This window comes from Paenibacillus sp. NPDC058177, assembly GCF_042883835.1.
In the GTDB taxonomy this organism is placed as follows: domain Bacteria; phylum Bacillota; class Bacilli; order Paenibacillales; family Paenibacillaceae; genus Paenibacillus_AQ; species Paenibacillus_AQ agri.
Map to the genome: position 1 here is coordinate 329660 of NZ_JBHVVB010000004.1, position 57671 is coordinate 387330.

Sequence of the window (57671 nt, forward strand, 5' to 3'; positions counted from 1 at the left end):
AGTGTGTCTAATTCTTCTTAATGAAACATTTCCGGTGATTTGCCGGTCTAATAGAGAAGAAAACGGGTTTAGGAGGGAGAAGTAGAAAGATGTCCAAAAAAGTAAGAGTCCTGTTCTTATTCATCATTGTCATTGCTATCGGCTGGGGGATCGGTAAATATACGATTCCTTCGGCCTCAGAGGAACAGGGGGCGGCAGTCAATCAGCAGGATGACCTTCAGGGTCAGCCTGCGGCTTCGCCTAAGCCGACGGAAATTCCGGGTGATGAAGGATCGGACAAGCCGGATAACGCTGGCAACAGTAACACAAATGGAGGAGATGTACCTGCAGTTTCGACGGACCCGGTTGTTCCGGGGAACGGTTCCTCTGAGCAAACGGCTGCCAAACCGGACAGCATTACGGTGATGGTGAACAAGCAGTACGGACTGCCGGACAATTACAAGCCGGAGGATCTCGTCTATCCGAATGTGCGGTTTACGTTCAAGGAGAAAATTGAGAAGCGGATGATGCGCAAGGAAGCGGCCTCGGCGCTGGAAGAGTTGTTTGCTGGTGCGCAGAGAGATGGCGTTTATCTGGCGGGTGTCTCCGCTTACCGTTCCCAATCCACACAGGTGAGGCTGTTTAACAATTACGTCAAACGTGATGGTGAGGAGAAAGCGCGCAGATACAGCGCTGTTCCAGGCCATAGCGAGCATCAGACCGGACTAGCTATTGATGTGACGAGCAGTGACGGGAAATGTGCGGCTGAAAGCTGCTTCGCTGGTACGCCTGAAGCCAAATGGTTAGCTGAACATGCAGCGGAGTATGGGTACATCATCCGCTATCCGGAAGGCAAGGAGAACATTACCGGATACATGTATGAGCCATGGCATATTCGTTATGTCGGCAAGGAAATAGCGGCTGATATTGTACAGAGCGGTGTTACGCTGGAGGAATACTATAACGCGGTTCCGGTGTCGCAATAGGCATGGATTTCGCATGATGGAAGGGGATGTCCCATAAGCCATAGGCTTACGGACATCCTCTTTTGCATGGTCTGACCTAATGAGATGGATGATGGTAGCTGGCCGGGGGCTGTTAACTTGTGCGTCTTGGCTAGTGACTCGTGAGAGGTACCCCGTAACCCGCAACAGGTACCCTGTAACCCGTAACCGTAACCGTAACCGTGACCGTGACCGTGACCGTAACCGTGACCGTGACCGTAACCGTAACCCGTAACCCGTAACAGGTGCCCCGTACCCCGTGGTTTAGAATAAAGGCAATTCGGTACCTTAATTAATGGTGAAATCGCTGTATTCGCGAAATAAGTGCAATATTGTACCTTAAATTCACGAAAAAGGCTCTTTTTCAAACTAAGATGAGAATTAACATACGATTTTGCACTTAATTCCTTAAATTACACGTATAGATAGAAATTAAGGTACATATTTGCCTCTATTTCTCATCTTCTTGATCTTCTAGGCCTAGACCAATTGTTCATGAGGAAAAAAGGAGTGTCCCATAGACCAAGGAATAGCTCTTGTGTTGCTTGGGTCAATACGCAGAGCAGCGATTCTCTAATAACAGCAGAATCGCTGCTCTGTTGGCTATATGGTTTTGCGAATAAAAAGAATCCGTCACCGCGCGTAGACAGCTCGCTTTCGGGACAGCGTCCTTGCGTCGTTTTAGTAAAGTTTATCTCTTGAATTATAGCCGCCGTGAGAGATTCCTTTCAATTTCACCGCATTGTGGTGTCAGTAGGCGAGTGATCTAATCCCCAGCTTCTTCTATTGGCAGTCGGAGTTGCTCTTTTCGATAGCTCAGCGGGCTTTGTCCATAGCGTTTTTTAAAAGCCCTGCTGAAATAACTGAGGTCGGCAAAGCCGGCTTGTTCTGCCGATTCTGAGACAAGGGCGTCTGGCAGGCGAAGCAGTTCGGCCGCTTTTTCCAGCCGGATCTGATTCATCCGTTCCACAATGGTATGCCCTGTAAGCTTCTTGTATTGCCGGGACAGATGGCCGTAGCTCATATGCAGCGATGCAGCCAATTCCGCGACACTCAGGCGACCCCCCTGATAGTCCTCCAAGTAAATCTCCACTTTTCGTACCAGCGGGTCCTGATAGGTTCTGGTTAACCCCGATTGTCCCTCCATCGATTGCTGAAGGGTGCAGAGTTGTTCGAGCAGTCCGACGAGCAAGAGCTGGAGTCCAAGCTCTGAACGCTGCAATGCAGCTTCGCGAAGAAAATGAATCAGCATGGCTCCGAAGCCAGCTTCATCACGGTAGGAGCCGGGCTTCCACTTTTGGAGCCGGAGTAACCGTGCATACAGTGAACCTCCGGGCACATTCTCCTCAGCACCTTCTGCACGCCGAATCCGCCACCGGAAACAGAGACCCTCATGCGGATTCCCCTTAGTATACGTATGAGAATGGACCATCCCCGGGGGAATAAGGAAGAACTCATTGGCCTGCACACAGATGGAATCTCCGCCGAAATGCGTATCCAATCGCCCGGTCAGCACATAGTTGAATTCGAACCAGGTGTGGGCGTGGGGCGGACATTTGCTGGCGGTACCTATTTGTTCAAAAATGATATCTACCCATTCAATAATGACATCCATCACCTGTATTTCTTCGCATAAGCGATTGAAAACAGGAGGAAGAGCGCTTTTCCAGTCGTTTAGTTCCATTTTAAATTATGGCTTCTTTCTTTTTTGAATACATTATATCATAATTGGACAAATATACGTGTGTTTTGGAAATGTACGCAGGCGTCTTACGGCCTCACAATGGAAGGGAGAAGATGACCTTACTTAAGGAGGCGGCAAGAGATGAAAAAACTGCATTTGCTCAGCAATGCCCACCTGGACCCTGTATGGCAGTGGGAATGGGAGGAAGGGGCGGCAGCAGCTGTATCAACCTTTCGCGCAGCGGCGGAGTTTTGCGAGGAATTCGACGGTTATATTTTTAATCACAATGAAGTGATTCTCTATAAATGGATCGAGGAGTATGAACCCAAGCTGTTTGCACGTATTCAGCGGCTGGTGAAGGAAGGCAAGTGGAGAATCATGGGCGGTTGGTATTTGCAGCCCGATTGCAACATGATTTCCGGGGAGTCTTTCGTTAGGCAGATCTTGCTGGGCAAAGCCTATTTCCGGGAGAAATTTGGTGTGGAGCCGACAACTGCGATCAATTTTGATTCGTTCGGACATACCCGGGGACTGGTGCAGATCCTTGAACAAGCTGGATATGATTCGTATATCTTTATGCGTCCTGATGAGATGGATGCCCTTCCAGCGGGAGATTTCATTTGGGAAGGCTATAATGGCTCGAAGGTGATGGCCCATAAGATCGAAGGCGGCTATAACACCAATATGGGCAAAACCCGTGAGAAGATCGAGCGCTGGCTGAGTGATCACGAAGACCGGGACACAGGACTTGTGCTCTGGGGAGTAGGCAACCACGGCGGAGGTCCATCCCGCATCGACTTGACCCAGATTGGAGAGCTGATGGCGGAGCGGAAAGATTTCGAGATTATTCACTCCACGCCGGAGGCGTATTTCGAGGATTTGCGAGCGGCTGAGCTGCCGTCCTTTGCGGGTGATCTCAATCCCCGATTTGTGGGCTGCTACACTTCCATGATTCGCATTAAGCAGAAGCACCGTCAATTGGAGAATGAGCTGTTTATGACGGAGAAAATGCTGTCAGCAGCGGCGCTTCAGGGCTTGCTGTCGTATCCTTCTAACGATCTGTATGAAGCGTTGTGTGACCTGCTCACTGCTCAGTTCCATGATATCCTGCCTGGAACATCGATACAGCCGGCGGAGGAGGCTTCACTGCGACAGATTGACCATGGACTTGAGATCGTGGCACGCCTGAAGGCTAGAGCCTTCTTCGCACTGGCTTCGGGTCAGCCCAAGGCGGCGCTGAAAGAATATCCGATCCTGATCTATAATCCGCATCCGTTCCCGGTGAAAGGCATTTTTGAATGTGAATTTATGCTGGAGGACCAGAACTGGAATGAAGAGTTCTCAATGCCTCAAGTCTACAGAGATGGGCAACTGCTCCCGTGTCAGCCGGAAAAGGAGCTCAGCAACTTGAATCTGGACTGGAGAAAAAGAGTGGTCTTTGAGGCCGAGCTTGCTCCTTCCTCGATGAATCGTTTTGATGCCCGGATTAAAATGTTGGCGGAGAAGCCGCTTCCGCAGCTCACAGAGCAGGACGGGGCCTTCCGGTTTGAAACTGCTGATCTGAGCGTGGTCATTAACGCTGCAACAGGGCGGATGGATGAATACTCCGTCAAGGGCGTTTCGTACCTGCGTAAGGATGCATTTGCAGCGTTGGTCCTTGCAGACAATGAAGATCCATGGAGAATGGACACCACTGCTTTTGGCCCTGTAGAGGGCAGGTTTGAATTGATGAATGAAGAAGAGAGTGGTGTATTCTCCGGGTTGAAGAATCCGCTTCCGGCGGTACGGGTCATTGAAGATGGCGCGGTACGCACGGTGATTGAATCGGTGCTGACATACGGCAATTCCCGCATTTGTCAGCTCTACAAGCTGCCGAAGCAGGGAACCGAGATTGAAGTCGAGCTGCGTGTCTACTGGAACGAGAAGGACAAGATGCTCAAACTGTCCATCCCTACTGTTCTGGAGCAAGGGGACTTCCTTGGTCAGACGGCCTTTGGGGTCAATCCGCTGGATCGGGAGGGCAATGAAACGGTGGCCCAGAAGTGGATTGCAGTGGAAGATGCAGCACAGAACATGGCGGTTACTTGTATCAATAACGGAATTTACGGCGGAGATTTCCGTCAAGGCGAGGTCCGTCTGTCGCTGCTTCGGGGCGCAGGATACTGTGCTCATCCGATCGGAGACCGTCCGATTATGGTACAGGATCGCTTCCAGCCGCGGATGGATCAGGGTGAGCGCAGCTACACCTTCTGGCTGAATGCGGGAGAGCTTGCAGATCCTAGAGATCAGGTGGACCGGGAAGCGCTGGCTCATAACGAACGGCCTTACGCATTGTCATTCTTCCCGTCAGGAGAGGGTGAGCCGCTGGAATCCTTTATCGTACTGGAAGATGAACGTATCCAGCTCAGCGCTTTCAAAAAAGAGGAGCAAGGCGACGGTTACATTCTGAGACTGTTCGAGCCGACTGGCTCTGGAGGCTCCACTACCGTCAGTATCCCTTCACTTGGCATCCGCAGTGAAGTCAGCCTACAGGGATTTGAATTCAAGACATTCCGTATTCAGTCTGATCTGGGTACCTTTGAGGAGATTCCGCTCTGCGAACGATAATGTAATAATGGTTGTGCCAGCCGCCGGACGGTCCTTATGGACCGCTCGGCGGCTTTTATTTGCCTAAGGATTACAGTGATGTGATACACAATCGAGGATAGATATGGCGTACTTTTGTATTCGGACCGGAATAGGAGTAAAATATAGAAAACCAATGAATTTTGAGAGGATGGTAGCACAATGTCGATCTACAGTTTTGCCGGGGTTACGCCTGCGGGCAAGGAAGTACCGTTCACGGAATATGAAGGCAAGGTGCTGCTGATTGCCAATACGGCCAGCAAATGCGGGCTGACTCCGCAGTATGGAGAGCTGCAAAAGCTGTACGAGCAGTATGGAGAACAAGGGCTGGTAGTTTTGGGCTTTCCCTGCAATCAGTTTGCCGGACAAGAGCCAGGAACTAGTGAAGAGGCAGCAGAATTCTGCCAGATTAACTATGGTGTGTCCTTCCCGGTATTTGCCAAGGTAGATGTCAATGGACCAGAAGCCAGCAAGCTCTTCGAGTATTTGAAGGAACAGCAACCTGGTGAGGGCGAGAGCAGTGACATCCAGTGGAATTTCACCAAATTCCTCGTTGACCGTAGTGGCAATGTGACCGCTCGCGTTGAGCCGAAAGAATCGCCTGAGACGATGAAGGACAGCATCGAGTCCTTGTTATAAATCTTGAGTAAGCAAGAAATTTTGGAATCACATGTTCTCCCGGACACGGCTTTTGGCTGTTGTCCGGGAGTTTGTCTATTTAGCCTTGTAGAGATCACTGAAGTGTGAAAATAATCCTTGACGCTTTTCATAGACCTTGTATTCTTTAATAGCAATGATACATAACAGGAATTCGCATAAGACAGGAAAGATTTCAGAATAATAATTGGCAGGAGGGTTCTGTACAAGGCATGAAATTGATTACGGAAGTAGCGGCAAAAGCAGGAATTGGTGAACAACATCTGGAGCTGTACGGTAAATATAAAAGCAAGTTGGCGCCTTCACTCTGGGAGGAGCTTAGCCACCGTCCGGACGGAAAACTTGTTCTGGTGACGGCGGTCAATCCCACACCGGCTGGAGAAGGGAAGACGTTAACAACGATTGGTCTCGCTCAGGCACTTAACGCTTCCGGGGTAAAGACGGTAGCTGCGCTGCGTGAACCTTCGCTGGGGCCTTGCCTGGGTATGAAGGGCGGAGCTACTGGCGGGGGCCAATCACAGATTGTCCCGGCGGACGAGATAAACCTCCATTTTACCGGAGATATTCATGCGGTGACCTCTGCGCATAACTTATTATCTGCTATGATCGACAACCATATCTTCCACGGCAATGCGCTGGATCTGGATCCTCAGCGAATCGTATGGAAGCGCGTCATGGATATGAATGACCGCAGCCTGCGGAGCATTGTTACAGGTCTGGGAGACGGCAACGGTACCGTCCGGGAAGCTGGTTTTCAGATCACTACAGCTTCAGAGATTATGGCTGTGCTCTGCCTTTGTGATGATTTGTCTGATCTTAAGAAACGGCTGGGCCGGATTCTTGTTGGATATAACTATCTTGGTCAGCCAGTCACAGCACAGGAGCTGGGTGCGGTGGAGGCCATGGCTGCCTTGCTGAAGGAAGCAGTAAAGCCGAATTTGGTACAGACACTGGAAGGTACGCCGGTTATCGTGCATGGTGGGCCTTTTGCGAATATAGCCCATGGCTGCAGCAGTGTTATAGGTACTCGCTATGCGCTGAAGCTGGGTGATCTTGTCGTCACGGAAGCTGGCTTTGGCGCTGATCTTGGTGCCGAGAAATTCATGGACATTAAATGCCGCCAAGCTGGATTAACCCCTGCCGCAGCCGTGCTGGTGGTTACCGTGAAGTCCCTGAAATACAATGGCGGTGTTGCCAAGAGTGAGCTCGGGTCCGAGAATCCAACAGCCTTGCTTGAAGGCATTCCTAATATGGAACGTCACATTGAGAACCTTGGTAAGTTCGGCGTGCCCGTTGTTGTGGCCATCAATCATTTTGCGGGCGACAGCCCGGCCGAGATCGAGGCGATCCAGGCAGCTTGCCAACGTCTGAAGGTGCCGTCTGCCGTATCCAAGGTATGGGCAGAGGGCGGAGCGGGCGGCCAGGAACTGGCAAGTGAGTTACTGCGGGTGCTGGAGCAAGACAGTGCTGATTTTGAGCCTTTGTATGAGGATAACCTTGATATTACGGACAAAATCACCACTATTGTGCGTGAAATCTACCGTGGTGCAGAGGTGAGCTTCTCTCCCGCAGCCAAGCGCAGCCTGGCTGTGATTGACCGGCTGGGTCTGAATGAGCTGCAAGTGTGCATGGCCAAGACGCCGTATTCTTTCTCTGATCAGGCCAAGCTCCTTGGGGCACCCGAAGGCTTTACTATGGGCGTGCGTGACATCACACTGTCACTAGGTGCCGGGTTTGCTGTAGTTATTACCGGCAACATCGTGACTATGCCTGGTCTTCCAGCTCGACCGGCAGCCGAAGGGATAGGAGTGGATGAGGATGGCGAGATACACGGATTAGAATAAGATTGGAACGAAACTATAGCCCTGAGCTTTACTTGTCTGTATGGACGGTAAGGCTTGGGGCTTTATGTATTTATAGGCTTGGCTTGACGGTCATAATGGCTCTGTGACATGGAGAAGCTAAAGGTAACAGCAATTCAGCAGGAAACGGACACAAAATACTTAAAATTGTGAACAATTTAAGGAATTGCAGAAATAGGCTTGAAATGTGATAAAAATCACAATATAATCAGTTCATAAAGTGAAATAAATCACAAATAAATAATATATAGCTTTTCAAATTGGAGGAGGAAGAAATCATGAAAGTAGCAGTCATTGGATGTACCCATGCCGGAACCGCAGCCATCGTTAATACAGCCCAGCTTTATCCAGACGCCGAGATTACGGTGTACGAACGCAACGACAATATTTCGTTCCTGTCCTGCGGAATCGCCCTTTATGTAGGCGGTGTTGTTAAGGACCCTCAAGGACTCTTCTATTCCTCGCCAGAGAAGCTCGCTGAGCTCGGGGTGAAGACGAACATGCGTCATGAAGTGATTGCGGTGGACACCAAAGCCAAGACACTCCGGGCCCGCAACCTTGCGAATGGACAGGAATTTGATGATACCTACGACAAGCTGATCATGACTACCGGCTCTTGGCCGATTATTCCGAAGCTGGAAGGCATGGATCTGGACGGTATTCTGCTCTCGAAAAACTACAATCACTCCAACACTATCATTGAAAGAGCCCAACAAGTGAACCGGATTACGGTAGTTGGCGCCGGATATATCGGAGTCGAGCTGGTTGAAGCGTTCCAGATGAACGGCAAGCAAGTAACCTTGATCGACGGGGAAGAGCGGATTTTGAGCAAATACCTGGACGAAGAATTCACAGCTCCTATCGAGCAGTCGCTGAAGGATCATGGTATTACCTTGGCGCTTGGTGAGAAGGTTAGCTCTTTTGTGGGCGAGAATGGCAAGGTTACGAAGGTTATCACAAGCAAAGGCGAGCATGAAACTGAGCTGGTGATCCTCTGCATCGGCTTCCGTCCTAATACGGAGCTGCTGAAAGGCCAGGTTGACATGCTGCCGAACGGCGCGATTGTTGTGAACAATTATATGGAGACTAGTGCGCCGGATGTCTTCGCCGCTGGCGACAGCTGCGCGATCCACTACAACCCAACTGGTAAAAATGCTTACATTCCACTGGCAACTAACGCTGTACGGATGGGTACTCTGGTGGCCCGTAATCTTGTCGCCCAGACTATTCCTTACATGGGCACGCAAGGAACATCCGGCATCAAGATCTATGAAGATAACATTGCCGGGACGGGACTGACGGAGGAAGCTGCCAAGGGTGAAGGTATGGAAGTGGATAGCGTTATGATCACCGACAACTACCGTCCGGAGTTCATGCCTACATTCGAGCAGGTGCAGCTCAAGGTTGTGTTTGAACGTGCGACACGCCGCATCCTGGGTGCGCAGATTATGTCCAAAATGGATTTGACGCAATCCATTAATACGATTTCGGTCTGCATCCAAAATAAGATGACGGTGGATCAGCTGGCCTTTATCGACTTCTTTTTCCAGCCGCACTACAACAAGCCTTGGAACTTCCTGAATACTGCCGGACTGCAGGCATTGCCGAAAACCCTGGCTGCCAAGGAACCCGCACTAGTGTAATATCATCATTATTTAGACCGGAGCCAGAGTACTGGCTTCGGTTTTTTTGCGTGTCCAAACGCTAATTATGACATGTCAGTGAAAATTTTCACTTGTCTTTTGCAGTAGTGATTATTATCACGTTAATGTCTTATATGACACGCTACAATGGCATAAAGGAACAAATTTAAAGTATTAAAAGGGGATACGAACCATGGCTTATAACAAACCTCAGCAAATTGCTGAAGCAACGGTGGAGAACGGAATCAAGAAGGCGCACAATCCGCTGAGTACCGTCCTTATACTTGGCTTCCTGGGCGGTGCCTTTATCGCCCTCGGGTTTTTACTGGATATCCGCGTGATTGCATCCGCGCCTAAAGAATGGGGCTCCATTGCGAATTTCATCGGGGCTGCAGTCTTCCCGGTAGGTCTGATCCTTGTGCTATTGGCAGGAGCGGAACTGTTAACAGGCAATATGATGGCGGTGCCGCTAGCCTTTATGGCGAAGAAGATTTCATTCAAGGAAGTCGTCAAGAACTTGACGCTAATCACACTTAGCAACTTGGCAGGGGCCTTGTTTGTTGCCTATTTCTTCGGGCATGTCGCCGGGCTGACGTCAGACGGAGTCTATCTGGATAAACTGGTGGATATGGCGGGACATAAGCTTGAAGCCGGATTCCTCCCGGCTTTCGTCTCTGGTATCGGCTGTAACTGGCTAGTCGCCTTGGCGGTATGGCTTTCCTACGGCGCAGACAGCTTCAGTGGCAAAATCCTGGGCATCTGGTTTCCGACCATGGCGTTCGTCGCCATCGGCTTCCAGCACGTTGTAGCCAATATGTTCCTCATTCCGGCGGCAATCTTTGAGGGGCACTATTCCTGGTACGAGTATTTAATGAACTTTATTCCAGTCTGGTTGGGAAATCTGACAGGCGGGGCTATCTTTGTAGCGGCAGCCTATTGGGCAGCTTACTTGCGCAAGGCGCCTACGGCGGTGCAAGCGGTGGACAGCATGTCTGTTGCCAGTGCGAAGAAGCATGCTTAATCTTAGAGCCGCCGGGCTACATTGATGAACAAACGATCTCTCTGGGGTTCGCGGGTCCTGAAGTCAAGTTACAGGCCAACGTCCCTGGGGAGTGTTTTTTTGTACCCTGACATCACAAAAATTCGCCGCGGTCTCGACTCGGGGGAACGAAATCGAAACGCACGGCGATTCTAATAGGGAGTGTTTCTTAGGCTCTATTACCCTGGGAATACGGGGGTGAATCAGAGTCATTCAAGACAATGGAGAACGGTCATTCCGTTGACTTCGATGACTTTGATATAATATCGCAATGCTGCTTCAAAGCGGCAGTGTACATGCTTGCCCTACAGCCGCTGATGGGAGGATACTGGATGGAATTGACGACACCAATCTTACAGAGGATGTACACTAGTTATGAGGTTTTTATCTGCTTATCCTAAGGAAGTAAAAGTATTTCTGATTGCCAGCCTGATCAATGCGACGGGCAGTGCGCTGATGTGGCCGCTCGTGACCATGTATGTTTTCGATGAGCTCGGCCGCAGTATGAAGGATGCCGGTCTGGTCATTCTGATTCAATCCTTGGGGGGGATTGCCGGTCAACTGCTGGGTGGCTCCCTGTACCACAAAGTTGGTGTGAACCGCCTGATTGTCGGAGCGCTCGCTATGAACGCCCTCGCGTTGTTCACTCTTCCGGCCGCCAGTCACAATTGGACGATTTTCATGATCGTAATGGGGTTTGTTGGGCTATTCAATTCGTTGTCACTCCCGGCCATTCAGGCCTTTATTGGCTTTCGCTTTGCCAAGCAGCGGGGTGAGTTGTTTAACATCGTCTACGTCGCTAATAATATAGGTGTGGCGCTAGGTACGGCCCTGAGCGGTTTTCTCGCCGATATCTCCTATATGCTGAGCTTCGTGATGAACGGTGTGACCTCAGCTGTATTCGCCGTGTTTTTCTTCATGTATCTGCGGCGAGTCGGAACGGGACCGGAAGCAGAGGGAGCCGATTATAAAAAGCATCAGCCCCGCAGCCAGTCCGGCTGGCTACTGATGGGCAATACAAGAATCTACCTCTATATGTCGGTAGCTTCGCTGTTCCTGCTGGTCGGCAACTCCATCTGGAACACGGGTGTGTCACCGTTTATTATTTCGGAGGACTGGCCTAAGAAAGCGTATGGCTTCCTTTGGACGCTGAACGGCATTCTGATCTTTGCTGCCCAGCCCGTGATCAGTTTGCTGAAACGCTGGTTCGCCAAAGATTCCACGGCCCAGATGACGGCTAGTGCGCTGCTCTATTTGAGCGGCTATGCCGTGATCCTGGGCGTGCAGAATTATCCTGGCTTGATTCTGGCCATGGTGTTAACTACGTTCGGTGAAATGTTAATCTCTCCGGCTATGCCGGCTTTCATCACCGAACATGCAAACCGCAGTGCCCCGTTCTACCTGGGGCTGAGCGGAGGCATTGGGGCTATCGGCAGAGTTATCGGGCCTTATTTCATGGGTAGTCTATACGACAGTGGAGGATTGTCGCCTACTGCCTGGCTGGCATGTGCCATGGCCGTGTTGTCCACCTTGTTCTTCATTATTCATGCCTATATCAATCGCCGGCGCTGCTCGGCGGACCAGGCAACCATATCACCTTAGGCCTGGGCATAGAGCCACCGGCCTGATATAAATTCCAGAGTCTAGGGCAAGGGGGGAGCTTATGCAACGAATGGATGGCGGCGGGCTGATGATCCGGCCCTCGGAGATCAGGGATGCCGGGGAGCTGATTGCGCTGGATCATCTCGTCTGGACCGAGGAAACGACACCGGGACCTTTGAAATGGCGTTCGCGGGAGGATTATTTGCAGCATTCACCACCCGGCTCTCAGTTATTGGCTTTGAATAAGGGCCGGCTATGCGGGTATGTCGGCTTTGGCAGTCCCAGCCCGATGAAGAGCCATCGGCATGTCTGTGAGATTAATATTGCTGTCCATCCAGAGTTTCGGCGGTCCGGTATTGGACGTCAATTGGTGGAAGCAGTCAAAAGGCATGTCAGGGATTACGGCATCCGCAAGCTCCGCCTGCGTGTGCTTGCAAGTAATGAGGTGGCACTGACCTTCTACCGATCCTGTGGATTTCAGGAGGAGGGACGATTGCGGGAAGAATTTTATCTCGGCGGACATTATGTCGATGAAATCTTTATGGGCCTTATGCTAACTGGAGAGCAAAACGAAGAGACGGGTACCGCCTAAAACCAAGCAACCCGTTCTCCATTGTGAAAGGAAGAACGGGTTGTTTGGCTGGGACATAAAGGTTAGGATTTGTGGCTAGCCCAATAGCTGCCACTCACTGCGCAGCAGGCCGTACACGGCGTGGTTCACGTAGTCGTCCGGCAGCTTTTCTGCCTGGCGGATTACACCTTCCAGCACAAAGCCCAGCCGCTCAGGAATGGCGCGGCTAGGAGCGTTGCCTGTAGCACAACGGATTTCTACACGGTTCAGCTCCATCTCCAGCAGCGCGTAATCTACGAATACCCGCACCGCACTGGTCATATATCCTTTGCCCTCGTAGCCTTCGCCCAGCCAGTAGCCGATGCCGACGGAACGGTTATGCCAGTCGATCTCATGATAGCCGATCACGCCGGCCAGCTCGCCCTGCACCCACAATCCAGCGGAGAAGCCCCCGTTGTCGCTGCCCAGCTTCATGGCATTCTTAATGAAGCTGGCGATATGAGCCTGCTCCGTAACGCCATCAACCCATGGCAGCCATTGTCTAAGCCGCTCCCGTGAGCGATCTACCAGTTGGAACATCGGGCGGGCATGCTCCGGCGCCAGTGGTTTTAGCATAAGTTCTTCGTCTATAACGTAATTAAACAAGTCGCAGCCTCCTTTGCAGCCCATGGCCAAATCTGTCTATCTGCGCTGTCTCCACTCCAGCGCGTAAATGTCCTCTTCCAGCGACTGCATCCGCTGTCCTACCAGGCCACGGCAATCTTTGAGCGCTTCATTATAGATGGAAGGGCCCAATTCTTGCAGGAAGAAGTCGAGCAGATTATCTGCGGCCAGATGACCGATGGTCTCACCGCGTTCAGCCTCAAAGTGGCTGCGGATATGCTCTACAAGAAGCTCCCGCTGCTCCTTGGGCAGCTTGATGACTTTCACAGGCGAATCCCCCTTTTAGATGTAAATTAAGGTAAAAAGGCTCTATGCTCTCATGCTACTCTATCGCCGGGAGTGAAGTCAAAAGATTCATAGGTACCGGAAGAAAGCATTCGGAACCCTGTCCGCTTTTATTGAACAATCCCTGCGTAACGGGTATATTAGTAGGAAACATGTTCATACAAGGTAGTAGTAACATTCCAGAAAGAAAGGTTGATATCTGTGGAGAACCGTAGCACCCCCTCCAATTTTATTAAGAATGTCATTACCGAAGATCTCCGCTCGGGTAAAGCCAAGGAAGTGATCACCCGGTTTCCGCCGGAGCCGAACGGCTATTTACATATCGGACATGCCAAGGCGATTTGGATCAACTTTACACTCGCGGATGAGTTCGGCGGCAAGACTAACCTGAGATTCGATGACACGAACCCTGTCAAAGAGGATATCGAGTTCGTCAATTCCATTAAAGAAGACGTGAAGTGGCTCGGCTATGAATGGGAAGAGCTGCGCTTCGCCTCCGATTATTTCGAGGAAATGTACGCGCGCGCGGAACTGCTGATCAACAAAGGTAAAGCCTATGTGGACGATCTCAGTGCTGAACAGATCCGCGAGCTGCGCGGCACGTTGTCGCAGCCGGGACAGAACAGTCCTTACCGTGAACGCAGTATTGAGGAGAACCTCGACCTGTTCCGCCGCATGCGTGCAGGGGAATTCCAAAATGGCGAGAAGGTGCTTCGTGCCAAGATCGACATGCTTTCGCCGAACATTAACCTTCGTGATCCAGTCATTTATCGGATCTCTCATGCTCATCACCACAACACCGGCGACAAATGGTGCATTTATCCGATGTATGCCTTTGCCCATCCGCTAGAAGACGCTATCGAGGGTGTAACGCATTCCCTGTGTTCCCTGGAGTTCGAAGATCAACGTCCATTCTATGATTGGGTGATCGCGGAATGCGAAATGCCGTCTGTACCGCATCAATACGAATTTGGACGCCTCAACCTGGCTCAGACCGTAACGAGCAAGCGTAAGCTGAAACTGCTGGTTGACGAAGGCCATGTCGATGGCTGGGACGATCCGCGTATGCCGACGGTTTCGGGTCTGCGCCGCCGTGGCTATACACCTGAAGCGATCCGCAATTTTGTATTCGAGACCGGAATCTCCAAGAACAATGGTCTTGTAGACTATCCGATGCTTGAGCATTTCATTCGTGAGGATCTGAAGCTGACTGTGCCGCGCACAATGGCGGTGCTTCGCCCGCTTAAGGTTGTCATTACGAACTATCCGGAAGGCCAAAGTGAGTTGTTGGAAGCGGAGAATAACTCAGAGAATGAAGAAATGGGCGTTCGCCAAATTCCGTTCTCCCGTGAAATCTACATCGAACGCGATGACTTCATGGAGAATCCGCCAAGCAAATATTTCCGTTTGTTCCCTGGCAATGAAGTGCGCTTGAAGCATGCTTACTTCATCAAGTGCAATGAGGTTATCAAGGATGAGAACGGTGAAGTTGTTGAACTGCATTGTACCTATGATCCTGAGACGAAAAGCGGCAGCGGATTTACAGGTCGTAAGGTTAAAGGAACGCTGCATTGGATCGAAGCCAGCCAAGCCGTTCCGGCAGAATTCCGCCTCTTGGAGCCGCTGATTGCAGCAGAAGAGCCGGATAAAGTGGTTGACGTCGAAGGTCTGGATGAAGCGGAGGACAAGCCGGAGCCAACCTTCCTGGATCAGTTGAACCCGAACTCCCTGGAGATTCTGCAGGGCTTTGTAGAGCCAGGTCTGAAGGACAGTGTACCTCAGGACAAGTTCCAATTCTTCCGTCACGGTTACTTCAACGTGGACAGCAAATATTCAGCGCCGGGTCATCTGGTGTTCAATCTAATAGTATCCTTGAAAAGCTCGTTCCAACTGCCGAAATAAGCACTCTGGAATCGCAGTTACGAGGATCAGACGTACAAAAGGGGAGTTCCTGCAGACACTGAACAGTGCTGCGGAACTCCCCCTATTTGTACATAGCGCTGATTTAGAACTCTACTTCTTCCACTAGCTCTGGTTCTTCAGGGACAGGCTGATAGCGGCCACGAATGACAAACAGCCACATAAACCCGAAGCCGAGCGTTCCGATAAAGGTCAGGAATACGCTGCCCTGATACATGCTGAGGGCCCCGAGATTCTGATACAGCCATCCTCCGAGAATACCGCCTAGAATCCCGGAGATTCCGCTCCAGGTCAAGGTATAGAGCGCTTGTCCTGAAGAATGGTACGGACGTGGTACGAGCAGACGAGTTAACTGGGCACCAACATAGAAAAATCCACCGAAGGTTACACTGTGCAGAATCTGTATGAGAGCTACCTCCAGCGGCATCGTTGCATCAGCCATCAGCCACCACCGCAGAACGTATAGGGCACTGACCAGCGTCAGACAGCCGATCAGCACCGATATTTTACGTTTCAGGAATCGTTCGCAGAGAGCGAATACGCCAACCTCCAGGATGGACGAGAGAAAGACAGCCAGTCCAATCATGGTTTTGGAGCCGCCCAAATCCGAGATATACAGTGACATGAACGTTGTATTCATCGTATTCGGAATGGAAACGAGAATCCCGAAGAGAATAAAGCACAGGAAGAACGGGTTAGCAAAGAGTTTGCCAAAGCCTCTGAATGGCAGCGGAGCCATCCCGATGGAATGATTCAGCTTAGGCAGTGCCAGTAGCGATACCATCGAAGCACATAGTAGTGCTGCGAACAGATACGATAAAATCGAGACACCCGTTCGATCAATAATGGGGCCTACAGCCAACGCAGTGATGGCCCATCCCAACGAGCCCCAGAGCCGGAAGGACTTGAAACGATAGTTTGTTCCGTCTATATAGCTCAGAATGATCGTATTGCTCTGGGCAAACAGCGGCCCTTGGAAGAAAAAGAACAAGATAATGGAGATATAGATCATCTCATATGTATTTGCTTGAAAGACAAGCTGTGATAAGAGCAGTGTTCCCGTCAGCATGATCAGCACGATTCGGCGGATGTTCTGGTAACGGTTCGTCCAAATGCCCCAGAACGGATTAGCGAAGATGGAAACGAGCGCACCCAGGGAAATGACACTGCCGATCTCAAGCTTGTTCATCCCTACATCCTGAAGGTATAGTTGAAAAAAGCTGGTGAACAGGACCATGGTTCCATATACGAAGAAATTGAACCATTTTAAGGACGTGAAAGAAGATTGCATATGAAGGTTCTCCCGCAAATTGGGCACTCCTTTCCCGCTAAATGCTGTACATATATTCATTGCCGCCGTCTCTAGGCAACTTCTATCACTGTAACACGTGTTGAAAAGGGATACAAACCAACTTTTGAGCAGATTTCCAAATCTCTGGTGATTTTTGCGCGATTGTCGTTATATATACAAGGCACAAGGTGCCATTTTCTTAGATTATCCATGATTAACAGCAGCTATCCCGGTTTTACCTACTGGCTTCGCTGTGTCCTTGGTCCCTATTTTAATTTTGAATTGTTTAACTTCAGTTTAAAAAGCAAGGTTATTATTGGACTACGGGAGACGGGAGCTGAAAGCCTTCTTCTATTTATTTAACCGAACGAAAAGGAGAACCTCCATGAATAACAAAAAAACTGTACAGAAGCAGGGGGCGGCACTTAAACCGTTTCTGACTCTGCTGAGAGAAACCAAGCCCTCCTACAGCCTGCTGACGACGGCCATTGCGCTCAGTGTCATCTCTACGCTGGTGGGTCTAGTAATTCCTATGTTCACCAAAACACTGGTTGACGGTTTCTCGCTGGCTTCCATAAGTAAACTGCAGATTGCCGGAATCATTGGAGCTTTTATCGCTCAGACGATTGCCGGGGGCGTGTCCATCTACTTGCTGAATTATGTCGGACAAAAGATGGTAGCGGGTCTGCGGGATCGGCTGTGGCGCAAGTTCCTTGTGCTGCCAGTGTCCTATTATAATGACAACCGGACGGGTGAAAGCGTCAGCCGAATGACTAATGACACGGGAATCATTAAGACCTTGATCTCCGAACATTTAGCCAGCTTGTTTACCGGTGTCATCTCGATTGTTGGCTCCATTGCCGTTCTGCTCTATTTAAATTGGAAAATGACTTTGGTGCTGTTCGCCGTGCTGCCGCTGTCGGCTTTGATATTGGTACCGCTGGGACGGCAGATGTACAAAATCTCTAAAGGGATGCAGGATGAGACAGCTTCCTTTACCGCTACGCTGAGCGGGGTGCTATCGGAGATCCGCCTGGTGAAGGCCTCCGGCGCAGAGAAGCGGGAATATGAAGCGGGCAGAAACGGAATTATGAACCTGCTAACCTTTGGTATTCGTGAGGGTAAGGTAAGTGCCATGATCAGCCCGCTGGTATCTTTTGTATTCATGATGTTACTTGTTGTAATTATCGGTTATGGCGGCATGCAGGTATCGTCAGGGGCACTCACCGCCGGTGAACTGGTGGCTTTCATTCTCTATCTCATCCAGATCATTATGCCGTTGACCCAATTGACCACTTTCTTCACGCAAATTCAGAAGGCTAAGGGCGCTTCGGAGCGTATTATCGAGACTTTGGCGGCTGAAGAGGAGAACTACGAGGGAGAAGCGGAAGCAACAGCTGACCATGGGCCGATCACGGTAGAAGATTTGAGCTTCGGCTACAAGAATGGCGAAAAGGTACTCAGCAATGTGAGCTTTACAATGCTTCCGGGTCAGGTGACAGCTATTGTCGGACCTAGCGGAGGCGGGAAAACGACATTGTTCTCTATGCTGGAACGCTTCTATGAGCCTGAGAGTGGTGTGATTCGACTGGGAGATAAGCCTGTTACGGACTTTTCCTTGAAGTCCTGGCGGAACCTGATCGGGTACGTGTCACAGGAAAGTCCATTGCTGGCGGGTACAATTGCTGACAATCTCAGCTATGGCCTTGAACGTGAAGTCAGCTTGGAAGAAATGCGTAGAGCAGCTGCTATGGCTTATGCCGACGGATTTATTGACGAGTTGCCGGATGGATATGAGACGGATGTCGGCGAACGGGGCGTGAAGCTGTCAGGTGGACAGCGGCAGCGGATTGCCATTGCCAGAGCACTGCTGCGCGATCCCGAGATTCTGATGCTGGATGAAGCTACCTCCAGTCTGGACAGTCAATCCGAGGCGGTAGTGCAGAAGGCGCTGACGAATCTGATGAAGGGCAGAACGACGATTGTCATCGCTCACCGGTTGGCTACGGTAGTCCATGCGGACCAGCTTATTTTCATGGAAAAGGGCCGGATTACCGGCAAAGGAACACACGAAGAATTGTTAAATCATCATGCGCTGTACCGGGAGTTTGCCACCCAGCAGCTACAAATGAATGAACCAGCTGCCTATACCGGCAGCAAAGAGGAGGTTCTGTCTAGAAATGACCAAAATTCTGGTAGTGGACGACGATCCGCATATCCGCGAATTGGTGGAAGTGTTTCTGAGAGCTGAAGGGATGGAAGAGATCTACTCAGCTTCTGACGGGCTGGAAGCTCTCCGTCTTCTAGAGAACACTTCGGTGGATATGGCGATACTGGATGTCATGATGCCGAATATGGATGGCTGGGAGCTGTGCCGGGAACTGCGGAGATTATATGACTTTCCGATCTTGATGCTGACGGCCAAAGGGGAAACGATGCAAATTGTAAAAGGCTTTGAACTTGGCACCGACGACTATCTGGTCAAGCCGTTTGAACCGCCGATCCTGATCGCCAGGGTGAAGGCGCTGCTCAAGCGGTACCAGATTTCCGCTGCGCAGAGTGTGGTGATCGGCCATCTGCGGATGAACCGTAAAACCTACGAGGTGCACACTGAGGATGGGGAGATTACATTGCCGCTCAAAGAGTTCGAGCTGCTCTTCAAGCTGGGCAGTTATCCAGGGCAGACCTTGGCCCGGGAACGGCTGATCGAAGACATCTGGGGTTATGATTTTGAAGGTAATGAGCGGACGCTGGATGTGCATATCAACCGTCTGCGGGAACGATTCCCGAGAGAGAAATACGGATTCGCGATCCGGACGCTGCGTGGTCTGGGGTACCGGTTGGAGAGTGATATATGAATAAATCCAAGAAATTAATCCGATTTTTTTTGTTCATTGGATTCCTCGGCGTGATTCTTCTTAGCTGGAGTGGGTCTTATTTCGTAATGAACTGGATATTTTCCAGGACTGGCCGTCCTGCTCAGGAATATACGGCAGGGCTACTGACCGCGGGTGTGTCGGTTGTGTTCTTCTTTTTGCTGGTGCTGTGTGTCTCTGGCATCTTCCGTGGCTGGGAGCGGGTCTTCTACAAGTCCATTATTGAAGGCCTCCGCAGAATCTCCACCGGTGATTTCAATGTCGTTCTGGCTAAGGATAAAGATTATGGTGAATTTGGCGAGATTGCTGAAAGCATCAACAAGATGGCCAGCGAACTGGGCCGGATGGAGACCATGCGCCAGGATTTCATCTCCAATGTCTCCCATGAGATCCAGTCGCCTTTGACCTCTATCCGGGGCTTTACCCGTGCACTTCAGTCGGAGACGCTCAGCCCGGATACCAGGCGGCATTATCTCGACATTATTGAAACCGAGAGCACAAGGCTATCGGGGTTGAGCGACAATCTCCTGAAGCTGTCTGCGCTGGAATCGGGTGATTTTCCGTTTGAGAAGCAGCTCTACCGGCTGGATAAGCAGCTGCGAAATATGATTCTAGCATCCGAACCGCAGTGGCTGGAGAAGAATATTGAGGTGGAGGCTGAGCTTGCAAGCGCGGAGGTATACGCCGTGGAAGATCTCTTGAGCCAGGTCTGGACCAATCTGCTGCACAACAGTATTAAGTTCACTCCAGAGGGCGGATATATTCGTGTCCGGATGGAGGTAGTGGATGGAGTTGTTCAAGTGGAAATCAGAGATAGCGGGATCGGAATCTCGGCAGAAGATCTGCCGCGCATTTTTGAACGCTTCTACAAAGCAGACAAAGCCAGAAGTGCTAGTGGAGGTGGCAGCGGCCTTGGGTTATCTCTTGTGAATAAGATTATTGAGATTCACGAGGGAAGCGTAACGGCAACTAGCCGTCCCGGGGAAGGGACGGCTTTTGTAGTAAGCTTGCCTGTGCAGGCCCCATGATGTAGGCCGGTTCATGTGCAGAATGTTATTGTTTAAGACCTTTCTCCAGCAGCGCCCAAAGCTGTTCGAACTCCTGATCGATACCGGGGCGCTGCCATTCGTAAGCATGAGAGGGGTGATGATAGCCTGCTGTAGCCTGCACGATGGAGCGGGATAGCACTTCCGGCGGAGCCGATTCTGCCAGTATACCTTCCTGAACTCCCCGTTCGACCACGCTGCTCATCTGCTCATAGATGCGCTGGACATGGGCCTCGATAAGTGCGGCCGAATTTACTGTAACCTCTGCATACATTTTGAACATCTCCGGATCTTCTGAGGCGCAGCGACGCTTAAGCTCAATTAGCTTCAAAATATAAATCCGCAGCTGTGCCAGCGGATCTTCTGTTGTTTTCTGCGCAATCTCGGCTAGGGGCGCGAGAATTTGCTCCTCCAGCCATCTCTCCGTGACCGCCTCGCGCAATGCCACCTTGCTAGGATAATGCCTGTATAAGGTACCGTGGCTGACCCCGAGCAGCTTCGCCACATCGGTGACCGATGTTTTGTCCGGCCCGAACCGGCGCAAGGTCTGCTCAGCGGCATCCAGGATTTCTGTTTTGCTTAAGAATGAGCTTGATTTGGATTGTGCCATGGATTCTTCCTCCTCCAATGATAAAAGAATAGCATAACGGGTAGCAGATGAGTATATTACACAAAAATACTACAAAATTCGACAAGAGTTTACACTTGTTCTCTATCCTTAGTGAAGGAACTACATATTCATTACGTTCACTGGGGGTTTAATTATTTTGCAGAAGAAAAAAGTTCGTTCATTGCTGACCGCTACTCTGGCTGTAATGACATTGGGACAGAACTTATCGCTGCCTACAGCATATGGCGCTTCAACGGAACCGATGGCTAGTCCACCTGCAGACAGCAACGGAAAATGGATGACTGGGGAATATCATGTTCACACCTATGAGTCAGATGATGCGCAGGAATCATTGAAGGATGTATTGGATACCGCCTTTGACAAGAATGGTCTGGACTGGCTCTTCCTGGCCGACCATCTGCGGATGTCCGGTCGTGACCATGAAGGCGTGCCTCTGCCAGGAGGGTCCATCCCGATGTCCAAAGGGATCATCGACTATCAGACACCTATAATCAAGGAGCTTCAGGCTTCGGGAAAATATGCTGGCAAAACCATCTTCTCCGGATTTGAATGGGATATGCCTCAGTATGATCACACTGCTATCGGGATTGTGACGAATGATCCAGGGTCAGCGGCATCCTTAAAAGCTGTCAATCACTTTGAATATTTGTTTACCAACCGTGCTGAGAACCTCTTCGATCCTGCGGATGTTGCCAAATGGGCTGCGCTGGATAACAGAGCTTTCTCAACGAAAGCAGATACCCGCAAGGGCATTCAATGGCTCAGCGATCACTATCCGGAGAGCTATATGCTGATTAACCACCCTTCGCGTAAAAATGGCGGAAGCTCTGAGCTGAAAATTGAGGATGTCCGCGATTTCAACAATATTGATCCGCATGTGGCTTTCGGTTTCGAAGGGATGCTGGGTAACCAGATGTCTCCTGACCGGGGGGAAACAGCTGAAGTATACGGCGGAACAGACGTGAAAGTAGCCAAAGTTGGTGGCTTCTGGGATGCACTGCTTGGCGAGGGCCGCAGATTCTGGAACTTCGCCAATTCCGACTTTCATTTCAAGACCAGCAAGGATAACAAATATTCTAGCGGATACTGGCCGGGGGAATATTCCAAGAACTATACCTGGGTCAATGGTTCAAGCGTTCAGAATATCGTTGACGGTATGCGCTCAGGTAAATCTTTCTCCGTCTTCGGTGATCTGATCAACGCGCTGGATTTCAAGGCATCCGGTGACGGGCGTGAGGAAGCAATGGGCGGGGAACTTGCGGTTAAGCAGGGCGACAATGTCGAGGTTACCATCCGTTTCAAGAGTCCTGCGAAGAACAACAACGGTGACGCTGTCTCCGTGGATCATGTCGATCTGATCTCCGGTGAAGTCGGCGGCAAGGTTCAGCCGGGTACTCCTGATTATTCCAATCCAACGAATGATACCACTAAAGTCGTGGCTCGGTTCACTAGTGCAGACTGGACTACGGATGCTGAAGGCTTCAACGTGATTACTTACAAGCCGGGAGCGGCAGACAAGAGCCGGTATTACCGGCTTAGAGGGACCAACCTCGGGCTTAACGTACCGGGAGAGACGAAAGACGGCGAACCTTTACTGGATGTAAAGAATAACACCGCGGATAATGCTACTCGCTTCCAGGAAATCAACAGCCGCAACTACGGCGATCTTTGGTTTTACTCCAATCCGGTGTTTGTGAACGTAGAGCCATACACCGATCAGCAGGCAGTGGAAGATACGGCAGCAGCGCTTAAACTCGATGGTACTAACGGAGTTATTGCAGACCTGAAGCTGCCAACCGAAGGCCAGCATGGTGCCAAGGTTCAATGGGAGAGTACAAATGCCGAGGTGATTCGCGTCGCTGACGGAACTGGCTATATTACCCGTCCTGCTGCCGGACAACCGGATGGGGTGGTATCGCTCAAAGCGACAGTTAGCCGCGGTACACAGAGCACTGTGAAGACGTTCGAGGTGACAGTAAAAGCTAAGGAATATACAGATGGAGAAGCTGTACAGTTGGCCAAAGAAAAGCTGACACTGGGCGATCTTAGCGCCGTGAAGAGTGACTTGTATCTGCCTGCTGCTGGTGTGCAGGGGACAAGCATCGTCTGGGAAAGCTCTAATCCAGTCCTGATGACCAAGGAAGGCAAGCTGGCTTTCCGTCCGAAAAAGGATACATCCATTACCTTGACGGCAACAATCTTGCGCGGAAATGCTTCTGAGGTGAAGACCTTTGAAGTCAATCTTAGCGGTGACGACAGCATTACACCACTTGAGCTTTCCGGGGTGATCCAGTCTGCAGATGGAGTCGTACAGCCAAGCGGTGCCTGGATTAATCAAGATGCAAATGTGAGTGTAATTGCCAGCGTTTATGTTCCAGGCACTACGGTTTCCCTGCAGGTGTCCCTGGATGGAAGCGGAGAATTCCAGCCTTACGAGAGCGATCATTCGCTGAAGATCACAGCCGAAGGCCAGCATAAGCTGGAGTTCCGGGCTACGGATTCGCTCGGCAATACAGCTGTACTGCCGCTTGCTGTGAATATTGACCGCACAGCGCCAGTGATCACGCTGAAGGGCAGTAGCACGATATCGTTGACTCAAGGCGACAGCTTTGTCGATCCAGGTGCGGAGGTTACGGACAAACTAGGAATTGCAGGCTCTATCGTAGTTAGCGGTTCAGTGGATACCGGAACGCCAGGCACTTACAAGCTGCAATATAATGCCAAAGATTTGGCTGGCAATAATGCTGTGGAAGTCGTACGTACGGTAAACGTATCTCGCTCGGGCAGCGGGAATAACGGAAACGACAACGGTAATTCGGGTAACGGGAATAGCGGAAACGGCAATGGCGGGACCCCTACCCCGGCTCCGACAGTTACGCCTACCCCTTCCCCAACTCCAGGGAATACAACGAAGCCATCCACTGAAGCAGTGGAGCTGCAAGTCAATGCGTTGCAGGGAGGGGCTTCCAGTCTTAAAGATGCAGCCGATCTCAAGATTCCTGCAGGAGCACTGACTGCAGACAGTAAAGTGGCGCTGAAGCCGGTAGCACTTCCTACTGGCGGAACTCTGACAGCTGCTAGCTCGGGCGTAGAGATTACCAGTACTAATGCTGGTCTGCTCAATAAACCGGTCGAATTGACACTGGTTTATGATAAGAACAAAATTACTTCAGGCCATAAGGCTGCCGTCTATTATTACAGTGAGCAGCGTAACAAGTGGATTTATGTAGGTGGAACTGACAATGCTAATGGCAACGTTACTGCTAGCATTAATCATTTCTCCACTTATGCCGTGTTCAACTACCAAGCCCTGCCGATGACCGACTTGAACAATCATTGGGCTGAGGCCTATACGGACCGTCTGATTGGTATGGAAGTCATGAAAGGTTTTGACGATCATAGCTTCCGTCCGGATGAGAAGGTAACCCGGACTCAATTCGCTACCCTCATTGCCAGAGCTTTGGGACTGAAGTCTTCCGGCAATGCTGCAAGCTTTGCAGATCAGGAGGCCATCCCGGCTTGGGCTGCAGTAGATATTGCGGCTGCTGTAGAAGCCGGAATCATCCGTGGTTATGAAGTCGGTGACAAGACGATCTTCAAAGGCTCTGAGGTCATCTCTCGCGCAGAAATGTCGGTAATGCTTGCGAACGCACTGAACAGCGCACCACATAAGAAGACTAGCGACAGCATCACATTTACGGATCGTTCCGCAATCCCGCAATGGGCGGCTGCGTCCATTGAGACCGGGGCTGCGGCAGGCATTCTGGGCGGGTTCGAGGATCAAACCTTCCGTCCGGAGCGCACAGCAACCCGTGGTGAAGCCGCAACGGCGATCTACAGATTGCTTGACGCATTGTCCATTTAATACAGTCGGTATTGTATCCGACGGAATAAAAAGCAAACGCCGCTTTCCCTGTTGGCTAGGGAAAGCGGCGTTTCTGATCTTCAAATGCTGCTCTAGAGATAGTGACGCTGCTAAGCTGCGGAAGAGCAACAGGGGAAGAGAGAGGGGGCTACGATATTCTGCTCTAGGGATGCCGCTGCAAATTGCGGATTATCCCGGCTAAAATTGGCAGGCCAGTTTCTAGCTCTGCGATTGAGGCGTAGGCGTAGGAGAGCCGCAGATGACGGTTGTCCCCACGGTCATACAGATCGCCGGTATTGAGCAGGAGGCTGGACTGCAGTGCTGCTTTGAACAGCTTGCGCAGGGGCAATGGCTGACGGAGCGACAGCCAGATATAGAAACCACCCGCAGGTATATTCCAGGTGGCCAGCTCGCTGAAGTGGACTTGGAGCATCTCCAGCACCGCCTCTCTTCGCATTCGCAGCTTCTGACGCAAGACACTGGCATGTGCTTCATGATAACCACCGCTCAGCCATCTAGCCGCGGCAAGCTGAGACAAAGAGCTTGCACCGTAGTCGCTTTGCATCTTAATATCGGCCAGTCGTGAGATGACCGCTTCCGGGCCGACAATCCAGCCGATGCGCAGGCCGGGGCTGGCGGCTTTGGACAGGGTCCCGAGGTGGAGGACCCGTCCCTCAAGATCCAGGGCTTTCAGTGGCGGAGGCGGGGGCATATCCAACCACAGTTCCTGGTAAGCCCCATCTTCGAGGATTGGCAGGCCAAGGGCGCCTGTAGTGGCCATCAACGCATTCCGCCGCTCTTCATCCATCAGAATGCCCGTAGGATTATGAAAAGTTGGGATGGTATACAACATAGCTGCTTTGGTCCGGTAAGCCTCTTGCGCTATATTGTCTGTCATTAGCCCGCGATCATCCATTGGCAGACCACTAAACTTCACGCCTGCGGACTGGAAGGCATGGATGGAGTAAAGGTAGGACGGTTTCTCCAGCAGGATGGCCGCGCCGCGGGGCAGCAGCCCCATGGCAATAAGCTGCAGTCCTTGCAGCGCCCCTGAGGTAATCAGGATGGAGGCGGGGGAAGTACGAATACCGGATGCAGATAGCTTGTTGCTAAGAGCTGTCCGCAGTTCCAGGCTGCCAAGCGGCTCTTCGTAGGACAGCGGCAACAGTGGCTCGCGCGAAAGCCCGGCGAGAATCTCCTGCATAACCTGGCCAGGCAGCAGCTCCGGGGCAGGTTCGCCTGTGCCAAGGCGGATTAGTCCTCGCTCATACTCCAGCCGGTTAATAGCCTGGATCGTTGGCAGGTTGGGATAGTGAATGCCTTCTTCCACATAATCATTCCAATTGCCCGCCCGGACCTGTCCGTCGAAGCTGGTGGATTCCTGTTTGGCACCGGAACCATCACGCTCGGCAGAGGGGGTGGTAACTCGGGTTCCACCGCCTCTTTTCCCCTCAATCAGCCCCATCGCGGTCAGTTGCCCCAATGCGGTTACAAGGGTGCTACGGTTGACGCCGAGTTGTCGGCACAGCTCCCGTTGCGGAGCCAGTCGCATGCCGCGGGCCCAGGCCCCGCTTCTGATTTTGCCGATAAAATAATCCGATATCTGGGCATGAAGCGGCAGCGCGGAGGTTGCGTCTGGTCGCCATTCACCAGTGCCACCGAGAGTGGTTGTCCTTGATGCTGATACGGCGTTAAGAGCGTCCAATGGGTCTATACTATCTTTTGATGTAGGAGAAGAAAAAGCAGCTTGCTTGGAAGTAGGCTTCACGGCAGAACTCCTTTATATAAAATCAGTATCGTTTAGGACCGCTCTGGCGGCTCATTCTGCGTTGAGTATATCATGGACGGGCAGTTTTGCTGTATCTTGGTTGGGTATTGATCTGGAATTTGGATGGTTACGGTTATGAGGCGGGAAGGTACTATCAATGGGGCGCAGTTATGCTGTTCACCAAAGATTTTCTCATCATAAAGAAATCATCAGGAGGGTTCTTACAAATGCTTGAAGCGGTTATACATGGAATCATATTGGCGTTTGGACTTATTTTGCCGCTGGGGGTACAGAATATATTCGTCTTTAATCAAGGTTCGCTGCATTCGCGATTTCGCGGAGTGCTACCGGTAGTGCTGACCGCTGCCCTATGTGATACGCTGCTGATTGGTGCTGCTGTCGGTGGAGTTTCGCTGGTTGTTATGTCCGTGGACTGGGTAACTCCTGTGATTTATAGCGTAGGATTGATTTTCCTGGCATATATGGGCTGGAACATCTGGGGCAGCACCCCGGCGCAAGGCGAGGTGAAAGTATTGCCTTGGAAGGGGCAGGTAGCCTATGCCTTGTCGGTGTCCCTGCTTAATCCCCATGCACTGCTGGATACTGTAGGTGTCATCGGAACCAGTTCCCTGCAATATGGCAGTGGCGAACGGTGGGTATTTGCCGGTGCGACGGCTGCAGTCTCGTGGTTGTGGTTCATTGGAATTGCCATTGCCGGGCGGCTGGTCGGACAAGCGGACCCCTCGGGCCGCATTCTGCGTGTCTTGAACAGGGCATCTGCGCTGCTGATCTGGGGGATTGCGATTTATATGGGGATGCAGTTGTGGAATATATGGACTGGAAAGTGAAGACGGAATAGAGGGCCATTGAGGAGTACTCAGCGGCAACGAGTGCTTTACACTTCTCCTGGATAGTTATCCTAGATATTTATCCCTTTTGAGCCACTGGAATTGCTTGTCTTCCGCAGGCATACAATAGTTGCAGCACAGGTTGCAGAGGAGGAGATTTATACTCGATAGGGAACTCCGTGGAGATAGAGAAATCTGATGATTTCCAAGCGCCTGCCGATTTGCTGCTGAATTTGACAGATCTGCGACAAATGAAGGGAATGGACATAGAATGCTCACCGAAAGCGTTTTATGGTTCAGATATAATTTAGATATAGAAGGAACATTGCATCCTTTTTCCAAGATCACAGCTAGGATACCGGAAGATGCCGAGCGGCTATTCCTTGCCGCGGTACCCGGGAATAACAATAGGGGAGGATTTGACAAATGACCTTACAATCCGCTTCATCGCTTGTTGTGCCGGAAGCTTACACCCGTTGGCTGGAAAGTCGAGGATTAATATATCAATTGCTGGTGGATTTCTTCGGAAGAAAGCCATCCCTTTCGCTGGTGGCCCAGTGGTGCGGCAAACGCCAAATGAACGTTGCTGCAGAGATGACCGAAGGCGGCCGCGAACTGAAGCGTTACCTCTGCAGTCTGGAACCCGGCAAGTTGCCGCAAATCTGCAAGCAGGAGACGCAGGAATACACCCGGTTGATGAATGAACGGGCTGCACGTGAAGCAGCTAATCGGGGTCGGGCCAAAGAATTCTGCAATGTCTTGTCCGATGTTTATGCCTCGGCGGGAGTCGTATTCAAGAAATGCGGTGAAGAAGCCGATGATCATATTGCTATTGAACTGGAATTCATGGCGGTGATGCATGAACGGATGCTATATAACTGCTTCACAGTTAGAAGTGCCATGGAGCTGCTGGAGATCCAGGAGGCTTTTCTGGAAGAGCATCTGTTGAGATGGACCCCGAAGTTCTGCGAACGTCTTAATTCCTTGACGGAGAGCAAGTTGTACCTCGGCTTGAGTCACATGCTAGAGGAGTTTTTGCCGCAAGATCTGCAAATGCTGCGAGCCTGGAAGGCTTCGCTGGAGACAAGCGCTACCTCTATGTCGTAAGAAAAGCCCGGGCAACCGGGCTTTTTTGTGTGCTTTTATGTGCTTCAAAAGCAGTGTGACACCAGTTTTGTTTACTTTAAAAGAAGCGTCAGGCTGGCCTCTGTGTGTTTCAAAGGCAGTGAGAGGCAAGAATTGTTGTGCTTCAAGGGTAGCGCAAGGCAGTTTTTTTGTACTATAAGAGCAACGTTAAGCTGCTCTTATAGTACAAAGCGGGGCGTCGACTTGGAGACGCCCGCTGTGCTTGCAAGTCAGCGTGCTGCCCCGTGTTATCCCCGGGGCAGCACGCTGACGGTAACCCCGGCGGCAATGGCTGCCACATCGCCGGGGTTCACGAACCCGGCAGCACGCTGCATAGCCGCTGCCGTGCCACAGGCCGCGCCGAGCGTCAGCCGCGCCGGCCAGTCACCCCCAGCCACAGCCGACGCCAGCAGGCCGGCGGCCGTGGCATCCCCACTGCCGAGCGCGCTCACGGCAGTGATCTGCGGCAGCGTTACGCGGTAACGCTGCCCGTCCGCGGCGGCAACAGCGCCGCGGGAGCCCAGCGTGACGACAGCGTCACGCGCCCCAAGCTCCAGCAGCGCTTCCAGCGCCTGCCGAGCGGTGTCTTCGCTGCCGGTGTCCGCCAGACCGGCCAGTTCTGCGGCTTCGTGCTCGTTGGGCTTCACGAGCTCGGGCCGGCCTTGCAGACCGAGGCGCAGAGCCTCGCCGCTGGCGTCCAGCATCACCTTGGCACCGCCGTGATGGGCGATATCCGCCAGCTCTGCATAGAGCCAAGGGGGGCAGCCTGGGGGCAGGCTGCCCGAGAGCAATACCCACCGGGAACGGCGGGCCAGCTTCTCCAGCCTGCTGCGCAGGGCCGAAAGGTCCTCCCCGGTGATGACCGGCCCAGACTCAATCAGCTCCGTCTGGTTAGCAGAAGCAGAGTCGAGCACGGTCAAGGCTAGCCGTGTCTCCCCCTTTGCCACTTTGACGAAGTCGGCGTCAACGCCTTCTTCAGCCAGACCAGCGAGCAGATGCTCACCGGTATATCCGGCTATAAATCCCGAAGCGATTACCTCCGCCCCTAACTGGTGTAACACCCGTGCGGCATTGACGCCTTTGCCGCCGGGTAAGGTTAGAGAATCGGTGATCCGGTGGACTTCATTTACTTGAAATCCCGGGACAGTATAGATTTTATCGACAGCCGCATTCAGCGTGACGGTTGTAATCATGTTAGGTCTTCCTCTCTATGGGCATTCATAGCTTCATTGTACTGTTCAAAAATCCCCTGACACAAGATGCCGTAACCTCATTACTCTTGACCTTTTGCACTGGAATATTCCCTAATAACATGCCAAGAGGCCCCTCCATACACGGAGGGGCCTCTTGGATCATCCAATCGTTTTACAAGTAAAAGCTTCTGCAATATAAGACGAACTCAAGATCGAACATAAAGCTCAGTCGTCACTACGATGGAATGTTTGGACTTTCGGTCGCTGTTGTCGCCAGATTTCTTAATTTATAAACCGCTCCTAGCGGTTGGAATCTGGCGACAGCCGTGCTTCCGATGCGAATATAGCGAAGAGAAAGATTAAGCTTTATTCTTCCACAGTCTTTCTGCGGAATTTCATCAGGAATTCGTACACTACCGGCACTACCACGAGTGTCAGGAGCGTGGAACTGATGAGACCACCGATAACTGTGACGCCGAGGCCCTTGGAAATGATGCCGGCGCTGTTTTCGAGCCCGCTCACGAGCGGCAGCAATGCGCCGATAGTAGCGAGTGCTGTCATCAGGATTGGACGCAGACGCGTTCCTCCTGCTTCCAGCAGGGCTGCTCGGGTGGTAAGTCCTTCTTTTTCTTTATGAATAACACGGTCGATCAGTACGATCGCGTTGGTGACGACGATACCGATCAGCATCAGACCACCCATCAGAGCGGAGACGTTCAAGGTCTCCTTGGCTAATAGCAGGGCAACCAGCGCTCCGATGACAGTGAACGGAAGCGAGAAGAGAATGGCGAATGGAGCAAGTCCGCCGCCAAAGGTAACCACCAGTACGAAGTATACGATGGCGATTGCAGCAGCCATAGCGATACCGAGTTGTCCGAAGGTGTCATTGATCTGTTCCGTAACACCACCGAACGTAACGGTTACGCCATCCGGCAAGTTAAGTGCTTCGATTTTGGTCTTCACACTATTGGAAGCAGCGTTAACGTCAGTAGCGATGATATCTGCTGTAACATCCACTTTCATTTTGCCATCCATACGAGTGATCGAGTCCGGTGAAGAACCTTTCTCTACCTTGGCTACATCTTTAATCGGCACGGTGATGCCAAGCGGCGAGGTGAGAAGCGCATCCTCCATCTCATTAATGCTGGTATACGTATCTTTTTCAGTCTCAATATAGACATTATAGTTTTTGCCATCCAGCTTGACCTCGGTCAGAACCGGACGTGCGCCAGCTGGACTGAGCTTCATAGCGATTTGTCCGGCTGTAAGACCCAGTGAGCTAAGTTTTTGCTGATCCGCAACGATGGTGTATTGATCATAGGCTGCAGATAGGCTTGTTTTGCCATCCTTGAAGTTGGCGGTGTCCTTCTGTACAATTCCGGCAATTTCATCGGCTACAGGCTTCAGTTGATCCAGATTATCTCCGAAAATATTCACCGTCAGCGTACTGCCGCCAAGGCCGCCACCGGCCATACCGGACATATCGCCCCAGACTCCTTCTGGAACTTCTTTGGTGAGTCCTTCGATCAGTTTCTCTTTCACGGCTTCAAAGTCAGGTGTATTACTGTCGTAAGCAACATAGAATAGTCCCGACTTGCCGCCAGAACCGCCCAAGCTGAACGGGCTGCTTCCGCCGATGGAATACTGCATCTTATCTACATGACTCTGTGCCAAAATATATTTCTCTGCTTTCAGGCCTTGCGCCTGCACATCCTCCAGACGCTGTCCTGCTTTAGGCGAATAGGTCAACGTAACGTTCTTCTCTTCCTGGGATGGCATGAAGCTGACACCGATCGGCTTGATCAGGAACAAGCTACCTACCAGGAGAATAACGGCAACACCAAAAGTGACTAGCTTGTGGGACAAGCACCAATCCAGCACTTTTTGATACCAGGCAGACAATCTGTCCGGTTTATCGTGATTATCGTTCTTCTTTTTCAGACCGTTACGGAACAGTGAGTGCGCCATTGCCGGTACAAGCGTGATGGCTACAACGAGTGAAGCCAGCAGGGCGAAGACCATAGTCAGGGCAAATGGCAGGAACAATTCGCCGACCATTCCGCTGACAAATGCAAGCGGCAGGAACACGGCAATCGTAACAATAGTGGACGACATAATCGGCACGAACATTTCGCGTGTTGCCGCGCTAATTAACTCTCTGCCGCGCAGCTTCTCGCCTGAGAGCGATAAGCGCCTGTAGATGTTCTCAATGACGACAATGGAGTCATCCACGACCCGTCCAATGGCTACGGTCATCGCGCCGAGTGTCATCATATTCAGGGTAATATCCATCTGACGCAGGCACAGAACTGCAATCAGCAGTGAGAGCGGGATGGAGATGATCGAGATAATCGTTGAGCGGATATTCCGCAGGAAGATCAGAATAATGATGACCGCGAACAAGGCACCAAAAGCAGCCTTGGATAACATGGTACTTACTGAATCCTCGATCGGCTTACCTTGGTCGAGCAGAACCGTCAGATCGAGACCCTTGAACTGTTCTTTCAGCTCTTCGGTCTTCTTCTTGACATTGTTGACTACTTCAACGGTGTTGGCATCATTGGCTTTGACTATCTGAATACCAATGGATTCCTTCCCGTTAGTACGGGAGATGGATTCAGAACGGCCTACAACTTCAATATCTGCCAATTCGCCAAGTTTGACGGTAGGAAGTCCTGCTCCGAGGGCCGCTCCGGCTGCGGCATTCGCTCCGGCTCCACCGTTGTTTGCAGCACCTCCTGCGGCCGCATCACCAGCAGCTCCTGGAGCTGCGCCGCCGCCTGGTACTCCGGCTGGAGCCCCGCCGGCTGCGCCAGCACCGCTCGGCATTACAGGGATAGCAACATTTTTCAAGTCATCAATGGTTGTGACATTTCCGTCGACAACGACGGCTTTCTGCGATGCTTCCATTTCGAACAGGCCGAGTGGCACACGCAAGGAAGACCCTTGAACGATGCCTTTTACCGTATCTTCGGTCAGTCCATATTGCTTCAGCTTATCTTGATTAAATTTCAGGGAGACTTCCTTGACGTACTGTCCGGCGATTTGTACGGACGCTACGCCTTCGAGGTCTTCCAGTGCTGGACGGATGTCGTTCTCGGCAATGCTGGTCAATTCTTCAAGCGGCTTGGAGCCATCACCGGCAAGGCTAAGGGAGACGACAGGAAGAGAGCTGAGACTGAAGCGGGAAATTCTCGGCTTCTGCACATTGTCCGGCAGGACGACTTCATTTAATGCTTCGCGGACAGCTGCTGTCGCATTGTCCAGGTTGGTGCCGTAATTAAATTCAATGAAAATGCTGGAGGCATTCTCCAGGGAGGTGGAGGTCAGCGTTTTGACACCATCCACGTTGCGCAGCTTCTGTTCTAAGGGTTTGCTGACATCATTCACAACCCCTTCTGGCGCAGCGCCTGGATAAATCGTTGTGATACTCAGGTAGGGAATACTGATATTCGGCAGGGTCTCCTGCTTCATGGTCAGTCCGCTGTACAGACCGGCAAAGACGATGATGATCGTCAGAAGCCAAATCGCAAATTTGTTTTTCAGGGAAAAATTAATCAGACTTTTCATGGCGTACAATTCAGCTCCTCTTGGTTATGCATGTAAGGCGATAATAACTTTCTTAATTCCTTCAGGGGCTCGGCAAGTTCGGGACAGGCTTGCAGGTTGAACAGCATCCCTAGAATAATGGCTCTCCGCGGGTGGGAAACGAGCATCTCCCCTTCCAGAATGGCAAGTGAATCCGCGGCATCCTTCTGTTGTCTGGTCTTTAGAGGGATGACACCGAGCAGGTCTTTCATTTCCTTAATCAACTGAAGCGGGTTCTTGCGTACGTTCCCCTCTTGGCCAGCCAGCATCCCTACAACCATCGCATGTGAGATGAGCGGGGTGGGCTTGTCTGCAAGCAGGGAGGCCGCGATGATGTCCATCATCTTGATCAGATGATCCGCCATGCGAGCCGTAGGTACAAAGGATTCAGGATGGAAGAGGACGCGTACATAAGAGCTGATCATGCCGTGAACGATCATGGATAAATCGCCTGTATAGGGCAAGATTTCCTTACCGTATAGGCCCTCCATTTTAGATTGGAACCAGCCCATCACTGCCACATTACTCTTTTGCAGCCATTCGGGGATATCTGAATAGCCTTTTCCGGCAAAATCCTGAATTTGGCGCTGCAAAAACTCACGCAGCTCGTATACATGATTAAGCAGAATTTCGACCTGGTTCCGCAGCTTTTCGCGCGGTGTCTTCCCGGTCTCCTGCTCTGCATGAACCAGAGGGTCACGAATCATCTTGAAGCAGTATATATAAATGCTGCGTTCCAGCTCCTCCTTGGATTTAAACAGGAGATAAAGGCTGCCCTTGGACATGCTGCTTAGCTCCGCGATTTCTTGCATGGAAGTGGAGGAAGAACCTTTCACAGCGAACAGTTGCATCGCCGTTTTGATAATCTGTTCCTTCTTGTCCTGGGTACGGTCTACCACCGATGAATCCCCTTTCTGACTGATAAGTTCTGAAATTGACTGGTTAGTCATGAAAATTATATTATAACTTTCTGGGTATTACAAATTTACACAAACAAAGGTTACAATTTTGTCGCAATTATCAATTTGGCACCGATTTTGTAGGAAGAACCCTCGTATTCATGTAATATATAAATGTGTCATTTCCGTGATGTAAAAAGAAGGTAGGTAGAATATGAGAAGAGGATTGCAGGCAATTGTCATTATTGGAGCTTTTATAGCTTTTTATTACTTTGGTTTTGGTCTGTTCGGTAGTACCGGCACGACCATTATTAGTATTTTCTCTACATTGACGGTCATATCCATTGGACTTGCCATTTCTATGGAGAACCGTAATCCTTCCACAACGATGTCTTGGATCTTACTACTGGCGTTGATCCCGGTAGTGGGACTTATCTTTTATTTCCTGTTCGGACAGAACGTGTTCAAGCGTCGTAAATATGATAAAAAGGCCCAGCTTGACATGATGGCCTACGAACGAATTGAGAACGATGCGCTGCGCACTCACCATGATTGGTCGGAATTTGCAGAGCCTCATCAGAAGCTGTTGGGATTGTCGCAGCGGTTGGCACGGACGCCGATCTCTTGTACGTCAGAGACGCGGGTCTTAACCAACGGGGAGGAGACTTTTGGAACCCTGCTTCTGGAGCTGAGGCAGGCGCAGCATCATATACACATGGAGTATTACATCTTCCGGGCAGATCATATCGGGACGCGCATCCAGCAAATCCTGATTGAAAAAGCCCGTGCCGGTGTCACCGTCCGCTTCATGTATGATGCAGTCGGGAGTATTCAGCTCTCCAAGTCGTTTCTGAAGGAAATGAGCGATGCTGGGGTGCAGGTGGCGGCTTACGGCAACTCGACCTCCTTTTTCTCCAGCCGGGTGAATTACCGAAATCACCGCAAAATCGTTGTCATCGACGGCGATGTTGGCTTTATGGGCGGACTTAACGTCGGCGACGAATATTTGAGCCGCAGCAAAACTTACGGGTTCTGGCGCGATACGCATATGCTGGTACGCGGTGAGGCAGTACGGACGATGCAGATTATTTTCCTCCAGGACTGGATGCATACGACGGGGGAGAAGATTCTGGAGCAGGATTATCTGTCCCCCAAGTTGCGGTATATGGCTGGGGACGGGGCGGTGCAGATTATTGCCAGCGGGCCGGATAATGAACGCCGGGCACTCAAGAACTTATTTTTCTCGATGATTACCTCTGCGCAAGAATCCGTATGGATTGCTTCGCCGTATTTCATTCCCGATGAGGATATTCTGACCGCACTGCGCGTTGCAGCGATGTCGGGGCTTGATGTGCGGCTGCTGTTTCCGGCCAAACCGGACAAGTGGATTCCGTTTCTGGCATCCCATTCTTACTTTCCGGCACTGCTGGAATCCGGTGTGAAGATTTATGAGTATGAGAAGGGCTTTATTCATTCCAAACTGCTCATTACGGACGGGGAAATTGCCACGATCGGCACGGCAAATATGGACATGCGCAGCTTCCATCTGAATTTCGAGGTGAATGCGCTGTTGATCCGGACAGAAAGTGTGGCGCGGATTGTCGAGGACTTCGAGCGCGATCTGCTCTCCACAAGACAGATTGTGCATGAGGAATTCATGAACAAACGCCTGATGGAACGGATACTGGAATCGGCGGCGCGTCTGATGTCCCCGCTGCTGTAGGATAGAATGATAAACCACTTAGACAGCCTTATGTAAGGTGCTCTAAGTGGTTTTTTTGAAAATGAATCCATTTCATAATGCGGATTTCAATCCGAATAGGTACAATATCTAGTTAAACCTAAGCCGTGTACAACTAGATATCGATGATTAGACGCTCACTTATGGATTTATGAAATGGATTCAAATATAAGAATTTATATGTTTTACGCTATAGATCATCCTTATATTTCTCACTGAGACGGATACCGTACCTTGGCGGACGGAAAACCGTTTCTACTTGTGTCAGGATATATTTAAAAAGTGGTGAACCCGATGAATTTCTGTATACGGAACACCATGTATTTAATCCACGTGATCCCGCTTTGGTAGGTATCAAGGGGGAGACTGTAATCTGCGCCGTCGTTATTCCACAGGCGGGTGAAATAAGCCTCCATTTCAGCGTATAGCGGTTGATCCCTCTGCACGGTTACCCACAGGTTGTTCTCCAGATTGTAATCATCAAGGTTTCGAGCCGTAAAGTTGCTAGATCCACCCAGGATGACGGACCTGCCATTTTCCTTGGCGACAAAAAGCAGCTTGGCATGATACTGCTCCTTCGTCGTGTTGTACCAGCGGATGTCGATCTTTCCATCTGAACGGCGGTTCAAATCCATGGCTACAGGCCGATTGGGGATACCGATTTTATCTCTGCCGAAAGCATTCTGATTGGGGTCCAGCAGTAACCGGACGGTAGCGCCACGTTTTGACGCCTCCAGCAGCGCCTTAATGATCTTGTCGTCAGCCAGGTAGAACATGCCCATCCATACGGTGTCACCTTTTCCGGCAGAGGAGATGGCTTCCAGTGTATACTTATAGACTTTACCCTCTGTCAGATACCGGACCTCAAGGGGTTCCCCGGCGCTCCTCTCATTGGCTTGAGAAAATACGGGCTCCTTGCGCAATAAGGGTCCTGTACCAGAAAGACGGGCTGCGGCTTGCTCCGTCTGCAAAATATCGGCGAGAATGGGGCCCTGAACCTCCAGTGCGATATTGGAGTTGTAGGCGCTGGCATCATGTACATTCCCCGAGGATATCAGCGCCGTTGTTTCATTCATAATCAGCTTGCGGTGATTGGCCTTAACATTCAAGAGCTTCAAATAAGAGCGGGCGGTGATCTTCGGACCGTTACTGGCCATCAGATTGGGAATCCACCCCTTGCCGGATTGCCCGAACCACTGAATGAAGGTGCGCCAGAAGGCAGAATATACGGGTGTGGAATCCCTTAGTTTATCAACATCGGTCATGATTACCGTTATGCCGGCAGCTTTCATCTCTTGTAGCAGAGGGTTGGGAGCAGAATTGTAATTTGTATTAACTTCGTCAGTAATAAACACAATCTCCATCTCGGGATACGCGGCCTTCTGGAGTAGTAGCTTATCCGTAAGCATTTTGCTGACGGGTGGAAAATACTGACCCTTATGTGTGTAGTTGTTGAAGAGAAACATGTCGATCACCAGAAACTCCCGGGACTCTTCGATGATCTGGAGAATGCGCGGCAGAATTTGTTCCTTCTGTGAGCCGTTTTCCGTACCATCCGCATGGGTCAAGTCATACCAAAAATGTACTTGGTTAACCTTGTATGAGGGGCTTTCATAAGAAAGACCGGGCGGCAGGGGTTTGTGGGTCTGGTAAATCATAACGGCAGCCAGCCAAAGGATCAAAAGGGTGAAAAGCCCTCCTACCCAAAGCCAGAGGCGATGCTTTCGGTGTTTCTTAGCGAATAGTATAGATTGCTTATTGGTGAAAGATGGCGGTTGCGGGCGAGAGGCTTTGCGGCCTGGGCTCATTAATGTTCCTCCTGAAAGGTATTCTGAACATCCTGTGCCCGGATGTGTTAGATCCGGTATTCTATCTCACCTATTACCGCCATTCAAGACTACCTGAAGCAGCCGCTAAAGATTCGTAACCGCCACTGACGAGGAAAGACGATGGGTTCAGTTTTCCAGAAAACCAGGATCGCTATCCCTTGTCCACTTCATATCCTCTTATTGTAAATTCCATTAGAGGGATGTGTTATAATAAATCCAACTGTTAAGAAGAAGTCTGGGCTGACAACAGCCATTAAATAGAGTGAGAAACGGGGGCGACATCATGAACCATACATCACAGAATATACAGAGCTTCCCTAAGGCGGATTCCGGGGACGGTCTTCAGCCCGACGGAAACAGATCACTGCTGCCGGATTCTAGAACCGGAGAACGCAAAATTGAACATGTACGCCTATGCCTCAATGAGGAGGTAGGAGGCAGCGGGATTACGACAGGCTTTGAGCGTTATCGTTTCCGGCATAATGCGCTCCCCGAGCTGGATTTTGACGGTATTTCTCTGGACACTGTATTTCTGGGCAAAAAGCTGCGCACCCCGCTGCTGATCAGTTCCATGACCGGGGGCAGCGCTGCTACCGGCGCGATCAATGCCCGGCTGGCGGAAGCGGCCGAGCGGCGCGGCTGGTGCCTTGGTGTAGGATCGGTCCGGGCCGCTGTGGAACGTTCCGAGCTGGCGTCGACCTTCCGTGTACGGGACAAGGCGCCCGGCATTCCGGTCATTGCTAACATTGGAGCGGTTCAGCTATCGTACGGCTTCGGTGTGGATGAATGCCAGCGGGCGGTGGAGATTGCCGGAGCAGATTGGCTGGTGTTGCACCTGAACGGCCTTCAGGAAGTGTTCCAGCCGGAGGGGAACACTGGATTTGCTGCGCTGCTGCCGAAGATAGAGAGGCTCTGCCAGGAACTTCCCGTGCCTGTAGGCGTCAAAGAGGTGGGCTGGGGCATCGATGGCGAGACCGCGGTCCGGTTGTACAATGCCGGTGTCGCCTTCATTGATGTAGCGGGAGCAGGCGGAACCTCCTGGAGTCAGGTCGAGAAGTTCCGTAGCACCGATCCCGTGCGGCGGGCCGCAGCTGAAGCTTTTGCCGATTGGGGTATTCCTACGGCTGAAAGTATCGCGGATGTCCGAGCGGCTGCTCCGCAAGGCGCCCTGATCGGGAGCGGCGGACTAAGGCACGGCGTGGATGCCGCCAAGGCGCTGGCGCTGGGCGCTGATCTAGCGGGCTTTGGCCGCAATCTGCTTGGCCCTGCTGTAGAGTCGGAGACCGCGTTGGACAATGCTTTAGCTCAGGTGGAGCTGGAGCTGCGCACTGCAATGTTCGGTATTGGCGCACCTGATCTAAACGCGCTACGAGGTACACCCCGTTTGCTGAGAAAATAGGTTATTACCAAGAATACTGATTTTGGGAAGGAATAATGATATGATCAAACTTCTTCAAATGGACGAGTCGACTTTTCAATTCTTTTTAAGCCAATCTACCAGGGAATATGCTGCTGAAAAGGTGAAATCAGGAGCTTGGGACCCGGATAATGCCCTTAAGCTGTCACAGGAAGCGATAACCCGCTTCCTGCCAAGCGGGCTGCATACAGAAGGTGCGTACCTTTATTCGGTAGTGCATGAAGATGTAGAGGAGTCAATCGGGTATATCTGGTTCAATGTGACCGAAGGCCGCGGCGGGCGGGAAGCCTTCATCTATGATATTTACATTTTTGAGCCTTATCAGGGCAAAGGTTATGGCAAACTGACCATGCAGGCACTGGATGAAGAAGCACGCAAGATGGGAGTCACCAAGATCGGCCTGCATGTCTTCGGCCAAAATACACGGGCGTTTGAACTATACAAGAAAATGGGCTACACCGTTACGGACATCTCCATGTCCAAAGAACTGAAGCTAGAAGAGGGCGCTTCATAGCTACGCGACCGAACCATGAATGTATTAGATGTACAAATGCTCTTTCCCTTGATTTCCGGTGTTGCTGGACCATTTGTTCTAATATATAATGGTTTAGATCGTACGACTTATCGGTGATCTGTTCCAAAATCAACTGAAAATAGGAGTTGTCATATAAATGGCTTTGAAAGCAGGGATCGTCGGGCTTCCTAACGTAGGGAAATCCACATTGTTTAATGCTATCACACAAGCGGGTGCAGAATCCGCGAACTACCCATTCTGTACCATTGACCCGAACGTTGGCGTGGTTGAAGTCCCGGATGAGCGTCTGGACAAGCTGACCGAGCTGGTTCAGCCGAACAAAACGGTTCCAACCGCGTTTGAATTTGTGGATATTGCAGGCCTCGTGCGCGGTGCGAGTAAAGGCGAAGGGCTTGGTAACAAGTTCCTGGCTCACATCCGTGAAGTGGATGCGATCGTCCATGTCGTACGCTGCTTCGAAGATGAGAACGTTACGCATGTCGATGGCAAGGTGAACCCGATCAGCGATATTCAGACCATTAATCTGGAGCTGATTCTTGCCGATCTGGAGAGCGTGGATAAGCGGATTGAGCGTTCCCGTAAGAACATTAAGGGTGGAGACAAGAAATACGCACAGGAGGTTGAACTTCTGGAGCGTATCAAGGAAGCTCTGTATAACGATAAACCTGTCCGCAGCGTAGAATTGACTGAGGACGAGCGTCTGATTATCCGCGATCTACACCTGTTGACACAGAAGCCGGTATTATATGCGGCCAATGTCAGCGAAGAGGAAGTGGCAAGTGCGGAGAGCAATCCATACGTGCAGCAGGTACGTGATTTTGCTGCTTCCGAGAACGCGGAAGTTGTGCCAATCAGTGCCAAGGTGGAAGCGGAGATTGCTGAGCTGGAAGGCGAAGACAAGGCGATGTTCCTGGAGGAGCTGGGTCTGGAAGAATCCGGGCTAAACCGTCTGATCAAAGCCGCTTACCGTTTGCTAGGTCTGTACACATACTTCACGGCGGGCGTTCAGGAAGTTCGTGCTTGGACCATCCGTAAAGGAACCAAAGCGCCAGGAGCAGCCGGTGTTATCCATACCGACTTTGAGCGCGGGTTCATCCGTGCGGAAGTCGTTGCTTATAACGATCTGGTAGCAGCAGGCTCGATGAACGGTGCCAAGGAACGCGGGCAGCTTCGTCTGGAAGGTAAGGAATATCTGGTGCAAGACGGCGACGTGATGCACTTCCGCTTCAACGTATAAGGAAGCAGAGGCCTATTTATAATAAAGGACAGCTTGGAGGTAGTGTTTTTCCTGGCTGTCCCCTTTTTATATAGAAAATATCTTAGTATCATGCCGATTCTCAGCGAAGTGAAGTGTAGCCAACCGCGAGGAACGGTGGTATAATATAAAGTCGTGTATCATCTTTGATTTACCGACATTTAGTACGCTTGAAAGGTATTGAACTTTGAATTAGGAGAGGTGAATTCCCTTGTTGGACCGATTGCAATCCTTGGCGGACCGCTATGAGAAACTCAGTGAACTGCTTTGTGATCCGGATGTTGCAAACGACAGTAAGAAACTGAGGGATTATTCCAAAGAACAATCTGATCTGCAGCCCGCTTATGAGGCTTATGCTGAATATAAAAATGTAATGGAAGAGCTGGAAGCCGCCAGAATGATGCAGGCTGAGAAGCTGGACGATGAAATGAAGGAAATGGTCAAGATGGAAATCGATGACCTGTCGTCGCGCCAGACTGATCTGGAGGAGAAAATCCGCGTTCTGCTGCTGCCTAAAGACCCTAATGATGATAAGAACGTAATCGTGGAAATCCGCGGCGCTGCCGGCGGAGATGAAGCGGCTCTGTTTGCATCTGATCTTTACCGGATGTACACGCGTTATGCTGATGCACAAGGCTGGCGTATTGAACTGATGGACGTTAGTGCGAATGACCTTGGCGGATTCAAGGAAGTTATCTTCCTGATTAACGGTCGGGGTGCTTATAGCAAAATGAAATACGAAAGTGGTGCGCACCGCGTACAACGTATTCCAACCACAGAATCGGGCGGACGTATTCATACCTCTACTTCGACGGTAGCCGTAATGCCAGAAGCTGAGGATTTTGAAATTGAAATCCATGACAAGGACATTCGTGTGGATACCTTCTGTTCCAGTGGAGCGGGCGGTCAGTCCGTTAATACAACGAAGTCTGCAGTTCGCGTAACTCACGTGCCAACAGGCATCGTGGCTACCTGTCAGGATGGCAAATCGCAGAACTCCAATAAGGAGAAGGCGCTACAGGTTCTTCGCGCTCGTATCTCTGACATGAAGCGCCAAGAGGAAGAAGCGAAGTATGCCGGAGAGCGTAGAAGCAAGGTCGGCACTGGTGACCGCAGTGAGCGGATTCGTACGTATAACTTCCCGCAAAGCCGGGTGACGGATCACCGGATCGGCTTGACACTGCACCGTTTGGAGCAAGTGATGAACGGGGAGATCACGGACATCATCTCGGCATTGTCGCTGGCTGAACAGACCGAATTGATGGAAAAAGGAGAATAATGCTTTGAAACACGACGTATATGTCATGCCTCGCGTGCAAAGCATCCGGGAAGCCTTTGCGGAGGCTTCTTCTTTTTTGAGCCGTAGCGGCTGCAACGAGCCGCATCGCAGTGCCCAGCTCCTGCTGGAGCATGTGCTGGGCTTGTCTGGCGCGGCGTATTACATGGCGCTGGCGGATGCTTTTCCAGCGGATGTCCGGGAAGCTTGGGAGGCCGGGGTTACCCGCCGTGCATCCGGTGAGCCGGTGCAGTATATCATCGGCGAGCAGGAATTTTACGGCCGGGCTTTCGAGGTGACACCGGATGTGCTAATTCCCCGGCCGGAGACGGAACTGCTCGTGGAGGCGATCCTGCGGTACGCCGGTGAGCTATGGCCGGCTGCTGCGCCGGGCGCAGCGGCGCATCAGGGCAGCGCGGCGGATGGAGCCGCGCAAGAAGGCGGCGCCCCTGCCACAGGCGCCGCACGTCCGCTGACCGCCGTCGATATCGGCGCCGGCAGCGGAGCGATCTCTGTCACGCTGGCGGCGGAAGCGCCGGCGTGGGCGGTCTGCGCCGGCGACATCTCGCCGGCGGCACTGGCCGTGGCCGGGCGCAACGCGCAGCGGCACGGCACGGCCGTGGACCTGCGGCTCGGCGACCTGCTCGAGCCGTTCGCGGGGATGGAGACGGATATTCTCGTCTCCAACCCGCCGTATATTCCCGGCGGCGACATCGCCGGGCTCCAGCGCGAGGTGCGCGACCATGAGCCGCGCACGGCGCTCGACGGCGGCGCGGACGGGCTGGACCCGTACCGCCGCATGATGGAGCAGCTCCCGCTGCTCCCGGCTCCGCCGCGCCTGATTGGCTTTGAGCTTGGCTTCGGCCAGGCAGAGCAGGTGGCTGCGCTCCTGAAAGCTGCGGGTCACTGGAACGAGATCATCACCGTAGATGATCTCGCCGGGATTCCCCGTCATGTGCTTGGACTAAGCAGATAGATCAAGAACCGTTGTTATAGGTACAATGGGGGCCGCTGGCTGCAAAGGATTTGTATTTTTACTGAGCCGTCCCTTACAATAGACAATGGCGGCTGTTCTGTACATGATGAGTACCCGAAAGCCAGCAGAGAGCAAGGAGGCAGAACATGCTTCAGAAAATTAAAAAAATCGATGGCGTCATCATAGTCGTTCTGTTAATTTTGATGTGCGTCAGCATTTCAGCCATATACAGTGTCACCCATGGGAGAGAGAAGCTTGACGGTCACCATATCCAAATGCTGAAGTATTATGTGATCGGCTTTATTGCGCTGGCCGGAATCACTTTTCTCGATTATAGGATATTAGTGAAGTATGCCTTATACGTGTACTTGGGCGGTATCGGCTTGCTGGTGCTTGTCAGCTTCATGGGCGAGACCAAGAATAATGCGCAGGGGTGGCTGTCGCTGCCAGGCGGCATGAGCCTTCAGCCTGCTGAGTTGTTCAAACTCGTACTCATTCTGTTTTTGGCGGCTGTACTCGTCCGAAAGAAAAAGAACAAATTATTGTTCTGGCGTGATGTCGTACCGCTGACTTTGCTTACATTAGTTCCCTTCTTGATTGTCATGACGCAAAATGACTTGGGTAATGCCTTGGCTTATCTTGTCATTCTGCTCGGGATGCTGTGGATCGGGAATATCAAGTTCACACATGCTTTGATCGGGTTAATTGTTATTGCAAGTTCGGCAATTGCCGGAATTATGAGCTACATCCATTATCATGACGATATCAAGGTATTCCTTACAGATATTGGCCGTTCCCACTGGATTGAACGTTTTGATCCATGGCTTGTGCCTGACAAGGCAACGCCTAAAGCGAGTTATCATACGAAAAATGCCAAACTGGCTATTGCTTCTGGCGGGATGAGTGGTGAAGGATACATGAAAGGGAGTTCCGTACAGACGGATCGTGTACCATACACCTATTCCGACTCTATCTTCGTGCAGATTGCTGAGGAATTTGGATTCGTGGGTTCCGCGCTGGTATTGTTACTGTACTTTATCCTGATCCACCGAATGATATTGATTGCCCTGGAAAGCAGGGATAGGGGAGGGCCATTCCTGATCGTCGGCATTGTCGCGATGATGCTCTATCAAATCTTTGAGAACATCGGGGCCTTCATCGGCCTGATGCCGTTAACGGGAATCACACTGCCGTTCATCAGCTTTGGGGGAACCTCCCTGCTCATCAACATGGCGAGCATTGGTCTAGTCATGAGTGTGCGCTTGCACGGCCAAGAAGTAGAAGAGGATTTGCCTAATCCGGGCAATTCCTATCAAGCCCCTGCGAAGCAGGCATAACTCCATATCATCATTACATCTGCAAACCGCTGGAACTGTCTGAAAAGATAGTGCCCGGCGGTTTTTTTGCGTTATGAGCAGGGGGAGTGGATTTAAGAGTGATGTATAAATTTGTATGATTTATAGGGATCATTTACAATAAATGTACGAGCTACGTTCTTAATGGTGAAAAATAGTTTATCTCCCCAACTAAGAGCATTTTTGTACCTTATTTTTCTTTAATATAGGCAAATGAGGGAAATAAGGGCATTTTTGTATCTTGTTTTTCGAAAAAGCACGCTGGACAGGGTATTCTGGAAGATTTAAGGTACAATATTGCACTTAATTTCCCTCAACCGGTAGATGCAGACGATTTAAGGTACAGAATTGCCGCTAATTACAATTCGGAGGTCATTAGGTGGATCATTCGCATGAAGGCAAATGATCTGACAGGGGTTGCGGAGCTTTTAAAAGAATAGAAGTAGTTTATAAAAGAAAATATGGGGCCAACGCGATAGGTGGTCCGAGAATTCACCATAGTGACAACAGCTTCTTGAAGTGGATAGTAAGTTTTTCGTGGATAGTGAGTTTTTCATGGATAATAGGTTTTCCATGGGTAGTAAGTTCTCCGTGTATAGCAAATTCTTCATAGAAAGTAAGTTGGTCATAGAACGACATAGCTAAATAAGTGCTGAAAATGAACGAGGATGAGGAGCAGACTGAACCATGCTGGAGAAATTGAAGAGAGTGGACCCTGTGATTGTTGTTGTACTGATTTTGCTGATGAGTATTAGTATATTTTCTATATACAGCGTTACAGTCGGGAGGATTAGTCCCTTGAAACTGGACGGTTTTCACCTCCAGATGCTCAAGTATGATCTCTTAGGGTTTATAGCTTTTTTCGTGCTTGCCTTTGTGGACTACAAATTGTTTATCCGCTATGGAAAATACATTTATGCCTTGGGCCTTGGACTATTGGTACTGGTCATTTTCATCGGCAAAGAACAAAACGGGGCGCAGGGCTGGTTGAAGCTGGGGAACCTGACGCTGCAGCCTGCCGAGCTTTTTAAGCTCGTACTGATTCTGTTTCTGGCCTCATTCCTGTTGCGCAAGCAAGGGGCTGTTCTGACTTTCTGGAGAGGGGTCATACCCATTGGCCTGCTGACGCTGATCCCTTTTGTATTAGTGCTTGTGCAGAATGATCTGGGAAATGCACTGAGTTATATTGTGATTATGCTCGGTCTGGTATGGATCGGAAACATTAAATTCAGACATGCGCTGATTGGCCTGCTCCTGATTGTCGTTACCGGGGCGGGTCTTGCGCTGAGTTATATTCATTATCATGATCAAGCCGTTCATTTTCTCGGGGAGACGATTGGACGAAAGCATCTGATTGCACGTCTAGATCCTTGGCTTGTCCCGGATTTGGCCACAGCAGATGCAAGCTATCATACCAAGAATGCTAAAATTGCTATCGCCTCGGGCGGTATGGGCGGGGAAGGATATATGAACGGGGACTCCGTACAAGCCGGGAGGGTTCCATACACATATTCGGATGCTATCTTTGTGCAGATCGCTGAAGAATTCGGTTTTTTGGGTTCTGCGTTTGTCCTGCTGCTCTTTTTTATCCTTATCCACCGAATGATCGTCATCTCACTGGAGTGCCGGGAACGAAGTGGTACATTCCTCATTATTGGCGTTGCAGCTATGCTGCTGTATCAGATTCTTGAAAATATCGGGGCGTTCATCGGATTGATGCCGCTCACCGGGATTACACTCCCTTTCATCAGTTATGGCGGAACTTCAGTGCTCATCAACATGGCTGCGATGGGCATTGTAATGAGTGTGCATTTGCACGGAGGCGAGGCCGAGCCCGACTTCCCTGTTCCTTCGGCTGGCTCAGCCAATCCGCGAATGTTAAAGGTATAATTTAATAGATTACTAGGTTTGGACTCTCTCTCTCTTGGACATACTGACGAATATGAGAGGTTAAGAGAGAGGGGCGGCTGATATGAATAGTAATCAAGGGCACAGAGGGGATTCACTGCGTATTACCTTTAAGTATACTGCCATTTTAATTTGTTTTTTTATGGTGATCCTCATGATGTGGGAAGGACAGAAAACCGATGCGGCCGTAGCTGAATCCTCTATTCCTACGGAGTCCATCCGGCTACGGATTCTGGCTAATTCGGACGGGACACAGGATCAGCTTGTTAAACGTCAAATCCGCGATGCTGTGGTGGCTCAAATGAACCAATGGGTGTCTGACCTTGAGGACCCGCAAAGTCTGGAACAGGCCCGGGCCTTAATTCGGCGGCATCTGCCGGAGCTGAACACTTTAGTGGGACAAGAACTGGAGCAGCGGGGCATCGATTATTCGTATAATGTGGAGCTGGGCGTGGTTCCGTTCCCTACCAAAATGTACGGGGGCAAGGTGTATCCGGCTGGTGATTATGAAGCTCTACGGGTTACGCTGGGCGCAGGCAAGGGTCAAAACTGGTGGTGTGTCCTGTTTCCACCGCTCTGCTTCATAGATGCCGGGTCTGGCGATGCCGCAGCCCCAGCTGCTGCCAAGGCGAAGACTGTATCTGCTGCCGGATCGGAAGGCAAGACCGTAATCAAAGCTCAAGGTGAAAAGGCGGCGCAAGGAGACGGAGTGACTACAGATCCAAGTGCCGAGTCCGGAAAAACGCCTGAGGTAAAATTCTTTGTTTGGGAACTGCTGCAGAACCTGTGGAACTGGGTTAGCGGATTGTGGTCCTGAGGGTTGATATGGTAGTATTTTAAAAGCTGAACGTCGCGGCTCCACAGGGTGGGGTCGTTTTTTAAAAATATTCAGAAGCGGCGTGACTTGGCCTGTTTATATGAAAATGCTCTGCTTGTAATCATTAATCTACTCCTTGGAAAGCTTGTGATATGTATGGAAAAGAACATCGAGACTAAGTTTGCCCTTCCACGGCAGACAGGAAATATAGAGAATACAACGTACTTGAAGCTTCACTTGCTGGATGAGACGGCAGGGGCTTCACTTATGGAAAAAGAAGAAGATCACGCCGCGATTACCGCAGCAGCAGCCCTTCTACGGGAGGGCGGAACCGTAGCGTTTCCTACGGAAACCGTGTACGGTCTCGGGGCTGATGCCCGGAATACAACGGCGGTAGAAGCGGTGTTCGCGGCAAAGGGGCGTCCGTCCGACAATCCGCTCATTGTTCATATTGCGGATCAGAAGGCGCTGGATGAATTGGTAGAAGAGATTCATCCGACAGCGGCGGCGCTGATGGAAGCCTTCTGGCCTGGTCCGCTAACGCTCGTGCTTCCTGTCCGGACTGGCGTGCTGTCTCCAAGGGTGACAGCGGGTCTGGATACCGTTGGCGTTCGTATTCCCGATCATCCGGTGGCACTTTCACTGCTGCGTGAAGCCGGCTGTCCGGTAGCGGCACCCAGTGCCAATCGTTCGGGCCGGCCGAGTCCGACACTGGCTTCACATGTTATGGAAGACTTGAACGGGTTCATCGACGCGGTCGTCGATGGCGGTGCCGCCGGCGTCGGACTGGAGTCGACGGTGGTGCAGGTCCTGCCGGACGGCACGGTGGCCGTGCTGCGACCCGGCGGAATTACCGCCGAGCAGCTGGAGGCGGTGGCCGGCGCGGGCGCTGTGGATACCGCGCCCGCCCATGCAGCCGAAACCGCAGCTTCGCCAGCGGCCTCGGCTGCCGGTTCGCCCGCTGGCGACAGCGCGGGCGAAGACACTGGCCCGGCTCCGCGAGCGCCGGGCATGAAGTACACGCACTACGCGCCGCGCGGCTGGCTCGGCGTTGTGCGCGGGTCTTCGCCGCAAGCCGTGGCGAAGACTGCGGCAGAGCTGCTGCAGGCGGCGCAGCGTGACGGCGGGATTACGGGGCTGCTCCTCTTCGAGGAGCATGCCGCGCTCTATCCCGCCTCTCCTGCTGCCTGCGTGGTGTCTCTCGGCTCGATTCACTCGCCGGAGGAAGGGGCCCGCTCCCTATATGCCGCGCTGCGGCGCTTTGATGAAGCGGGAGCGACCTACATTCTGGCCGAGGCTTGTCCGGAGACCGGCCTCGGCGCTGCCATTATGAACCGGCTCATGAAAGCCGCCGGCGGAACTGTTATCGCGGCCCGATAATCTCCCGGCAAGCGTAAGCTCTCTTTTCCCAATGGTCATGTTTACCTTCTTGTCCGCATATTGTGGTTGTACAAGATATTTGCGACTTTGGGGGTATGACCATGGGCTTAGGAGAGGTATATGCCGGTTGGGGACAGGTTGTAACGATTGCTATTATGGCAATTGCGCTGGGAATGGATGCTTTCTCCCTTGGAGTAGGGATCGGGATGAAAGGTATTCGTCTGCTGCATATTCTGCAGCTCAGCCTGCTGATTGCCTTTTTTCATGTGCTCATGCCTCTGCTCGGTCTGGTGACAGGGAGCTACGTCGGGCATTTATTGGGACAGGTTACCACCTATGTTGCCGGAGGATTGCTGCTCCTTCTGGGCGGGCATATGATCTTCAATTCCTTTCACTCGGGCGACGACAGTCCGAGAGTATGGGATCATCGCACCTTCTGGGGGATGCTATTGATATCGCTCAGTGTCAGTGTAGATTCTTTTTCGGTAGGCGTATCTTTAGGGATGTTCGTGGACAGTATTCTGCTGACGATACTAGCTTTTGGTGTCTGCGGAGGGCTGATGTCGATTACAGGTTTGCTGCTAGGGCGCCACGTCAGTCGTGGGCTTGGGTCTTACGGCGAGGCGATTGGCGGGGCGATCCTGCTGGGGTTTGGCTTGCTGTTCATCTTCTGATACAATAACGGCATCGGGATTGTTCTATCTCAATTATGCGTTTCTGTCCATAGTTCTGTACAGTCAAGTAATTTGTGCAGACCAAACTATGGCGGGATGAATTTAAATATTTTATGGGAGGTGGATAAACATGCTGCATATTTTATTCGTCTGCACCGGCAATACATGCCGCAGTCCCATGGCAGAAGGGCTTCTGCGGAAGTACGCCAAGGAGCGCGGAATGGAGCTGGAGGTGCGGTCTGCAGGGATATCCGCCATTTCAGGCACATCTATATCCAGACATACCGCGGCGATTCTGCGCGATGAAGGCGTTCATGATTCAATTCAATCCTCACAGCTTACAGGTCAACAGGTGGCCTGGGCGGATCTTGTGCTAACACTGACAGGCAGTCACAAGCGGCATTTGCTACAATTTTTCCCGGATGCCGTGGCGAAGACATATACGCTCAAAGAATATGTACATGATGAAGCGGAGGTCGCTGAAGATATCAAGGAGCTGGATAGTCTCTACGCCGAAGCAGAAATGAGCATTGCTCTTGGAGGAGAACCGGATGCGGCTGCACTGCAGCGGATCATCGAGATTCGGCAACGCATTCCGAGCTTTGACATCTCCGATCCCTTTGGCGGCACCCGTGATGATTATGAGCTGACAGCTGCTGAGATCCGTAAGGCGCTGTATAGCCTGCTGGATAAGCTGGAGTCAGCACGGCGTTTGTAAAGATGGTTGATTTTCGGCTCTCTTTGCTTTAAGATGTAAGAAATATCGGTTCCGGTGTAACTGGCGACAACTGTGGATCAAACCACGATGGAGCATCGGAATAAACGGCCGGTCGCCTGGGCAAAAGAGCAAATCCGCAGCTACCTGCGGACTGCTCTTTTTTGTTTGAAATATTTGGAATTATCTGACTGTTAGATAATTCCAAATATTTCTTACTTACAGATATGGGTGATGTATAGCGTAATCAAGAGTATCTGCCAGCCTCCGAAAGTTTTGAACTTTCGCCTCCTGGAGAGGTACAGCCGTATCTGTCCCTGCAGCGAAAGTGGTGATGATGAGAGTTGCGTCATAACATTTTAGGAGGTAGAGCAATGGATGAAGTGGTGAAGCAGAAGTCTTGGGAAGAACGCGCGACTATCCCGGCAGGAACTGGTGGGAAAGAAGATTCCCCATCTGACAGTGCAATCTTACTGTCTGAGGCTACGGCTACTGTAGTTCGAGAGCTTGCAGCAGCAGGGAAGCTGGGTCCCGGCAAAATTCTTGTCGTAGGAGTCAGCACCAGTGAAGTGGCCGGTGCCCGAATCGGGACTGGTGGAGCGCTGGCTGTGGCAGAGCAACTGCTTGAAGGCATTACTCAGGTCGCTGATGAACTCGGATTCCATCCGGTGTATCAATGCTGTGAGCATTTGAATCGCGCATTGGTTATGGAACGCTCTTTGCTGGATGGGTTAGGGTTGCAGGAGGTTGCAGCTGTGCCGATTCCCGGCGCAGGAGGTTCTATGGCTGCTGCTGCCTACCGCTCCATGAAAGACCCTGTGCTGGCAGAAACCGTACAGGCTCATGCTGGCATAGATATCGGAGAGACACTGATCGGCATGCATTTAAGACGTGTGGCCGTGCCTTTTCGTCCTAGCCTGCGCTATATTGGAGAAGCCAGAGTGAACGCTGCATGGAGCAGGCCTGCCTTGATCGGCGGCGAGCGTGCAGTCTACCGGACACAGGAACAAAGCGGAGCCCGGCTCTGCGAATAACTTAATGGTTTTCATTAAATACAACATAAACACAATACCAGGGAGGAACTAAGAACATGGAACAATTGCGTAAGAGTGACCCGGCAGTACTGGAAGCGATGGGATTGGAGCTGAAACGTCAGCGCGCGAACATTGAGCTTATTGCCTCTGAGAATATCGTCAGCGAAGCCGTTATTGAAGCTATGGGTTCGGTGCTTACCAACAAATATGCTGAAGGCTACCCGGGCAAGCGTTTTTATGGTGGTTGTGAAGATGTAGACATTGTCGAAGATCTGGCGCGCGACCGTGCTAAGCAACTGTTTGGCGCAGAGCATGTCAACGTGCAGCCACACTCTGGCGCACAAGCAAACATGGCCGTTTATTTGGCAGCCCTGAAACCTGGCGACACTGTACTTGGTATGAACCTGGCTCATGGTGGTCACTTGACGCACGGTAGTCCGGTTAATGCTTCCGGCTTGCTCTATAACTTCGTGGCTTATGGTGTGCAAGAGGATACTTTCCTTATTGATTATGATGAAGTGCGCAAGGCAGCCTTCAAACACCGTCCTAAATTGATCGTAGCTGGTGCGAGTGCTTATCCGCGTACCATTGATTTTGAAAAACTTGCTGCCATTGCCAATGATGTTGGCGCACTGTTCATGGTAGATATGGCCCACATCGCAGGTCTGGTTGCTGCTGGTCTGCACCCGAACCCAGTGCCACATGCTCACTTTGTAACAACTACAACACACAAAACGCTGCGTGGACCACGCGGTGGCTTGATCATCTGTAAGCAACCTTGGGCTGCTGCGATTGATAAGGCTGTATTCCCAGGTACGCAAGGTGGACCACTGATGCATGTAATTGCTTCCAAGGCCGTTGCTTTTGGTGAAGCGTTGCAGCCATCCTTTAAAACTTATGCCGAGAATGTAATCAAGAATGCTAAGGTGCTGTCCGAGACGTTGCTTGGTGAAGGTATTAACATTATTTCTGGTGGAACAGACAACCACTTGATGCTGATTGATACTCGTAACCTGGGCGTTACCGGTAAAGAAGCGGAAAAAGTACTGGATTCCATTGGTATTACCGTGAACAAGAACGCCATTCCGTTCGACCCTACCAGCCCATTTGTAACTAGCGGTATCCGTCTGGGTACACCTGCAGTTACTTCCCGTGGCATGGATGAGAAGGCGATGAGTGTTATTGGCCGCATCATTGCGAATGTGCTTAAGAATCCGAAGGATGAAGCGGTCTTGACTGAAGCTGGTCGCCAAGTAGCTGAGCTGACAGATCAATATCCGCTGTACCCTGAGTTGAAATACTAATCTCTATAATTTCAGTATTCGTGCTGTTTTTCTGCCTCTGTGGGCCGGGCTTCCGGCTCTACGGAGGTTTTTTTGTTGCATAATGTTCACAATTAGAAGATTGGCTATAGCTTGAAATGTAATGAAATCAATCATGAAAGTTCATGGAACTTTCAATAAAAAGCGTGATGAAATTGTGAAAAGTATGAAAAACCTGAAAATGTGCAGACTAAACGACGTTTTCATCAGGCTGCGCCAGACCCGAAATGGGTTATTAGGTCCCGCAGTTGGATAATAATGTGAAGATTGACTTTTTTCGAAGAGTATAAGTTGCAGTTTCTGTCGTAGGGTGAAAAGCGGCGGCGGTGATGATATAATAGATGAGATTTAGCCACTGAACAGGTGCAAAGCGCTTACTAGGGCTTGAGACTAAAGACTTTATAATTACCGGAGGGACAAGTTAATGGGAAAATTGGTGATTTGCGATCATCCTTTGATTCAACACAAACTGACATTTATCCGCGACGTGCGGACTAACACTAAGGAGTTCAGAGAACACGTTGATGAAGTTGCCACATTGATGGCTTACGAGATTACGCGCGATATTCCGCTGGAAACGATAACCGTGCAGACGCCGGTTGCTGAGACACAAAGTAAGGTGATCTCCGGAAGAATGCTGGGACTGGTTCCTATCCTTCGTGCCGGACTTGGTATGTTGGAAGGCGTACTGAAGCTGCTGCCTGCGGCTAAGGTAGGTCATGTTGGCCTGTTCCGCGACCCGGATACACTACAGCCTGTTGAGTACTACGTTAAGCTTCCTACAGATGTACAGGAACGCGAACTGATTGTTATTGATCCAATGCTGGCTACCGGCGGTTCCGCCATTGCTGCCATTACTTCACTGAAGAACCGTGGCTGTACCCAGATTAAGATGATGAATCTGATTGCTGCACCGGAAGGTGTTGCTGCTGTACATGAAGCTCACCCGGATGTAGACATCTATGTGGCAGCTTTGGACGACCATCTGAATGAGCATGGATACATCATCCCTGGACTTGGTGATGCAGGTGACCGCCTGTACGGAACAAAGTAATCACGAATACTATAACGGAAGCTTGTTTAGGAAGAATTGCAACTATGGAGAAAGTGGGTAGGGGATATGTCCAAAATTAAAGTGATGACGATTTTCGGAGTGCGCCCCGAGGCGATCAAGATGGCACCCCTGGTTCTTGAGCTGGGGAGACATCCCGAACATATCGAATCTATCGTCTGTGTAACGGCCCAGCACCGCGAGTTGCTGGATCAGGTGCTTGAGGTGTTTAAGATTACACCGGACTATGATCTGGATGTTATGAAAGACCGCCAGACCCTGAACGAGATTACCATTCGGGTACTGGAAGGATTGGAGCCGGTGCTTCGTGAGGCCAAGCCTGATCTGGTGCTGGTACACGGTGACACGCTGACTACATTCCTGGCCAGCTATGCTTCATTCCTGCAGCAAATTCAAGTCGGGCATGTGGAAGCAGGACTTCGGACCTGGAACAAACTTTCCCCTTATCCCGAAGAGATGAATCGTCAGTTGACCGGTGTGTTGGCCGATTTGCACTTTGCTCCAACAGACAAGTCAGCAGACAACTTGAGACACGAGAATAAAAAAGAATCAAGTATTTATATCACAGGCAATACGGTTACTGATGTGTTTCAATATACCGTACAGCCGGACTACCGGCATCCTGTACTTGATTTTGCGTCAGGAAAAAGACTTATTTTGATGACGGCGCACCGCAGGGAATCGCAAGGCGAACCGCACCGTCATATTTTCCGTGCTGTCAAAAGAATCGCTGATGAATTCGAAGATGTGGTCATTGTGTATCCCGTGCACCCGAGTCCGGCAGTCAAGGAACCGGCGCATGAGATCCTCGGCGGACACCCGAGAATCAAGCTGATTGATCCACTGGATGTCGTAGACCTGCATAATTTTTATCCGCATACCCACTTGATTTTGACCGATTCCGGCGGCCTGCAAGAGGAAGCTCCTTCATTCGGAGTACCTGTGCTTGTGCTGCGTGACACTACGGAACGCCCGGAAGGGATCGAGGCCGGAACACTGGAGCTTGTGGGGACGGACGAAGAGAAGGTGTATCAACGGACACATGCTCTGTTAACTGATCAGGAGCTCTATCAATCCATGAGTCAGGCCGCAAATCCATATGGAGACGGCAAGGCATCCGAGAGGATTGTCAATGCGATTTTGCATCATTTTGGAGTGGTTGAGGAGCGTCCGGAAGAGTTTCACAGAATGTTCACAAAAAATAAATAAAATCATTAAAACTAATATTCTGAATGAATTGAAATCAACATACAGTGAAACTGTACGGTTTATATGGTTTTGGAACGTTTTGCTGTGATTATTTTCATGTTTTCAAGGGTTTTTGGGCAATGTTCAATGAATTGACAAAGAGTCTGGGAATTCAGTAAAATTAGTTGGGATTGTAGCCATGAAAGAGGAAAAAAACAGGGAAAGCCTTGGACGTACTGCTCTTGTCATTGGAAGTGCAGGCACTTTGTTAGCCGCTTACATTATTATAGGTTTCTTTCTCGCCAAATGGCTGAGAGACCTGATGGACGGTCACAATTATTGGCTGGCTATAGGCACGATCACCGGTATGATTTTGGGGATTGTGAATGTGGTCCTGTTAATCAAAAAATTTTTGGGGGAGCAGAATGGATAATATGACTCCCATGATCAATACTGTCACCAGAGTGACCCTTGTCCTTATGGCAGGACTGGTAATGGGATGGGCGCTTCATCACGAGACCCGGACTATTACTCTGGGCATGGCTCTGGGGCTGGTGGCGGGATTGGTAAATTTCCGATACCTGGCCGTTAAGGTCAGACGGGTAACGCAGAGTATTGCGAACAAGGAAGGGAATGCCTTCAGCCTCGGTTTTGTCACACGGATTTGCTTCGCCATTTTGGTCACCATGTTCTCGGTCAAAATCGAGCATTTCTCGCTGGAAGCAACCATAGCCGGCCTTTTCATTCCCCAGCTTCTCGCTATTCCTGCGGGAATATATCTGAGCATCAAGAAAAAAATGTAACCAGATTAAAGAGAAAGGGGGGGGATGCTATGCATGCTATGCCGAAAATCATGCTAGGCGGAATTCCGATAGACTTGTCCGTAGTGCTGATGCTGCTGATCAGCTGTACAGTGGTATTTGTTCTGGTTATGCTGTCAGTTCGCAACCTGTCCGTTGAGAATCCTTCCAAGCTACAGAACTTTATGGAATGGGTTGTGGAGTTTGTGCAGGGGGTCATTGGAAGTGCAATGGATCTGAAGAAAGGGAAGCCTTACATATCTTTAGGGCTGACGTTAATCCTGTTCATCTTCGTATCCAACTTGCTCGGACTGCCGTTTTCAGTCGTGACTATGGCGCATGAGCCGGTTACAGTATTCGGACATGTGATTGAAGCTACGAAGAATCTTGCACATGGCGACCACGTTGAGATCCTGTGGTACAAATCGCCGACAGCGGATATCAATGTCACTGCGGGGCTAGCACTTATCGTGTTTGTACTGATGAACTACCTGGGCATTAAGCTCAACGGCAAGCATTATTTCAAGCACTATATTGAGCCGTTTCCGATTTTCCTGCCGCTCAACATTATTGAGAACTTGGCCAAGCCTATCGCTTTGGCAATCCGGCTTTACGCGAATATCTTCGCAGGTGAAGTTCTGATCACTGTCATTCTGAAGCTTGGAATTCTCAGTATACCGTTCCTGGCCGTATGGCAGGGCTTCAGTATATTCGTCGGCGCACTGCAGGCGTTTATCTTTACGATTCTGACGATGGTCTATATCGCGCAGATGACGATTCACGAAGAAGAAGCACATTAATGAGCTGTCGTGAAGACAAACGGCAGCCGCCGATAGTACCTTCGCGGGAGATATGTTATATCATTAAACACAATTTGAACCGAAATTAAAGGAGGATATTTACAAATGGAATTTTTAGCAGCAGCAATCGCGGTTGGTTTGGGCGCACTGGGCGCAGGTCTTGGTAACGGTATGATCGTTAGTAGAACGGTAGAATCCATCGCTCGTCAACCAGAAGCTCGTAACGCCCTGCAAACAACAATGTTTATCGGTGTAGGTATCGTCGAGGTTATTCCTTTGGCCGCAACAGTTATTGCATTCCTGATCATGTTTTCTTAATAAACCGTACCTACGGTTTGGCGGGGAGGGCAAGGTGCCATCCGCGCCTTACTTTTGTATACGTCCGCAAGACGCGGTAATGGAAGGGAGTGACCTCAGTGGATATCGTTTGGACAAATATCGTTTTTTCAATTGTCGCATTTGCGCTTCTGTATTTCCTACTCAGCAAGTTTGCATTCAGTAAATTGTTTGGGATCATGGAGAAACGCCGTGAGCTGGTAATGCAGCAAATGGACGAGGCGGCGAAGACCAGAGAGCAGGCGGTCGCGTATGTAGAGGAGCAAAAGCAGGCTTTGAACAATGCACGCCAGGAAGCTCAGAACATCATCCAGCAATCTCAGATCACCAGCAATCAACAAATGGACAAGATTCTGGAGCAAGCCAAATCCGAAGCTTCTCGCATCAAGGACGAGGCTGTCCGGGATATCGAGAACGAGAAGAACAAAGCTGTCGAAGAACTTCGCAGCGAGATTGGTACAGCATCCGTTCGGATTGCTTCCAAGCTGATCAAGAAAGAAGTAAGCGCGAGCGGCGAACAGGAGCAGCTTGTTGATCAATACCTCAAAGAGGTAGGAGGCAGATCATGAGCCGCGAT

Annotated in this window: 48 protein-coding genes and 1 riboswitch (1 of these 49 cut by a window edge); of the genes, 38 read left to right on the top strand and 10 right to left on the bottom strand. The window is 51.0% G+C overall.

The genetic code is table 11. The annotated features are described in order from the left end of the window. Positions 1 to 89 precede the first annotated feature (89 nt). A complete protein-coding gene (locus ACFVU8_RS18645; RefSeq protein WP_387429221.1) occupies positions 90 to 965 on the top strand; it encodes a M15 family metallopeptidase in 876 nt (291 codons plus the stop codon). Positions 966 to 1044: 79 nt separating this feature from the next. Next, positions 1045 to 1218: a hypothetical protein gene (locus ACFVU8_RS18650; RefSeq protein WP_387429223.1), complete on the top strand. Its 174-nt coding sequence runs from the start codon at positions 1045 to 1047 to the stop codon at positions 1216 to 1218. Between the two features lie 531 nt (positions 1219 to 1749). Here the strand turns inward: ACFVU8_RS18650 and ACFVU8_RS18655 are convergent. Then, entirely contained in the window at positions 1750 to 2667 is a 918-nt protein-coding gene (locus ACFVU8_RS18655; RefSeq protein WP_387429226.1) for an AraC family transcriptional regulator, read from the bottom strand. Positions 2668 to 2808: 141 nt separating this feature from the next. Here ACFVU8_RS18655 and ACFVU8_RS18660 point away from each other — a divergent pair, with 141 nt between their 5' ends. The 7 genes from ACFVU8_RS18660 to ACFVU8_RS18690 all read left to right on the top strand — a co-directional run bounded on the left by ACFVU8_RS18660 (position 2809) and on the right by ACFVU8_RS18690 (position 12687). Continuing rightward, positions 2809 to 5274 (top strand): glycoside hydrolase family 38 N-terminal domain-containing protein, encoded by a 2466-nt coding sequence (locus ACFVU8_RS18660; protein ID WP_387429228.1) that lies wholly within the window; start codon positions 2809 to 2811, stop codon positions 5272 to 5274. Between the two features lie 180 nt (positions 5275 to 5454). Beyond that, positions 5455 to 5931: a glutathione peroxidase gene (locus ACFVU8_RS18665; protein WP_175370411.1), complete on the top strand. Its 477-nt coding sequence runs from the start codon at positions 5455 to 5457 to the stop codon at positions 5929 to 5931. Between the two features lie 230 nt (positions 5932 to 6161). After that, a complete protein-coding gene (locus ACFVU8_RS18670; protein WP_387429229.1) occupies positions 6162 to 7793 on the top strand; it encodes a formate--tetrahydrofolate ligase in 1632 nt (543 codons plus the stop codon). Between the two features lie 296 nt (positions 7794 to 8089). Then, complete coding sequence (locus tag ACFVU8_RS18675; protein ID WP_379466499.1) at positions 8090 to 9454, top strand: FAD-dependent oxidoreductase; 1365 nt, start codon at positions 8090 to 8092, stop codon at positions 9452 to 9454. A gap of 193 nt (positions 9455 to 9647) precedes the next feature. Next, a complete protein-coding gene (locus tag ACFVU8_RS18680) occupies positions 9648 to 10475 on the top strand; it encodes a formate/nitrite transporter family protein (protein ID WP_387429231.1) in 828 nt (275 codons plus the stop codon). A 393-nt stretch (positions 10476 to 10868) separates the two neighbouring features. Continuing rightward, a complete protein-coding gene (locus tag ACFVU8_RS18685) occupies positions 10869 to 12095 on the top strand; it encodes an MFS transporter (RefSeq protein WP_387429233.1) in 1227 nt (408 codons plus the stop codon). Positions 12096 to 12156: 61 nt separating this feature from the next. Continuing rightward, a complete protein-coding gene (locus ACFVU8_RS18690) occupies positions 12157 to 12687 on the top strand; it encodes a GNAT family N-acetyltransferase (RefSeq protein WP_387429235.1) in 531 nt (176 codons plus the stop codon). A gap of 75 nt (positions 12688 to 12762) precedes the next feature. Here ACFVU8_RS18690 and ACFVU8_RS18695 read toward each other — a convergent pair whose 3' ends face one another. Both ACFVU8_RS18695 and ACFVU8_RS18700 read right to left on the bottom strand, forming a co-directional pair. Beyond that, on the bottom strand, positions 12763 to 13311 hold the full coding sequence (locus ACFVU8_RS18695; RefSeq protein WP_379466495.1) for a GNAT family N-acetyltransferase: 549 nt from the start codon (positions 13309 to 13311) through the stop codon (positions 12763 to 12765). Between the two features lie 36 nt (positions 13312 to 13347). Next, a complete protein-coding gene (locus ACFVU8_RS18700; RefSeq protein ID WP_379466494.1) occupies positions 13348 to 13596 on the bottom strand; it encodes a DUF2164 domain-containing protein in 249 nt (82 codons plus the stop codon). Positions 13597 to 13806: 210 nt separating this feature from the next. On the opposite strand from ACFVU8_RS18700, the gene ACFVU8_RS18705 reads away from it, so the two are divergent. After that, positions 13807 to 15516, top strand: a complete 1710-nt coding sequence (locus tag ACFVU8_RS18705) for a glutamine--tRNA ligase/YqeY domain fusion protein (protein ID WP_379466493.1) — start codon at positions 13807 to 13809, stop codon at positions 15514 to 15516. Between the two features lie 103 nt (positions 15517 to 15619). On the opposite strand, the gene ACFVU8_RS18710 is transcribed toward ACFVU8_RS18705, so the two are convergent. Further along, a complete protein-coding gene (locus tag ACFVU8_RS18710; protein ID WP_379466492.1) occupies positions 15620 to 16825 on the bottom strand; it encodes an MFS transporter in 1206 nt (401 codons plus the stop codon). A 385-nt stretch (positions 16826 to 17210) separates the two neighbouring features. Between ACFVU8_RS18710 and ACFVU8_RS18715 the strand changes: the two genes are divergently transcribed. The 3 genes from ACFVU8_RS18715 to ACFVU8_RS18725 are packed head-to-tail and all read left to right on the top strand — an operon-like array spanning position 17211 to position 20729. Continuing rightward, a complete protein-coding gene (locus ACFVU8_RS18715) occupies positions 17211 to 19076 on the top strand; it encodes an ABC transporter ATP-binding protein (RefSeq protein ID WP_387429237.1) in 1866 nt (621 codons plus the stop codon). Beyond that, positions 19006 to 19683, top strand: coding sequence for a response regulator transcription factor (locus ACFVU8_RS18720; protein WP_387429239.1), 678 nt, complete (start codon positions 19006 to 19008; stop codon positions 19681 to 19683). The genes ACFVU8_RS18715 and ACFVU8_RS18720 overlap by 71 nt, the downstream gene beginning before the upstream one ends. Then, positions 19680 to 20729, top strand: coding sequence for a sensor histidine kinase (locus ACFVU8_RS18725; protein WP_387429241.1), 1050 nt, complete (start codon positions 19680 to 19682; stop codon positions 20727 to 20729). Before ACFVU8_RS18720 ends, ACFVU8_RS18725 begins: the two co-directional genes overlap by 4 nt. A 25-nt stretch (positions 20730 to 20754) precedes the next feature. On the opposite strand, the gene ACFVU8_RS18730 is transcribed toward ACFVU8_RS18725, so the two are convergent. Then, on the bottom strand, positions 20755 to 21357 hold the full coding sequence (locus tag ACFVU8_RS18730) for a TetR/AcrR family transcriptional regulator (RefSeq protein WP_379466488.1): 603 nt from the start codon (positions 21355 to 21357) through the stop codon (positions 20755 to 20757). Positions 21358 to 21514: 157 nt separating this feature from the next. Here ACFVU8_RS18730 and ACFVU8_RS18735 point away from each other — a divergent pair, with 157 nt between their 5' ends. Continuing rightward, a complete protein-coding gene (locus ACFVU8_RS18735; RefSeq protein WP_387429243.1) occupies positions 21515 to 25243 on the top strand; it encodes an immunoglobulin-like domain-containing protein in 3729 nt (1242 codons plus the stop codon). A 163-nt stretch (positions 25244 to 25406) separates the two neighbouring features. On the opposite strand, the gene ACFVU8_RS18740 is transcribed toward ACFVU8_RS18735, so the two are convergent. Further along, positions 25407 to 26948, bottom strand: coding sequence for an aminotransferase-like domain-containing protein (locus ACFVU8_RS18740; RefSeq protein WP_387429484.1), 1542 nt, complete (start codon positions 26946 to 26948; stop codon positions 25407 to 25409). Positions 26949 to 27238: 290 nt separating this feature from the next. Here ACFVU8_RS18740 and ACFVU8_RS18745 point away from each other — a divergent pair, with 290 nt between their 5' ends. Both ACFVU8_RS18745 and ACFVU8_RS18750 read left to right on the top strand, forming a co-directional pair. Beyond that, entirely contained in the window at positions 27239 to 27859 is a 621-nt protein-coding gene (locus ACFVU8_RS18745; RefSeq protein WP_379466486.1) for a LysE/ArgO family amino acid transporter, read from the top strand. A 426-nt stretch (positions 27860 to 28285) separates the two neighbouring features. Further along, positions 28286 to 28966 carry a TorD/DmsD family molecular chaperone gene (locus ACFVU8_RS18750; protein ID WP_175370396.1) on the top strand — a complete coding sequence of 227 codons (681 nt, stop codon included), beginning with the start codon at positions 28286 to 28288 and terminating at the stop codon, positions 28964 to 28966. Positions 28967 to 29232: 266 nt separating this feature from the next. On the opposite strand, the gene ACFVU8_RS18755 is transcribed toward ACFVU8_RS18750, so the two are convergent. The 3 genes from ACFVU8_RS18755 to ACFVU8_RS18765 all read right to left on the bottom strand — a co-directional run bounded on the left by ACFVU8_RS18755 (position 29233) and on the right by ACFVU8_RS18765 (position 34664). After that, a complete protein-coding gene (locus ACFVU8_RS18755; protein WP_387429246.1) occupies positions 29233 to 30177 on the bottom strand; it encodes a 1-phosphofructokinase family hexose kinase in 945 nt (314 codons plus the stop codon). 366 nt (positions 30178 to 30543) lie between these two features. Beyond that, positions 30544 to 33747 carry an efflux RND transporter permease subunit gene (locus ACFVU8_RS18760; protein ID WP_387429248.1) on the bottom strand — a complete coding sequence of 1068 codons (3204 nt, stop codon included), beginning with the start codon at positions 33745 to 33747 and terminating at the stop codon, positions 30544 to 30546. Then, entirely contained in the window at positions 33744 to 34664 is a 921-nt protein-coding gene (locus ACFVU8_RS18765) for a TetR/AcrR family transcriptional regulator (protein ID WP_387429250.1), read from the bottom strand. Before ACFVU8_RS18765 ends, ACFVU8_RS18760 begins: the two co-directional genes overlap by 4 nt. 214 nt (positions 34665 to 34878) lie before the next feature. Between ACFVU8_RS18765 and cls the strand changes: the two genes are divergently transcribed. Next, positions 34879 to 36387 carry a cardiolipin synthase gene (gene cls / locus ACFVU8_RS18770; RefSeq protein ID WP_066379137.1) on the top strand — a complete coding sequence of 503 codons (1509 nt, stop codon included), beginning with the start codon at positions 34879 to 34881 and terminating at the stop codon, positions 36385 to 36387. Positions 36388 to 36680: 293 nt separating this feature from the next. On the opposite strand, the gene ACFVU8_RS18775 is transcribed toward cls, so the two are convergent. Further along, a complete protein-coding gene (locus ACFVU8_RS18775) occupies positions 36681 to 38087 on the bottom strand; it encodes a phospholipase D family protein (protein ID WP_387429252.1) in 1407 nt (468 codons plus the stop codon). Between the two features lie 430 nt (positions 38088 to 38517). Between ACFVU8_RS18775 and fni the strand changes: the two genes are divergently transcribed. The 21 genes from fni to ACFVU8_RS18880 form a co-directional block, all read left to right on the top strand. Further along, a complete protein-coding gene (gene fni / locus ACFVU8_RS18780; RefSeq protein WP_387429254.1) occupies positions 38518 to 39633 on the top strand; it encodes a type 2 isopentenyl-diphosphate Delta-isomerase in 1116 nt (371 codons plus the stop codon). A 40-nt stretch (positions 39634 to 39673) separates the two neighbouring features. Beyond that, a complete protein-coding gene (locus tag ACFVU8_RS18785) occupies positions 39674 to 40165 on the top strand; it encodes a GNAT family N-acetyltransferase (RefSeq protein ID WP_379466480.1) in 492 nt (163 codons plus the stop codon). A gap of 157 nt (positions 40166 to 40322) precedes the next feature. Continuing rightward, on the top strand, positions 40323 to 41423 hold the full coding sequence (gene ychF / locus ACFVU8_RS18790) for a redox-regulated ATPase YchF (protein WP_379466479.1): 1101 nt from the start codon (positions 40323 to 40325) through the stop codon (positions 41421 to 41423). 229 nt (positions 41424 to 41652) lie between these two features. After that, entirely contained in the window at positions 41653 to 42720 is a 1068-nt protein-coding gene (prfA, locus tag ACFVU8_RS18795) for a peptide chain release factor 1 (RefSeq protein WP_379466478.1), read from the top strand. A 4-nt stretch (positions 42721 to 42724) separates the two neighbouring features. Then, entirely contained in the window at positions 42725 to 43693 is a 969-nt protein-coding gene (gene prmC, locus ACFVU8_RS18800; RefSeq protein WP_387429257.1) for a peptide chain release factor N(5)-glutamine methyltransferase, read from the top strand. 146 nt (positions 43694 to 43839) lie between these two features. Next, positions 43840 to 45030 (top strand): FtsW/RodA/SpoVE family cell cycle protein, encoded by a 1191-nt coding sequence (locus ACFVU8_RS18805; RefSeq protein WP_379466476.1) that lies wholly within the window; start codon positions 43840 to 43842, stop codon positions 45028 to 45030. A 705-nt stretch (positions 45031 to 45735) separates the two neighbouring features. After that, positions 45736 to 46938: an FtsW/RodA/SpoVE family cell cycle protein gene (locus tag ACFVU8_RS18810; protein ID WP_379466475.1), complete on the top strand. Its 1203-nt coding sequence runs from the start codon at positions 45736 to 45738 to the stop codon at positions 46936 to 46938. 82 nt (positions 46939 to 47020) lie between these two features. Beyond that, on the top strand, positions 47021 to 47773 hold the full coding sequence (spoIIR, locus tag ACFVU8_RS18815) for a stage II sporulation protein R (RefSeq protein ID WP_387429260.1): 753 nt from the start codon (positions 47021 to 47023) through the stop codon (positions 47771 to 47773). Positions 47774 to 48040: 267 nt separating this feature from the next. After that, positions 48041 to 49153, top strand: coding sequence for an L-threonylcarbamoyladenylate synthase (locus ACFVU8_RS18820; protein WP_387429487.1), 1113 nt, complete (start codon positions 48041 to 48043; stop codon positions 49151 to 49153). Positions 49154 to 49254: 101 nt separating this feature from the next. After that, entirely contained in the window at positions 49255 to 49827 is a 573-nt protein-coding gene (locus tag ACFVU8_RS18825; protein WP_379466473.1) for a manganese efflux pump MntP, read from the top strand. Positions 49828 to 49957: 130 nt separating this feature from the next. Continuing rightward, positions 49958 to 50545, top strand: coding sequence for a low molecular weight protein arginine phosphatase (locus ACFVU8_RS18830; RefSeq protein WP_387429262.1), 588 nt, complete (start codon positions 49958 to 49960; stop codon positions 50543 to 50545). Positions 50546 to 50591: 46 nt separating this feature from the next. After that, positions 50592 to 50674: riboswitch (ZMP/ZTP riboswitch) on the top strand. Positions 50675 to 50916: 242 nt separating this feature from the next. Continuing rightward, positions 50917 to 51576: a TIGR01440 family protein gene (locus ACFVU8_RS18835; protein ID WP_379466472.1), complete on the top strand. Its 660-nt coding sequence runs from the start codon at positions 50917 to 50919 to the stop codon at positions 51574 to 51576. A 56-nt stretch (positions 51577 to 51632) separates the two neighbouring features. Further along, positions 51633 to 52880: a serine hydroxymethyltransferase gene (locus tag ACFVU8_RS18840; RefSeq protein WP_175370376.1), complete on the top strand. Its 1248-nt coding sequence runs from the start codon at positions 51633 to 51635 to the stop codon at positions 52878 to 52880. Between the two features lie 442 nt (positions 52881 to 53322). After that, positions 53323 to 53952 carry a uracil phosphoribosyltransferase gene (upp, locus tag ACFVU8_RS18845; protein ID WP_066379093.1) on the top strand — a complete coding sequence of 210 codons (630 nt, stop codon included), beginning with the start codon at positions 53323 to 53325 and terminating at the stop codon, positions 53950 to 53952. Between the two features lie 66 nt (positions 53953 to 54018). Continuing rightward, a complete protein-coding gene (gene wecB, locus ACFVU8_RS18850; protein WP_175370375.1) occupies positions 54019 to 55179 on the top strand; it encodes a non-hydrolyzing UDP-N-acetylglucosamine 2-epimerase in 1161 nt (386 codons plus the stop codon). 178 nt (positions 55180 to 55357) lie between these two features. Further along, on the top strand, positions 55358 to 55591 hold the full coding sequence (locus tag ACFVU8_RS18855; RefSeq protein WP_379466471.1) for an AtpZ/AtpI family protein: 234 nt from the start codon (positions 55358 to 55360) through the stop codon (positions 55589 to 55591). After that, positions 55584 to 55961, top strand: a complete 378-nt coding sequence (locus tag ACFVU8_RS18860) for an ATP synthase subunit I (protein ID WP_066379087.1) — start codon at positions 55584 to 55586, stop codon at positions 55959 to 55961. Before ACFVU8_RS18855 ends, ACFVU8_RS18860 begins: the two co-directional genes overlap by 8 nt. Positions 55962 to 55990: 29 nt before the next feature. After that, the gene (gene atpB, locus ACFVU8_RS18865; protein WP_175370374.1) at positions 55991 to 56758 is read left to right on the top strand and encodes a F0F1 ATP synthase subunit A; all 768 of its coding nucleotides are present in this window, start codon (positions 55991 to 55993) and stop codon (positions 56756 to 56758) included. A 105-nt stretch (positions 56759 to 56863) separates the two neighbouring features. After that, positions 56864 to 57076: a F0F1 ATP synthase subunit C gene (gene atpE, locus ACFVU8_RS18870; protein ID WP_039877624.1), complete on the top strand. Its 213-nt coding sequence runs from the start codon at positions 56864 to 56866 to the stop codon at positions 57074 to 57076. A gap of 98 nt (positions 57077 to 57174) precedes the next feature. Further along, positions 57175 to 57663, top strand: coding sequence for a F0F1 ATP synthase subunit B (gene atpF / locus ACFVU8_RS18875; protein WP_066379081.1), 489 nt, complete (start codon positions 57175 to 57177; stop codon positions 57661 to 57663). Further along, a protein-coding gene (locus tag ACFVU8_RS18880) for a F0F1 ATP synthase subunit delta (RefSeq protein WP_175370373.1) crosses the window boundary here: on the top strand, positions 57660 to 57671 show its beginning. 540 nt of this gene lie beyond the right edge of the window; 12 of the gene's 552 nt are visible here — the first part of the coding sequence; the start codon lies at positions 57660 to 57662; the stop codon falls past the right edge of the window. Before atpF ends, ACFVU8_RS18880 begins: the two co-directional genes overlap by 4 nt.

Excerpts from the sequence above, each read along its gene's own strand:
- ACFVU8_RS18760 (WP_387429248.1), bottom strand. The coding sequence starts at position 33,747 with ATGAAAAGTCTGATTAATTTTTCCCTGAAAAACAAATTTGCGATTTGG.
- ACFVU8_RS18685 (WP_387429233.1), top strand. The coding sequence starts at position 10,869 with ATGAGGTTTTTATCTGCTTATCCTAAGGAAGTAAAAGTATTTCTGATT.
- ACFVU8_RS18810 (WP_379466475.1), top strand. The coding sequence starts at position 45,736 with ATGCTGGAGAAATTGAAGAGAGTGGACCCTGTGATTGTTGTTGTACTG.
- ACFVU8_RS18655 (WP_387429226.1), bottom strand. The coding sequence starts at position 2,667 with ATGGAACTAAACGACTGGAAAAGCGCTCTTCCTCCTGTTTTCAATCGC.
- ACFVU8_RS18650 (WP_387429223.1), top strand. The coding sequence starts at position 1,045 with ATGAGATGGATGATGGTAGCTGGCCGGGGGCTGTTAACTTGTGCGTCT.
- ACFVU8_RS18830 (WP_387429262.1), top strand. The coding sequence starts at position 49,958 with ATGCTGCATATTTTATTCGTCTGCACCGGCAATACATGCCGCAGTCCC.
- cls (WP_066379137.1), top strand. The coding sequence starts at position 34,879 with ATGAGAAGAGGATTGCAGGCAATTGTCATTATTGGAGCTTTTATAGCT.
- spoIIR (WP_387429260.1), top strand. The coding sequence starts at position 47,021 with ATGAATAGTAATCAAGGGCACAGAGGGGATTCACTGCGTATTACCTTT.
- ACFVU8_RS18750 (WP_175370396.1), top strand. The coding sequence starts at position 28,286 with ATGACCTTACAATCCGCTTCATCGCTTGTTGTGCCGGAAGCTTACACC.
- upp (WP_066379093.1), top strand. The coding sequence starts at position 53,323 with ATGGGAAAATTGGTGATTTGCGATCATCCTTTGATTCAACACAAACTG.
- ACFVU8_RS18820 (WP_387429487.1), top strand. The coding sequence starts at position 48,041 with ATGGAAAAAGAAGAAGATCACGCCGCGATTACCGCAGCAGCAGCCCTT.
- ACFVU8_RS18730 (WP_379466488.1), bottom strand. The coding sequence starts at position 21,357 with ATGGCACAATCCAAATCAAGCTCATTCTTAAGCAAAACAGAAATCCTG.
- ACFVU8_RS18860 (WP_066379087.1), top strand. The coding sequence starts at position 55,584 with ATGGATAATATGACTCCCATGATCAATACTGTCACCAGAGTGACCCTT.
- ACFVU8_RS18670 (WP_387429229.1), top strand. The coding sequence starts at position 6,162 with ATGAAATTGATTACGGAAGTAGCGGCAAAAGCAGGAATTGGTGAACAA.
- ACFVU8_RS18675 (WP_379466499.1), top strand. The coding sequence starts at position 8,090 with ATGAAAGTAGCAGTCATTGGATGTACCCATGCCGGAACCGCAGCCATC.
- ACFVU8_RS18690 (WP_387429235.1), top strand. The coding sequence starts at position 12,157 with ATGCAACGAATGGATGGCGGCGGGCTGATGATCCGGCCCTCGGAGATC.
- ACFVU8_RS18825 (WP_379466473.1), top strand. The coding sequence starts at position 49,255 with ATGGGCTTAGGAGAGGTATATGCCGGTTGGGGACAGGTTGTAACGATT.
- atpE (WP_039877624.1), top strand. The coding sequence starts at position 56,864 with ATGGAATTTTTAGCAGCAGCAATCGCGGTTGGTTTGGGCGCACTGGGC.
- ACFVU8_RS18755 (WP_387429246.1), bottom strand. The coding sequence starts at position 30,177 with ATGATTACAACCGTCACGCTGAATGCGGCTGTCGATAAAATCTATACT.
- ACFVU8_RS18785 (WP_379466480.1), top strand. The coding sequence starts at position 39,674 with ATGATCAAACTTCTTCAAATGGACGAGTCGACTTTTCAATTCTTTTTA.
- ACFVU8_RS18660 (WP_387429228.1), top strand. The coding sequence starts at position 2,809 with ATGAAAAAACTGCATTTGCTCAGCAATGCCCACCTGGACCCTGTATGG.
- ACFVU8_RS18745 (WP_379466486.1), top strand. The coding sequence starts at position 27,239 with ATGCTTGAAGCGGTTATACATGGAATCATATTGGCGTTTGGACTTATT.
- ychF (WP_379466479.1), top strand. The coding sequence starts at position 40,323 with ATGGCTTTGAAAGCAGGGATCGTCGGGCTTCCTAACGTAGGGAAATCC.
- ACFVU8_RS18805 (WP_379466476.1), top strand. The coding sequence starts at position 43,840 with ATGCTTCAGAAAATTAAAAAAATCGATGGCGTCATCATAGTCGTTCTG.
- ACFVU8_RS18680 (WP_387429231.1), top strand. The coding sequence starts at position 9,648 with ATGGCTTATAACAAACCTCAGCAAATTGCTGAAGCAACGGTGGAGAAC.
- wecB (WP_175370375.1), top strand. The coding sequence starts at position 54,019 with ATGTCCAAAATTAAAGTGATGACGATTTTCGGAGTGCGCCCCGAGGCG.
- fni (WP_387429254.1), top strand. The coding sequence starts at position 38,518 with ATGAACCATACATCACAGAATATACAGAGCTTCCCTAAGGCGGATTCC.
- ACFVU8_RS18715 (WP_387429237.1), top strand. The coding sequence starts at position 17,211 with ATGAATAACAAAAAAACTGTACAGAAGCAGGGGGCGGCACTTAAACCG.
- ACFVU8_RS18645 (WP_387429221.1), top strand. The coding sequence starts at position 90 with ATGTCCAAAAAAGTAAGAGTCCTGTTCTTATTCATCATTGTCATTGCT.
- ACFVU8_RS18720 (WP_387429239.1), top strand. The coding sequence starts at position 19,006 with ATGACCAAAATTCTGGTAGTGGACGACGATCCGCATATCCGCGAATTG.
- ACFVU8_RS18710 (WP_379466492.1), bottom strand. The coding sequence starts at position 16,825 with ATGCAATCTTCTTTCACGTCCTTAAAATGGTTCAATTTCTTCGTATAT.
- ACFVU8_RS18665 (WP_175370411.1), top strand. The coding sequence starts at position 5,455 with ATGTCGATCTACAGTTTTGCCGGGGTTACGCCTGCGGGCAAGGAAGTA.
- ACFVU8_RS18855 (WP_379466471.1), top strand. The coding sequence starts at position 55,358 with ATGAAAGAGGAAAAAAACAGGGAAAGCCTTGGACGTACTGCTCTTGTC.
- ACFVU8_RS18840 (WP_175370376.1), top strand. The coding sequence starts at position 51,633 with ATGGAACAATTGCGTAAGAGTGACCCGGCAGTACTGGAAGCGATGGGA.
- ACFVU8_RS18725 (WP_387429241.1), top strand. The coding sequence starts at position 19,680 with ATGAATAAATCCAAGAAATTAATCCGATTTTTTTTGTTCATTGGATTC.
- atpB (WP_175370374.1), top strand. The coding sequence starts at position 55,991 with ATGCATGCTATGCCGAAAATCATGCTAGGCGGAATTCCGATAGACTTG.
- ACFVU8_RS18835 (WP_379466472.1), top strand. The coding sequence starts at position 50,917 with ATGGATGAAGTGGTGAAGCAGAAGTCTTGGGAAGAACGCGCGACTATC.